Below are 56,065 nucleotides of genomic sequence, written 5' to 3'. Positions count from 1 at the left end.
CTCGCATTGCTGGGCAGCTGGAACTGCTTGTTGGCGGCGCCCAGTTCCTGCGCGGCGGGCGTGAGCGCCCATTCGTAGAACTTCTTGGCCGCATCGAGGTTGCGCGCGCCCTTGATGACGCTCATGGAGCCGATCTCGGCGCCGGTGCCGTCGCTCGGCGTGATGGTTTCGACCGGAAAGCCCTGCATCTTCTCGCCCGGGCCGTCGTGCACGAAGCTGATGGAGATCGCGGTTTCGCCGCGCGCCACCGCCTTGATCGGGCCGGTGCCCGAGCGGGTGTACTGGCCGACGTTCTTGTGCAGCGCCTTGAGGTAGTCGAAGGCCTTGTCCTCGCCCATGAGCTGCACCAGCGTGGCGATCATGGTGTAGGCCGTGCCGCTCGACGCGGGGTTGGCCACCTGGATGTCGCCCTTGTACTCGGGCTTGAGCAGGTCGGCCCAGGTCTTGGGCACGGGCAGCTTCTTCTTGGCGAGCAGCTCGGGGTTGTAGCCGAAGCCCAGCGGGCCCGAGTAGATGCCCACGGTCTTGTAGCCCGACTGCTTGGCCTGCTGCTGGGCCCAGGGATGCAGCTGCGTGAGCGTGGGCGACTTGTACTCGAGCGTGAGCCCCTGCTCGGCCGCCTGCAGGTGCGGGTCGCCCGTGCCGCCGAACCAGACGTCGGTCTTGGGGTTGTCCTTCTCGGCGATGAGCTGGGCCAGCGCCTCGCCCGAGCCCTTGAGCGCCATGTTGATGCGCACGCCCGTGGTGCGGGCGTAGACGGTGGAGATCACGTTGCACCACTCGGCCTGCACCGAGCAGATGACGTTGACAGTCTGCGCCGACGCGGCGGCCGACAGACCCAGCAGCGCGGCTGCCGTGAAAAGCTTCTTCATTGGTATTCCCCTGCCTCGGCAATAAAAAAAGGCCTCGCGGCCATGGGACAGCGTAGCTTTAGTACAGGTGTGCCGAATCGGTACAAGTACCATCGCGACTGGCACGTTGCCTGCTCGGCATTCAGACAAAGGAAAGTTTTCTCATGAGCTTCGATCTCGTTCTGTTCGGCGGTACTGGCGACCTTGCGTGGCGCAAGCTGATGCCCGCGCTGTTCCAGGCCTTCAGGCACGGCAGCCTGCCGCAGGACGGGCGCATCGTCGGCGTGGCGCGCGACGACCTGTCGGACGACCAGTACCGCGAGCTGATCCAGTCGCGCTTCAGCGCCGTCGAAGGCGCCAAGCGCCCCTCCCCCGAGGAGTTCAAGAAGTTCGCCTCCATGCTGCACTACCTGCGCATGGACCTGTCCAAGCCCGCCGACTACGCCAGCCTGGCCGATCTGCTCAAGCAGCGCGACGCCAAGACGGTCGTGATGTACGTGGCCACGGCGCCCGCGCTCTTCACGCAGGTGGTCGAGCAGATCGCCGCCGCCGGGCTCAACGGCCCGCGCACCCGCGTCGTGCTCGAGAAGCCGCTGGGCCACGACCTCGCCTCCAACCGCGCCATCAACGCCGCGGTGGGCAAGGTGCTCGAGGAGAAGCAGGTCTTTCGCATCGACCACTACCTGGGCAAGCCCTCGGTGCAGAACCTGTTCGCGATGCGCTTCGGCAATGCCCTGTTCGAGCCCATCTGGCGCCGCGAGCACATCGCCAACATCCAGATCACCATGGCCGAGGACCTGGGCGTGGAAAAGCGCGGCGCCTTCTACGACCAGACCGGCGCGCTGCGCGACATGGTGCAGAACCACGCGCTGCAGCTGCTGTGCGCCGTGGCCATGGAGCCGCCCATCAACGCGCACGCCGACGCCATCCGCGACGAAAAGCTCAAGGTGCTGCGCGCCCTCAAGCCCTGGACGCCCGAGAGCCTGGGCCTGCACGCGGTGCGCGGCCAGTACACGGCCGGCACGGCCTACGGCGAGCGGGTGCAGGGCTACCGCGACGAGCCGGGCGTGAACCCCGACAGCCGCACCGAGACCTTCGTGGCGCTGCGCACCGAGATCGCCAACTGGCGCTGGGCCGGCGTGCCCTTCTACATCCGCACCGGCAAGCGGCTGGCCTCGCGCGACGCGCGCATCGAGGTCAACTTCCGCCCCACGCCGCACGCCATCTACCGCGCCCCCGCAGGCAACGTGAACAAGCTGGTGATCAACCTGCAACCGAAAGACGGCCTGGAACTGCACATGCTCGCGCAGGCGCAGGACAACCGCCAGCGCGGCGGCAATGGCCACGCCAGCGCCGCCCAACTGGCGCCGGTGCAGCTCGACCTGGACTTCGACAAGCGCTTCGGCGCCGAGCGCGTGGGCGCCTACGAACGCCTGCTGCTGGACGTGATCGACGGGCGCCTCAACCTGTTCGTGCGCAGCGACGAGCAGGAAGAAGCCTGGCGCTGGGTCGAGCCGCTCATCGACTCCTGGGAGTCCGACGGCGGTCCGCGCCCCTATGCGGCCGGCACCTGGGGCCCCAGCGCGTCGAGCGCCATGATCGCCCGCGACGGCTTCGCCTGGGGCGAGGAGCAGTAAGACCGCCGCCGAATGCGCCGCGCCTTCAGCCGAACTGGAGGCAGCGCATGCTGAGCGTGCCCGACTGGAAGCCTTCGTAGACCGTCTTCGCACGCTCGCCCGGCGCCGCAGCGCCCAGGGCATACAGGAAGGGAAAGTAGTGGTCCGGCGTGGCCACGGCGGTCGACGCCCCTTCGAGTTTCTCGTAGCCGATCAGCGCGCGGTCGTCCCGGCCGGCCAGCGCGGCCTTCACCGCCTCGTCGAACGACTGCGCCCACGGGCGGCTCGCCTTGAGCCCATCGGGCGTGCCGCGGTCGGTGGCGCGCAGGTTGTGCACCACGTTGCCGCTGCCCATCACGAGCACGCCCTGGTCGCGCAAGGCCGCCATGTCGCGCCCCACCGCATGGTGGAACGCCGCCGGCTTGTCGTAGTCGATGCTGAGCTGGAAGACCGGCACGTCGGCCTTCGGGTACAGGTGCTTCAGCACGGTCCAGGTGCCGTGGTCCAGTCCCCACTGCTCGGTGGCGATCACCGGCGTTTGCTTGACGGCGCCGATCGCTTCGCGCGCGAGCGCAGGATGGCCGGCCGCGGGGTACTCGATGTCGAACAGCGCCTGCGGAAAGCCGCCGAAGTCGTGGATCGTCTTGGGCCGCGTCTGCACCGTGACCCCGGTCGCGCCCTGGCTGAGCCAGTGCGCCGACACGCTGAGGATCGCCGTAGGGCGCGGCAGCTCGCGGCCCCAGGTCGCGAGGCGGCGCGTGAAGGCGTTGTCCGCCAGCGCATTCATCGGCGACCCGTGGCCGATGAAGATGACCGGCATGCGGCGCGCCGGTGCTGCGCCGGCCGCGTGCGCGATCTCGGTCATCGACGCCAGCGCGGCGGTCGCGCCCAGCGCCGAGCCCATGAGAAAGCCGCGGCGGCCGAGCAGGCGGGTCATCGGGGTGGAGGTCATCGTGTCAGGGGGGTGTGGATTCGGGGCCAACCCGGGACTGTGCAACAGAGTGACGGCAGGGAAAGTGCGTTTACGCACACCGCCCGGCGCAAGGGCCATGGTTCACGGCACGAATGCACGCAGGCGCTCGCCCAGCGGCGCCAGGAAATCGCGCAGCAAGGGCTCGCGCATCAGCGTGTCGAGGTAGCCCGGCGCCAGTCGCCCGTTCTCCGCATACACCGCCAGCACGCGCAGGCTCTCTCCGCGCAGCACGGTGGTCGCGTGGACGTCGCCCTGCCGCTCGCAGGCGCCCGCCATGTCGCGCAGCAGCGCCGTGGCATCGTCGGCATCGGGCGCCCATTGCTGGCCATAGAGCCGGGCCAGCCGCTGCGCATCGGCGAACGGCACTTCGGGGAAGACCAGGGGCAGCAGACGCTCTCGCACACGGGTCAGCGCCGTCACATCGGTTTCCGTGAGGCCCGTGGCGTGGCGGCGCGTCAGTCGGCTCAGACTCATGCCGAGGTTGGCGAGCCGCACACCGCCGCGCACCAGTTCCAGCAGCAGGCCGAGCCATGCGAACCGGCCGAGCGTGGCGTCGAAGCCGAGCCCGCGTTGCTGGATGCGCGGCAACGACAGCATCAGGCCGCCCATCAACAGCGGTTGTTCGTGCGGCAGATGCGCCAACAGCGCGGCCAGGATCTGGTCGTGCATCTCCGGCAGGCGCTGCATCGGCGGCGGCTCCGCTTCGCCATCGCGGGTGTACCAGGCACCGACCGCGCCGATCTCCGGCGACGCCCGCAGGAACGCGGACTGCACCTGCAGGCGCTCGGGCGCACAGCGCACGGTCGGCGACCACAGCGCCAGCGCGTCGCCGCGCGCCTGCATCAACCCCCATTGCGCGGCCGCTGCCCAGCCCATCGGGACGGGCGCCTGCAACAGCAGCAGTTCGGCCAGCCGAGGGTCGGCGGCCATGCGCGCGCGAACCACGTCGACGGTGGCATCGGTGGAGCCGTCGTCCACCACGATGATCTGGTGCGGTGCGAGGCCTTGCTCGGCGATCGATGTCAGGGCCTCCGCGACATCGGCTTCGCCGTCTCGCGTCACCATCAGGACGGACACCTGCGCGGCGGGCTCAGCCGTGCTCAGTGCCTGTTGGGCCACCCATCGCTGTCGGGCCCCCGCAAGGTAGCGCTGCATCGCACCCGCCAGCACCTCATGCTGCGGCGGCAAGGACTGCAGCGCCCGCGGCCCGGCGATTTCCAGCGCACGCCGCCGCGGCGCATCGGCCACCAGCGCGCGCACGCGGTCGACCAGCTCGTCCTTCGTACACCCTTCGACCGCGTCGCGCAGCACCTGCGGAATCTCGGAATGGGGATACAGCTCCGACACCACGGCCTTGCGATGCCGCAGCAGGATCGACAGGCGCGGCAACTCGACGGTGCTGGAGTGATCGGCCTTGCGCATGTTCAGCCCGACCTTGGCGCGCGGCAGCAAGGCGTCGCGCTGCGCCGGTGTCCAGGCGGTGCCGAAGGGGGAGGCCACCCGCAGTCCGGCGGCAGTCAATGCCTCCAGCACCTGCAGCCGCCGGGGCGTCGTCTCGCCGAAGAAGATGACGTCGATGTCCTGCTGCGCGTCGTCCAGCACCGCGGACGCCGGCAGCAGCGGCGTGGCCAGCGGCTCGAAGCCCGGCCCCACGTAATCCGACCGATGGATGCCCAGCGCCGGGTGGTGCACCATGTTCTCGAGGCTGTACTCCCACACATGGGCGCGCTGCAGCAGCCGTTGGTAGCCGGGCATCTCCGCGAGCAACGCGGGCAGGGCCGGCTCGAAGTTGACGACGATCGCGTTCGGCGGCAACTCGTCGTCCGAGGGCAGGCTCAGGCCCATCGCGAAGAAGAAGAGGTTGATGTCCTCGTTGTCGACACCCGGCCCCGGCGCAATGCTTGTGGTGTAGCCGAGGCGTTCGCAGGCGAGGCGAAAGCCCTCCATCACCTCCCGCACATTCTCGTTGCCCAGCGAGCAGAAGCGCAGGTGCGGCCGGTACGGAAAGTCCGTCGGCCAGCCCTGCGGGCTGCCGCCTTCACTCACAAGCGGCCTTCCTCCACCGCGTGGCAAGCCACCTGCACACCCTTCAGGCTCAGCAGCTGCGGCCGCTCGGTCGAGCAGCGCGCATTCGCATGCGGGCAGCGCGGATGAAAGGCGCAACCGGTCGGCGGGTTCAGCGGGTTCGGCACTTCGCCTTGCACCGGCGTGCGTGCGCGACCGGTGTGCTTCATCTGCGGGATCGCGTCGAGCAGCATGCGGGTGTACGGATGCTGCGGCTCGGCGAAGAGCTTCTGCTTGTCCGCCACCTCGACCAGCCGGCCCAGGTACATCACGCCGACCTGGTCGGCCACGTGACGCACCACCGCGAGGTTGTGCGAGATGAAGAGGTAGGTCAGGCCCTGCTCGCGCTGCAGGTCCTTCATGATGTTGAGCACCTGCGCCTGCACGCTCACGTCGAGCGCCGAGGTGGGTTCGTCGCACACCAGGAACTCGGGCTGCGTGGCGAGCGCGCGCGCGATGGAGATGCGCTGGCGCTGGCCGCCCGAGAACTGGTGCGGGTACTTGCTCATGTCCAGCGGCGAAAGGCCGACCGACTGCAGCAGCTCGCCCACGCGCTGGCGAAGCGCGTCCTTGTCGCTCAGGATGCCGTGCTCGCGCAGCGGCTCGCCGATGATGTCCTCGACGATCCAGCGCGGGTTGAGGCTCGCGTAGGGGTCCTGGAAGATCATCTGGATGCGGCGGCGCAGCTGACGGCCTTCAGGCGTCTTGAACGCGGCGTGCGCGTCCTGCCCGTCGAACTGCAGGCCGCCGCGCGTGGGCGCATACAGGCCCACCAGAAGGCGCGCCACGGTGCTCTTGCCGCAGCCCGATTCGCCGACCAGTGCGAGCGTCTTGCCGCGCTCGATGGAAAAGCTCACACCGTCCACAGCATGCAGCAGCACGCGCGGCTTGCGTTCGAGCACGCGGTTGAGCCAGGGCGGCGACACGTCGAAGGTGCGTGCGAGGTCGTGCGCGACCACGAGCGGCTCGCCGGTCTTTGCCGCTGCGGCGTCCTTGCGGGGTTCGATCGCGGCGCTCATCGGGTCACCTCTGCCAGGGGTTCGGCCGCCTCGGGCGTGGCGCGCTCGCCGGCCGCCAGGGCGTCGTGGTGCTGCGCGGCAATCTCGGCCTGGCCCGCGTGCGGGTCGGCGGCGTCGTGCAGCCAGCAGGAGGCGCGCGTGGCGCCCGCATGCATCAGCTCGGGCCGTTCGGTCAGGCAGCGTGCGAAGGTGCGCGGGCAGCGCGGGTTGTAGGCGCAGCCGGTCGGGATGGCATTGAGCCGCGGCATGGCGCCGTCGATCTGGTTGAGCCGTTCACGGTCGCTGGTCATGTCGGGGATCGACGCCATCAGGCCCGAGGTGTAGGGGTGCGCGGGCTGGTGGATCACCTCGTGCACCGGGCCGATCTCGGCGATGCGGCCCGCATACATCACGGCCACGCGGTCGCAGGTCTCGGCGATCACGCCCATGTCGTGCGTGATGAGCATCACCGCCGCACCGCGTTCCTTGCAGACCTGCTTGAGCAGCTGGATGATCTGCGCCTGGATCGACACGTCGAGCGCGGTGGTCGGCTCGTCGGCCACGATGAGCTTGGGCTCGGCCGCGAGCGCCAGGGCAATCACCACGCGCTGGCGCATGCCGCCCGAAAACTGGTGCGGAAAGTGGTCGATGCGCTGTTCGGCGGCGGGAATGCCGGTGTCCTGCAGCAGGCCGATGGCGCGCTTGCGCGCTTCCGACTCGGTCACGGGCAGGTGGGTGCGGATGGTCTCGATGAGCTGGCGGCCCACCGTGTACAGCGGGTTCAGCGAGGTCAGCGGATCTTGAAAGATCGCGCCGATCTTGCGGCCGCGGATGGGGCGCATCGCATCGAAACCGAGGTTGTCGATGCGCTGGCCCTCGAGCAGGATTTCGCCGCCGGCCACGCGGCCCGGCGGCTCGAGCAGGCCGATGATGGCCGCGCCGGTGAGCGACTTGCCCGCACCCGACTCACCCACCACGCCGAGAATTTCACCGGGCGCGATGTCGAAGGAAATGCGGTCGAGCGCGCGCAGCGTGCCACGGCGGTTCGGAAATTCGACGACGAGGTCTTTGACCTGGAGCAGCGTCATGAGGCGTTCTCCTTTTCTGTTCAGCGCAAGCGCGGATTGAGCGCGTCGCGCAGCCAGTCGCCGAGCAGGTTCACGCTGAGTGCGATGAGCACCAGCATCAGGCCCGGGAACACCGTGATCCACCATTCACCCGAGAACAGGTACTGGTTGCCGATGCTGATGAGCGTGCCCAGCGAAGGCGAGGTCGGCGGCACGCCGACGCCCAGGAACGAGAGCGTGGCCTCGGTGATGATCGCGGTCGCGACCTGGATGGTGGCCAGCACCATCACCGGCCCCATCACGTTGGGCAGCACGTGGCGCAGCATGATGCGCAGCGGCGCAACGCCGGTGACGCGCGCGGCCTGCACGTATTCCTTGTTGCGCTCCACCAGCGTGGAGCCGCGCACGGTGCGCGCGTACTGCACCCAGCCCGTGAGCGAGATCGAGATGATCAGCACGCCGAAGGCCAGCGACTCGTGCGCGCCCGGAAAGAGCGCGCGGCCGACGCCGGCGATGAGCAGCGCGACGAGGATGGGCGGGAACGACAGCATCACGTCGCACACGCGCATGAGGAAGGAGTCGAGCCAGCCGCCGAAGAAGCCGGCCAGCAGGCCGAGCACCACGCCGACGGCCACCGACAGCACCACCGACACCACGCCGACGATCAGCGAGATGCGGGCGCCGTAGATCACGGCCGAAAGAATGTCGCGGCCCTGGTCGTCGGTGCCGAGGATGTATTTGGTGGAGCCTTCAGCGCTCCACGCCGGCGGCAGGCGGGCGTCGCCGAGTTCGAGGGTGGCGAGGTCGAAGGGGTTGTGCGGCGACACCCATCCGGCGAACACCGAACAGAAGACGCACACCAGCGCAATGACGGCGGCGGCAATCGCCACCGGCGAGGTGCGGAAGCTGTAGCCGACATCGCTGTCGAGCCAGCGAGCAAGGGTTTTTTTCATCGCCGGGCCGCGTGGGGGTTATTTTTCATCGTGAGGCAAAAAAGAATGGGCCCGCAAGAAGCGGGCCCATGGTCGGGCCGCTCAGGCAGCGGCCCACGGTCGACTTACTTGATGCTCATCCACTTGAAGTACATGAAGTTGTCGGCCAGTTGCACCAGCTCGACCTTCTTGCTCACGCCCCAGGCCAGCGACTGCTGATGCAGCGGCAGGTGGCCGATGTCGTCGGTGTGGACCTTGAAGGCTTCCTTGATCATCTCGTTGCGCTTGGCCTTGTCCGACTCGGACTGGATCTTCTTGGTCAGCTCGTCCAGCTTCGGGTTGCAGTAGGCGCCCAGGTTGAACTGGCCCGTGCCCTTGTCGTCGGGACACGAGGTGAGCGAGCTCAGCGCGTTGTGCGAGTCGTAGGTGGTCGGGGTCCAGCCCAGCATGTAGAAGCTGGTGTCGCGACGCAGGATCTTCGGGAAGTAGGTGCCCTTGGTCTCGGCCACGAGGTTGATCTTGACGCCGATCTTGGCCAGGTTGGCGGCCACGCTCTGGCAGATCTGGCCGTCGTTGACGTAGCGATCGTTCGGGCAGTTCATCGAGACTTCGAAGCCGTTGGGGTAGCCGGCTTCGGTCAGCAGCTTCTTGGCGGCATCGACGTCGAAAGGCAAGCGCTTGTCCTGGTCGGCGGTCCAGCCATTGATGCCCGGGCCGACGAGCAGCGCGGTGGGCTTGGAGGCGCCGCGCATCACGGTGCGCTGGATGCCGGCGATGTCGATGGCCTGGTAGAAGGCCTGGCGCACGCGCTTGTCCTTGAACGGGTTCTTGCCCTTCACGTTCGAGTACTGCAGCTCGTCGCGCTTCTGGTCCATGCCCAGGAAGATGGTGCGCATCTCGGGGCCGGTGATGACGCGGGCGTTGGGCGCGGCGTTGATGCGCGCGATGTCCTGCACGGGCACGGGCTCCATCACGTCGACTTCGCCGGAGACCAGCGCGGCCACGCGGGTCGCGGGGTTGGCGATGGGCGTGAACACGATCTCCTGCGCGTTGCCGTCGATCTTGCCCCAGTAGGTACCGTTGCGCGTGAACACCGTGCGCACGTTGGGCTGGCGCTCGCGCACGCGGAACGGGCCGGTGCCGTTGGCCTTGAACGAGGCGGTGTTCTCGATGCCCTTGCGGCGGTCGACGGGCTTGGTGGCCTGGTTTTCCTCGCACCACTTCTTGCTCATGATCATGGTGAGCGAGATCACGTCGGGCAGGATCGGGAACGGGCCGTTGGTTTCGATTTCGACGGCGAGGTCGCCGACCTTGCGCACGGCCTTGATCTCGCTGAGCGTGGCCTTCATGTCGGAGCCGTCGCCCTGCGCGCGCGCGAAGCTGAACACGACATCGTCGGCGCTGAACGGCGTGCCGTCGTGGAACACCACGCCCTTGCGCAGCTCGAAGCGCCACACGTTCGGCGAGGTCTGCTTCCAGCTCGTGGCCAGCAGCGGTGCCAGGCTCAGGTCCTTGTTGCGGCCCACGAGAGTTTCATAGACGTTGGCGGTGACGCTCAGTTGCAGCGACTCGTTGAGCGAGTGCGGGTCGAGCGACAGGGCATCGCCCTGGTTCGCGATGCGGATGGTCTGCGCGCTGGCGACCATGCTGACGGCGCTCAGAGCGCACAGGACAGCGACCGCAGCCGCTTGCTTCTTGAAACTCATGGGAACACTCCTCGGGTTGAAATCGAACACATCACGGCGCCGCGGTGGCGGCGGCTTTCCCTGGCTGCAGGCTGCGGGTAGCAGCCAGCGGCATGCCCTGCTCGATCAGGCCCGCATGCAAAGCGGCGCCCAGCGGCAGGATCTCGTCGTTGAAGTCGTAGCGGCTGTTGTGCAGGAAGGCGCCGCTGCGGGCGTCCTGGCCGATGCGCAGGTAGGCACCGGCCTTCTTCTGCAGCATGAAGGAAAAATCTTCGGCGCCCATGCTGGGCTCCAGGTTGCGATCGACGTTCTTCGCGCCGACCAGCGCCTGCGCCACGTCGGCCGCGAACATCGCTTCGGGCGCGGTGTTGATCGTGGCCGGGTAGATGCGTTCGTACTTGATCGTCGCGGTCGCGCCAAAGCCGGTGGCAATGGCCGTGCACAGCTCGCTCAGTCGCTGCTCGACCTGCGCCTGCACGCGTGCGCTGAAGGTGCGCACGGTGCCGACCAGCGTGGCCTCGCCCGGGATCACGCTCATCGCGCCGAGGTCGCCGGCCTGCACGGCGCAGATGCTGACGACGGCCGCGTCGATGGGACGCACGCTGCGCGACACGATGGTCTGCGCCGCAGTGATGATGTGCGCAGCCACCACGACGGGATCGATGGTCTGGTAGGCATGCGCGCCATGGCCGCCCTTGCCCTTGATCTCGATCGTCACGCGGTCGGCCGCGGCCATCATCGCGCCGCGGTTGATGCCGACGGTGCCGGCCGGCATCGCGGGCCAGTTGTGCATGGCGTAGACGGCGTTCACCGGGAAGCGGTCGAACAGGCCGTCCTCGATCATCACGCGCGCGCCGGCAAGGCCTTCTTCGCCCGGCTGGAAGATCAGCACGGCGGTGCCGTCGAAGTCGCGCGTCTCGGCCAGGTAGCGCGCGGCGCCGACGAGCATGGCGGTGTGGCCGTCGTGGCCGCAGCCGTGCATCAGGCCGTCGTTGGCGGAGCGCCAGCCGAAGTCGTTGTCCTCGCGCATGGGCAGCGCGTCCATGTCGGCGCGCAGGCCGATCATGCGGCCGCTGGCCGTCGACTTGCCGCGGATGACGCCGACCACGCCGGTCTTGCCGATGCCCTCGTGGATCTCGTCCACGCCGCAAGCCCGCAGTGCTTCGCGCACGCGGCCCGCCGTGTACACCTCTTCGAAGCCGAGCTCGGGGTGGGCGTGCAGGTCGCGGCGGAAGGCCGTGATCTCGGGGTAGAAGCTGGCGATGTGCGCGAAGGCCCGGCCGGAGGCCTGCAGGCGCGGCGTTGCGGCGGCGGTTGCGGCACTCACCTCAATGGCCTCCCGCCTTGCCCACGCGCAGCCGCGGATCGACCACGAAGTACAGCAGGTCGACCACGAGGTTGATCACCACGAAGATCAGCGCGATCAGGCACAGGTAGGCGGCCATCACGGGAATGTCCGCGAAGGTCACGGCCTGGATGAAGAGCAGCCCCATGCCGGGCCACTGGAACACCGACTCCGTGATGATCGCGAAGGCAATCAGGCCGCCGAGCTGCAGGCCCGTGATGGTCATGACCGGCACCAGCGTGTTCTTGAGCGCATGGCCGAAATGGATCGCGCGGTTCGACAGGCCCCGTGCACGCGCGAACTTGATGTAGTCGGTGCGCAGCACCTCGAGCATCTCGGCGCGCACCAGCCGCATGATCAGCGTGAGCTGGAAGATCGCCAGCGTCACCGCCGGCAGGATGATGTGGTGCCATCCGTCGGCCTTGAACAGCCCGCTGGTCCACCAGCCGAACTGCACGGTGTCGCCGCGCCCGAAGCTCGGGAACCAGCCCAGCGTCACGGCGAAGACGAGGATCAGCAGGATGCCGATCAGGAAGGTGGGCAGCGACACGCCGAGCAGCGACACGGTCATGAACACCTGGCTCATGAAGGTGCCGCGGCGCAGGGCGGTGTAGACGCCCATCGGAATGCCGACGAACAGGGCCAGGGCCGCGGCCACGAGGGCCAGTTCGAGCGTGGCCGGAAAGCGCTCGCCGATCAGGCGCGACACCTTGGCGCCCTGGCGCAGGCTCAGTCCGAACTCGCCTTGTGCGGCATTGACGAGGAAATGCCAGAACTGCACGAAGAAGGGTCGGTCGAGCCCCAATGCGGCGCGCATTTCACGGATCTGGTCGGGCTTGGCGTCTTGTCCCAACAGGAACACGACCGGGTCGCCGACATATTGAAAGAGGAGGAAGGCAATGAACGCAACCGCGATCATCACGATCACGGCCTGGATCAGGCGGCGCAGTACAAAGGCAGTCATTCAGCAACAAGAGTGATCGCGGCATGCTAGCAGTGCAAACAGCGTGCCCGCACGGGGGTTCCCCGGGGGTGGAGGCGCAATTTTTACGAGTGAGAACAGGCGCGCGCCAAAAGAAAAAGCCACCCGGCTTGCGCCGGGTGGCTTTCAGTCTTTCGATTCGAAGCTGGCTTACGCCAGCATCAAATTAGAAAGCGTGACGGATACCGAAGTCGTAGCCGGTCGAGGTCTTCGGGGTGAAGCCACCCGTGGTCACGAAAGCCGGGCCGCCGACGGTCAGAGCTGCACCGTTCTTGTTGCTCACGCGAGCAACGGTAGCGTACAGAGCCGTGCGCTTCGACAGGTTGTGCACGTAGCCGATAGCCAGCTTGTTGGCCTTCGGGTCAGCAACTGCGGGCTGGAACAGCACTGCGGGCTGGTTGTAGTCGTACTTGACGCTCGAGTACGAAGCGCGGATCAGGCCAGCACCGACCGGCACGGTCACGCCGAGCAGGTAACCGGTCAGGTCGATGTCAGGACGGCCACCGGCGAACGGGGTGACTTCGTAGTCAACCTTGTTCTTGGCGCGCGACAGTTCACCGAACAGCTTCACGGGACCGAAGTCGTACGAAGCGCCCAGGTTCAGCGTGTTGACCTTGGTGGTCGTGCCGACGTAGAACTGGTCACCCACGGTGCTGCTGCCATAAGCCAGCGCAACGTCCAGGGGGCCGTTGGCGTAGCCGAAGCGGCCGCCGACGTAACGACCTTGACGCTGGCTGTTAGCCACATCAGGCGTTGCCAGGCCAGGGCTGTACTTGGTCTTCTCAGCGAAGCCGTACTGCACTTGACCGTAGAAACCACCCAGGTTCGGCGGCAGGAAGTAGCCGATGGTGTTGCTAGCGCGGACGTAGTTGCTCGTGCCAACGTTGGTGAACGAACCGACCGAAGCTGCGGGCGAACCGAAGGCGCCGAAGCTGCCGTTGGCCGTCGAGATCAGGTTGGTGCCAACGCCGTTGGTGCCGAACGGATCGAACACGGTGTCGTTCCAGAACGTCGGGGTGTAGTCACGACCCAGACGGATTTCACCGAAACCGCCAGACAGGCTCACGGTCGAGCGGCGGGCGAAGGTGGCAACACCTTCCGAACCGTCGTCGTTCTTGATCGGGGCTTCGAGCCAGAAGCTGGCTGCCAGGCCACCACCCAGGTCTTCCGTACCACGGAAGCCCAGACGGCTGGAGTTGTAGCCCGAGTTAGCCAGTTCGCGACGGCTTGCCTTGACGCTGCCCTTGTTCAGGTAGAACGGGTTCAGGAAGGTGGCACCGTTCAGGTCACGCGAGGTGGACGAGTAGCCGCTGATCGACGCGTCGACCACACCAAACAGCGTGACGGACGACTGAGCCGAGGCAACACCGGCAACAGCCAGGGCAGCCAGAGCAACTAGAGATTTTTTCATTGCAAGTTTCTCCAAGGTTAAACATAGGGCTCCGGTGCGAAGGGCTCACCGTGACTGGCACTTTTGTGCTCCCACCGGACCCCGGGCCAACCTCCTTTTGGGAAGTTGATGCTATTGCACCAGAGCCGCTGCGGCAGGGCAAAACAAATCGCCCTAAATCTTGGAAGCCCCGCGTGTTTCGTTGCAGTCGTGCAACAAAGGACTTAGACGGTTGGTTTTGCCACGATATGAAACGAAATGTGCCGTCCTTGCATCGCCGGACAGGTGCGGTCAAATAGACCCATGACCGCCCTGCTCGACCCCGCCCTGACTGCCGCCGATGCGGCTTTGCGCACGCTTTTTGCCCGATCTCACGCCACCCGGGCGCTTCCGCCCGCGATCCAGCCGCAAGGTGAATTGAGCGAATCGGAGCGCCGCGAAGCCGGTGCGCTCATGCGCGTGAACCATGTCGGCGAAGTCTGCGCACAGGCGCTGTACACCGCCCAGGCCGCCGTGGCGCGGGACCCGGCGTTGCGCGCGCACTTCCTGGAAGCCGCGCATGAGGAAACCGATCACCTGGCGTGGACCCGGCAGCGGCTGGACGACCTGGGCGCCCGCCCGTCCCTCCTGAACCCACTCTGGTATGCAGGCGCCTTCGGTCTCGGCCTGATTGCCGGACGCCTGGGCGATCCCTTGAGCCTCGGCTTCGTCGCCGAGACCGAGCGCCAGGTGGAAGCGCACCTCGAAAGCCACCTGGACCGCCTGCCGTCGACCGATCACGCGTCCCGCGCCGTGGTCGAGCAAATGAAGATCGACGAAGCCCTCCACGCCACGCAGGCCGTCGACGCGGGCGCCGCGGAACTGCCGGCCCCGGCCAAGGCCCTGATGCGCCTGGCATCGCGGGTCATGACGACCGTCGCCCACCGAATCTAGGGCCTTCGGTCGCCATCCAACGGGGGTTTCAGGTCTCGATCAGATCGAAGCTGGTCGTGATTTCCGCCGTCTTCGCCAACATGATGCTGGCGGAGCAGTAGGTTTCGTGGCTGAGAGCGATCGCCCGCTCCACGGCGGTGGCCGGAATGCCCTTGCCCGCCACGGTGAAGTGCATGTGGATCTTCGTGAAGACCTTGGGATCCTTCTCGGCGCGCTCGCTGGTCAGCTTGACGCTGCAGCGCTCGACGCGATGGCGCCCTCTCTTCAATATGAGCACCACGTCGTAGGCGGTGCAACCGCCCGTGCCCGCGAGCACGGTTTCCATCGGCCGCGCCGCCAGGTTCTGGCCGCCGTTCTCGGGCTTAGCCGCATCCGGGGCACCGTCCATCATCAGGACATGGCCGCTGCCGGTCTCGGCCACGAAGCCCATGGCCGATCGGGTGCCTGCGTCACCGGTCCAACTTACTGTGCATTCCATGGTGTTCAGCTCCAATTGGGATGAATTCGTGCGGAAAAATGCGCACCAAACATCAACTTGTGTGTGGGAAAAGCATCGCCTGCTTGTTGCATCGCAACAAAGGGTGGGTATACTCTATTTCATTGCTGCGCACTTCATGGTGCGCACCCAGTTGTCTCCTCCACCCTTCCAATTGGTGGATTTAGCCCCGAGTCGCAAGACTCGGGGCTTTTTTCTTTGTGCGCCCCGATGGCCGCGCCACTCTAGCCGTCCACCGCGAAAGGGCAGCTGCTCTGGCTGCCCTGGCTGTTGCCGGTGTTGCCTCGGCTCAGTCGTCCGTCACGCTGTTTGGTGTGGTCGACGCGTCGATCAGCGGCTACTCGTCCACCTCGCGTGACCTGGGCAACGGCGTCACGTACGACCGGCTCGGCTTCCCCATCTACAACCCGTTCTACCTGAACCGCGGCAGCATCAAGGCGAGCCGCCGTGAACTGGCCCACTCGGGCTACAACTCCAGCCGTCTGGGCTTCCGTGGCACGGAAGACCTCGGTGGTGGCCTGGCCGCCAGCTTCTGGCTCGAAGCCCCGATCAGCAACGACGATGGACAGACGGGCGTCTCGACATTCACGCGCCGTTCGACCGTGAGCCTGTCGGGCGGGTTCGGTGAAGTCCGCCTCGGCCGCGACTACACCCCGACGTTCTGGAACGACACCGTGTTCGACCCGTTCGGCACCAATGGCGTCGGCTCCAACCTGGTCAACACAGCCAATGGCGCATTCGGCGGCTTCACCGGCTATGCCGACGGCAAGAAGCTTCCCGATGCCCTCAAGAACGTTCCGCAGCTCCCCGATGCTGGTGGCAGCAACTACGTTCGCGCCGGCAACAGCATCGGCTACTTCCTGCCGCCGAACCTGGGTGGTTTCTACGGCCAGGTGATGTACGGCTTCCACGAGAAGACCAAGTACAGCCCCGGCACCGCAACGCCCCTCACGGAAAACGCCTCGCGCACCGGTCGCTATGTCGGCGGCCGCTTCGGCTACGCCAACGGCCCCCTGGATGTTGCACTGGCTTACGGCAGCAGCACCGTCGGCGATCAGTTCTACGTCGGCACGACCACCAAGGTCAACACGCTGAACCTGGGCGCTTCGTACGACTTCGGTCCCGTGAAGCTGTTCGGTGAACTGTCGCGCGCCAAGAACAAGGTTGACTACGAAGTCGAACCGTACCTCGGCGGCCGTCCGGACATCGACCTGACCGGCTACCTGCTGGGCGTGACCGTGCCGGTCGGTGCTGGCCTGATCCGCGCTTCATACTCGAGCGTCAAGTACGACGAGAACCTGGTTGCCCGCAACCCGTGGGAAGTGCTGCCCGCCGACAAGAAGGCCAACAAGCTGGCCATCGGCTACGTGCACAACCTGTCGAAGCGCACGGCCCTGTACGCCACCGTTGCCCGCGTGAGCAACAAGAACGGCGCATCGCTGACCGTCGGCGGCCCGAGCTTCCAAGGCACCGGCAACGGCTTCACGCCGAAGACCTCGACGGGCTACGACTTCGGCATCCGTCACGCCTTCTGATCGTTCACTGTCGATTCACATGCTGGCCCACGCCAGTTTGAATCTGCAAACGCTCAAGCCGCCCGGTTCAAGCCGGGCGGTTTTTTGTCCTTCCTCAATTCATCCGGCCACGCCTGCTCTGCAGCAGCCCCACATTCATTTCTCCGCTCAGCACCGATGCGTAGAAACGCTCGACCATGTTGACGCTCGTTCGCGCGTTGCGCGCAAGCGTCAGCATGTCGATCCCCTGTCCATACAAGAGCCGCAACGTGATGGCCGTATGGCGCAAGCAGTACAGCGTCCTCGACTGACCCAGCGGTCCTTTCTCGAGACCGGTCTTTTCGAGCACCCAGTGAAAGAAGAAATTGAGAACCGCCAGCGCGTGCTCGCGGTTCTTCAAGTGCGGCATGAAGATGTAGTCTTCCGCCCCACTGAAGCCATGCGTCTCGCGGTACGCGAGCAGACATTCATAGACACGAACGGCAGGTCGCAGGCTCACGATGGGCTGGCTGTGCCGCTTGGTCTCCGGCAGGTTCATCCGCAGGTAGACATGCTTGCCTCGCACCACCTCGATGTGCTTGTGCTTCATGAGCTTGATGTCGCCGGGGCGCACGAAGGTGTTGACCATCCAGCGGATCAGCCACGGCAGCTCGTCGGGCATGACGAGCAACTCACGAGCAATCCAGAAACGTTCGCCGGCCGTCAGCCGATCCAGCACCGGGTGCGAATGGCCGCGCAAGCTGCGCGCCGCCGCGATCAGCGCACGGTACTCCGCCACGCTGAAGCTGCCGCGCGGTTGACTGCGCACCTTGACCTTCGGAAACACGGGGGCCTCGCGCAATGCACCAACGTGCACGCCATGCATGACCACCTTGCGCAGCAACACGAGGTACTGCGCGATCGTCGTGCTCGTAAAGCCTTGTCCGCCGAGGTGATCGATCAGGCGCTGCACGTCCGCGGTCGTGAACACAGCCACCGGCACATCGCCCAGCAACGGAACGATGTGCGCGCGCAATCTGTTGCCCATGACCTGCCATGTGGGCCGTCCGATTTCGCCGCGTTGCACGCGCGCGGCCTCGGCCTGCATCAGTCCCTTCGAAAGGTCACTGACAGAAACTGATAACAAATTCTGCCCAACTGTTAGCGAATTAGCGGGCGTATGAATCGCGGGATAGGTGCGCGCAAAAAAACCGGAATCATTTGCAGCAGGAGCCTTGCGGAATAGGTTTATGACATTTGTGTCCATGCCATTCCCCGCATGCAATACCGATGCCTCTTATGATTGATGGTTAGCAAATGAAAACTCCCTGGAAAAGATCTTGCGCAATGCACCCGTTACTGCGGCGTTAACGCCCGCCGACTATCTCAGAAAAATCCTCAATGCGCGGGTCTACGACGTGGCCGTCGAGTCCGCTCTGGAGAAGGCGCGCTCGCTCAGCGAGCGGCTCGGCAATACCGTGTTGCTCAAGCGCGAGGACCAGCAACCCGTATTCAGTTTCAAACTGCGTGGCGCCTATAACAAGATGGCACACCTGAGCAAAGCGCAATTGGCGAGCGGTGTGATTTGCGCATCGGCCGGCAATCACGCGCAAGGCGTTGCGCTCGGTGCGCGCAAGCTCGGCACGCGCGCGGTGATCGTGATGCCCGTGACCACGCCGCAATTGAAGATCGATGCAGTGCGTGGTTTCGGCGGCGAGATCGTGCTGCACGGCGACAGCTATTCCGACGCCTACCTGCATGCGCTCGAATTGCAGACGCAGCAGAACCTGACCTTCGTCCATCCCTTCGACGACCCCGACGTCATCGCGGGCCAGGGCACCATCGCGATGGAAATCCTGCGCCAGCACCAGGGTCCGCTCGACGCGGTGTTCGTGGCGATCGGCGGCGGCGGCCTCATCTCCGGCGTGGCCAACTACATCAAGGCCGTGCGACCCGAGATCAAGGTGATCGGCGTCCAGATGAACGACTCCGACGCGATGATGCAATCGGTCGCCGCGCACCAGCGCGTGAACCTGCCCGACGTCGGCCTGTTCTCCGACGGCACGGCCGTCAAGCTGGTCGGCGAGGAAACCTTCCGCATCGCGCAGAACCTGGTCGACGGCTACATCTCGGTCGACACCGATGCCGTGTGTGCCGCCATCAAGGACGTGTTCGTCGACACGCGCAGCATCGTCGAGCCGGCCGGTGCGCTGGCCGTGGCGGCCATCAAGCAGTACGCCGCCGAGCATGGCCGCCAGGGCGAGACCTACGCAGCGATCCTGTGCGGCGCGAACATGAACTTCGACCGGCTGCGCTTCGTGGCCGAGCGGGCCGAGGTCGGCGAGGAACGCGAAGCGCTGTTCGCCGTGACCATCCCCGAAGAGCGCGGCAGCTTCCGTCGCTTTTGCGAACTCATCAGCCAGCTGCCGGCCGGCGGCGCGCCGCGCAACGTGACCGAGTTCAACTACCGCATCAGCGATGCCGCCAAGGCCCACGTGTTCGTCGGCCTCACGACCTCGGCGCGTGGCGAGTCGGCCACCATCGCGAAGGTCTTCATCGAACACGGCTTCGACGCGCTCGACCTCACGCACGACGAACTCGCCAAGGAGCACCTGCGCCACCTGGTGGGCGGCCGCACGGGGCTGGCGCACGACGAGCGCCTGCTGCGTTTCGTGTTCCCCGAGCGTCCCGGTGCGCTGCTCAAGTTCCTGAGCCTGATGCGGCCGAACTGGAACATCAGCCTGTTCCACTACCGCAACCAGGGCGCCGACTACGGGCGCATCCTCGTGGGCCTGCAGGTGCCGGCCGAAGAGTCGGCGGCCTTCGACAGCTTCCTCGAAACGCTGGGCTATCCCTGCGTCGAGGAAACGGCCAACCCGGCCTACCGCCTGTTCCTCCAGGCCTGAAGAAAAGAAGGGAAGAGAAGAGAAAGAAAGAGACCGCTGCGCTTACTGCGCGGGGGTCTGCGCCTGGGGCGGCGGCTCCATCGCAGCGCCCGCTGTTGCGGGAAGTTGCTGCTGCGGCGGCGGCGGCATCGCCATCGTCGGCATCGTGGCCGGCAACGGGCCTGCAGGCACAGCCGGCGACACCGTGGGCAAACCGGCAGGCGGCGTCGGAAGCCCCATGCTCAGCGGCGCACGCACCGGCAGCTGCAGCGTGAACGCCGCCGGCCCATCGCGCTGGGCACCGAGCGTCGCCGCGTGCACGCCCACCGACTGCAACACATAGCTCTCGCCGACCTTCGAGCCGACGCGGAACGGCCGCGGCGGCTTGCCGTCGATGGAGATCAGCGCCGCCCCCTGGTTCGACGGGTCGGCCACCACGCCCGACAGCGCGAAGCGGCTCGCAGCCTCCGGCGCCACGGGGGCGTTCGACGTCACCGTGACCACGCCCAGCAACCGGGCCACCGCCTCGGCATCGGCCGCGACCGGTGCGCGCGGCATCGTGGCCGCAGCGGCCACGGCGTCGGCCGGCGAGGCCAGCCGCAGCGCCCAGAACACCGCGGCGCCCGCGGCCAACGCCCAAAGCCCCGTCGTTGCAAGTGGGGCATGCCAGCGGGCTGCGGAGTAAGGACTTGTCATGGCCGCGGATTATCATGCAGCGCGCTTACCGCCTCATGTCCCCGCAAGCTATGAACAAACTCCTTCGTTCCGTCTCCCGCACCGCACAACGCGGCTTCACGCTGATCGAACTCATGGTGGTGCTTGTCATCATCGGCGTGCTCGCTGCGCTGATCGTGCCGAACGTGATCGAGCGCGCCGACGACGCCCGCGTCACCGCCGCCCGCACCGACATCAACAACCTGATGCAGGCGCTCAAGCTCTACCGCCTCGACAACCAGCGCTACCCGACCGCCGAGCAGGGCCTGCAGTCGCTGCTGACCCGCCCCACCGCGGGCCCGGCCGCGCCCAACTGGAAGCCCTACGTCGAGAAACTGCCCAACGACCCCTGGGGCCATCCGTACCAGTACATGAACCCCGGCATCAAGGGCGAAATCGACGTGCTCTCCTTCGGCGCCGACGGACAGAGCGGCGGCGAGGGCAAGAATGCCGACATCGGCAGCTGGCAGTAAGCGCATCGCCCCCGGCCGCGTGGTGCTGCCACCGCCTCGCGCAGCGCGCGGCTTCACGCTGCTGGAGCTGATCGTGGTGATCGCGATCATCGCCATCGCGACCGCCAGCGTGAGCTTCGCGATGCGCGACACCAACGCCGCCGCGCTCGACCGTGAGGCCGATCGCCTCGCCGCCCTGCTCGAATCGGCCCGTGCCCAGTCGCGCGCCAGCGGCGTCATGGTGCGCTGGCGCCTGGTCGAAGGCGGCGGCTTCGTCTTCGACGGCCTGCCCGCCGGCGCACTGCCCACCGGCTGGACCCACGCAGGCATCACGGCCCAGCCCCTGCTGGGCGGCGACACGCCGGTGGCGGCGCTGCAGCTCGGGCCCGACCCCATCATTCCGGCGCAACAGGTCATGCTGCACAGCGACGGTCCGCCCGCGCGCGTGCTGCGCGTCGCGACCGACGGGCTGCGGCCCTTCACCGTGTTCGCCGTGCCATGACGCAACGGCTGCGGCGCGCCGGCTCCGGCCATGGCTTCACGCTGGTCGAGGTGCTGATCGCGCTGGGCATCGTCGCGCTCGCGCTCGCGGCGGGCTCGCAGGCCACGATGTCGCTCACGCGCAATGCGCAGCGCCAGTCCGACCTCGTGCTGGCCGGCCTGTGCGCCGAAAACGAACTCGCCAAGGCGCGCCTGTCGCGGCAGATGCCGGCCATCGGCGACTCGGGCTCCATCTGCCTGCAGGCCGGCCTCACCTTCCTGGTGACGACCACGACCGTGCCCACGCTCAACCCGAATTTCCGGCGCGTCGACGTGCAGGTGCGCGACGAAGGCAGTGCACCGCTGCTGCGCGTGTCGACCGTGGTGGGGCGCGTCTGATGACGAAGCCTTCGCGCGCACGCGGCTTCACGTTGATCGAGCTGCTGGTCGCCATCGCGGTGATGGCGCTGCTCGCGCTGGTGAGCTGGCGCGGTCTGGACAGCATGTCGCGCGCCACCACGCAGAACCAGCTGCGCGCCGACGCGGTGCTCACGCTGCAGGCCACGCTCGCGCAGTGGAGCGCCGACCTCGACGCCATCACCCTGCTCGCGCAGACCCGCCCGATCGACTGGGACGGCCGCGTGCTGCGCATGACGCGCCGCGGCAGCGACACCAGCACGCCGACCGTGCAGGTCGTCGCCTGGACGCTGCGCCCCGGCGCCGACGGCACGCGCTGGCGGCGCTGGCAGTCGGCGCCCTTCGCCACGCGCGGCGAATGGGTGCAGGCCTGGAACCTCGCGGCGGCGTGGGCCCAAGATGGCGCCGCGCCCACCGGCGGCGCCACCGACGTGGCGCTGATGCCGGTCAACAGCTGGCAGCTCGCGTACTTCCGCAACAACGCCTGGGTGCCGGCGGAGCCGCTGCCCGTGGCGGCGGCGAACCCGTCCAACCCGGCCGGCGCGCTCATCGCCATGCCCGACGGCGTGCGGCTGGTGTTGACCCTGCCGCCCGGCGACGGGCTCTCGGGCACGCTCACGCGCGACTGGGTGCGCCCGACGCTCGGGGGGCCGCGCTCATGACAGCGCCGCAACGCCATCGCGTGGCAAGCACACGCCGCCAGCGCGGCGCCGCACTGCTCGCCGCCATGCTGACCGTGATGCTGGTCGCCACCTTTTCCGCCGCCGCGCTCTGGCAGCAGTGGCGCTCGGCCGAGGTCGAAGGCGCTGAGCGCGCGCGCGTGCAGGCGGCCTGGGTGCTGATCGGCGCGCTCGACTGGTCGCGCCTGATCCTCGGCGAAGACGGCCGTGCCGGCGGCCCCGACCACCTCGGCGAGCCATGGGCCGTGCCGCTCGAGGAAGCCCGCCTCACCAGCTTCCTGTCGGCCGAGAAGAACGTGGCCAGCGACAACCTCGAAGGCCTGCCCGACGCCTTCCTGTCGGGCCGCATCATTGATGCGCAGTCCAAGCTCAACGTGCTGTCGCTGGTGGACGCCGGCAAGCCGGTGCCGGCCAGCGTTGCCACCTTCACGCGCCTCTTCAACCTGCTCGGCCTGCCGGCGGGCGAGCTGACCCAGATGACCGCGCGGCTCGCGAGCGCGCTGCACACCGGCAGCACCGACGCCGCCTCAGGCGGTAGCGGCGGTGGCGGCAGCAGCGGCGGTGGCGATGCCAGCGCCGACACCGGCGGCGCCCCGCTGATGCCGCAGGAGGTCGCGCAGCTGGTGTGGCTCGGCCTCTCGCCCGCCACCGCCGCCGCGCTCGAGCCCTACGTGACGATCCTGCCGGAGCGCACCACGCTCAACCTCAACACGGCCAGCGCCGAGGCCATCAGCGCGAGCGTCGAATCGCTGGGCATCGCCAGCGCGCGCCAGCTGGTGGAGCGGCGCACCCGCTCCTTCTTCAAGAACATCGAGGAAGCCAACGCCGGCCTGCCCAGCGGCGGCTCGCGCTTCAATGCGGCCCAGCACGGTGTGGGCACCCAGTATTTCGAGGTGTACGGCCGGCTGCGGCTGGACCGCACCTGGGTCGAGGAACACTCGCTGCTCTTCCGCAAGGGCCTGGCCGTGACCACCGTCTGGCGCACCCGTGGCGCGGGCGCCACCATGCCCCCGGCAAAACCCTGAGGCCGGTTTGCTTTTCTCTGATCAAAACACCGTCAAACGCACGTAGTCTCTGCAAGATATGCTATTCAAACAATAGCAACAACTTGTAAGCCACCCTCCTACAATCACCGGCTTTTCCGACACCCCCCGACATGACCCCGCTGCTGCTCCTTGCCCCCCTCCCTCCGGCCGATGCCGCGGGCGAGTACGACTGGGCCCAGGCCGGTGAGGACGGCATCGCCCTGCGCGACCAGGGCCGCGCGCTGCTGACGCTGCTGCCGTCGGGCCCCGAGGTCACACTCGGCATTCCGTCCTCGGCGCTGTCGTGGCACCGCGTCACGCTGCCCAAGGGCAGCATGGGCAGCACCTCGAAGCTGCGCGCCGTGCTCGACGGCCTGCTCGAAGAGCACCTGCTCGACGACCCGGAAGCCCTGCACTTCGCGCTCGCGCCCGACGCCAAGGCCGGCGAGCCGGTGTGGGTCGCGGCCTGCAACCGCATCTGGCTGCGCAGCGTCGTGCAGGGGCTCGAAGCCGCCGGCCGGCGCGTCGTGCGCATCGTTCCCGAATTCACGCCGCAGCCGGCCGACGCGCCGCCGCTGCTGCAGGTCACGGGCGAGCCCGAGGCGCCGCAGCTCACGGTCTGCGACGGCGACGGCGTGGTCTCGCTGCCGCTGGCCGGCGCGGGCCTGGCCCTGTCGAACGGCCTGCCGCTGGACACCGCCGTCATCACCACCGAACCCGCCGTCGCCGAAGCCGCCGAGCACCTGCTGCAGCGCCGCGTGCCGATCGTGCAGGCGCCGCAGCGCTGGTTGCACGCCACGCGCACGCCCTGGGAGCTCGCGCAGTTCGACCTCGCCGTGACGGGCCGCGCGCGCGCCGGCAAGAAGTTCGCCTCGGTGCTTCAAACCCTGCGCTTCGCGCCCGAATGGCGCGCCGCACGCTGGGGCGTCGCGGTGCTTTTGCTGACGCAATTGATCGGCCTGAACGCCTGGGCCTGGAAGGAGCGCAACGCGCTCGAGTCCAAGCGCCAGGCCACGCGCGCCATCCTGACGCAGACCTTTCCCTCGGTGAAGATCGTGGTCGACGCGCCGCTGCAGATGGGCCGCGAGGTCGCCGCGCTGCAGCAGGCCGTGGGCGACGTGGCACCGAGCGATTTCGAACCCATGGTCGGCGCCATCGCCACCGCCCTGCCGCCCGGGCGCTCGCCGAGCGCCATCGACTTCAGCGCCGGCCAGCTGCGCCTGCGCGGCCTCGGGCTGCAGCCGCAGGAGGTCACGCAGATCACCGCCGCGCTGTCGCCGCGCGGCTACCAGGTGCGCACCGAAGGCGACCTGCTGCTGGTGCAGGCCGAGGCCAACCGATGAACTTCAGCGAACAACTCAAGGCCCGCTGGGCCGTCCTCGGGATGCGCGAGCGCCGCCTCGTCATCGGCGCCGTCGCGCTGGTGGCACTGGCCTTGCTCTGGTGGATCGCGCTCGCCCCCGCGCTGCGCACGCTGGCCGCGGCCCCGGCCGAACACGCACGACTCGACGCCCAGCTCCAGCAGATGGCCACCTTGCAGAACCGCGCGAAGGCGCTGCAGTCGCAACCGCGCCTGGCGCGCGACGACGCCCTGCGCGCACTCGAAAGCTCGGTGCGCGACGGCCTGGGCGTCACGAACGCCCAGCTCATGACGGCCGGTGGCGATGGCGCCGCCACCGTCACGTTGCGCGGCGCGCCCGCCCAGAACCTGGCGCAATGGCTCGCACAGGCGCGCGGCAATGCCCACGCCGTGCCGCGCGAAGTGCACCTGACGCGCGCGCCCATCGCACCGCCGCCGCCAGGCGCCAAGCCCGCGCCCGCCACGCCTGACCAACCTCCGCAACCCCGCTGGGACGGCACGCTCGTGATGGCGCTGCCCGCCCCGCGCTGAAGCAGCCCCACGCACCACACGGCATGGCGAGACGTCCCCCGGTCCCCGACCTCCAGCCGCGCCGCGGCAGCTGGCGCTGGGCCGTGCTCGGCGCCGCCACCGGCATGCTGGTCGCGGTTGTGCTGTTCGCACCGGCGCGCTGGCTCGCCTCGGCGCTCTCGGGCTGGACACAAGGCCGCCTGCTGCTGGTCAACCCGCGCGGCACGGTCTGGAACGGCACCGCTGCCGTCGTGTTCGCCAGCGGCGCCGGCGGCACGCAGGCCGTCTCGCTGCCCGGCCTGCTGAACTGGCGCATGTGGCCGAACTGGCGCGGCCTCTCGGCACGCCTCGATCTGTCCTGCTGCGCGGCGCAGCCCCTCGGCCTGCAGGCCAGCCCGCGCGCCAACGGCCTGCAACTCACCTGGCAGGACGCCCGCTCGCGCTGGCCCGCCACGCTGCTCACCGGCCTGGGCGCGCCCTGGAACACGCTCAAGCTCGAAGGCGCGCTCGACCTCAACACCCGCGCTTTCGCCATGCAGTGGGACGGCCCCGCATTGCGCATCGAAGGCCAGGCCACGCTCGACGCCACCGATGTGTCGTCCGCCCTGTCGACCTTGCGGCCGATGGGCAGCTACCGCCTGTCGCTCGAAGGCGGCACGCGTCCCACGCTGCTGCTGAGCACGCGCGAAGGCAGCCTCGAACTGAACGGCAGCGGCGACTGGAGCGGCACCGCGTTGCGCTTCAACGGCGAAGCCAGCGCGGCACCGGGCCGCGAAGACGCACTTTCCAATTTGTTGAACATCATCGGGCGGCGCGACGGTGCGCGCTCGATCATCACCCTGGGTTGATCCGACCATGAAGAAGCCTCTGTCCTCGTCCGGCGCCCGCCCCGGCCTCGTCGCGCTCGCGGTACGCCTGCTGATCGCGGCGTCGTTCGTGCCGGTGCTGCCGCCCGCCTACGCGCAGACCGGCGACGCCCCGCGGCGCGGCGAACCGATCACGCTGAACTTTGCCGCCGCCGACATCGAGGCCGTGGCCCGCACCATGGCCGTGGTCACCGGGCGCGACGTGGTGGTCGATCCGCGCGTCAAGGGCACCATGAACCTGGTCACCGACCGCCCGCTGGCGCCGGCCGCCGCCTTCAACCAGTTTGCCGCCGCGCTGCGCCTGCAGGGCTTCGCGGTGGTGGAAGCCGACGGCCTGTACAAGGTGGTGCCCGAGGCCGACGCCAAGCTGCAGACCAGCACCGTCAACACCACGATCAGCGGCGCCAGCGCGGCCGCGGGCAACCAGATCGTCACGCAGATCTTCCGCCTGAACTACGAGTCGGCCAACAGCCTGCTGCCGGTGCTGCGCCCGCTGATCCCGCCGAACAACACCATCAACGTGAACCCGGGCAACAACTCGCTCGTGATCACCGACTACGCCGACAACATGCGCCGGCTGGCGCGCATCATCGCGTCGCTCGACGTGCCCAACGCGTCCGACATCGAGGTCATCCAGCTCAAGCATTCGGTGGCCACCGACATGGTGCCGCTGGTCACGCGGCTGGTCGAAGGCGGCGGTGCGGGTGCGCCGGGCGCGGCCGCACCGGGCGGTGCCGATGCGTCGTTCCGCACCACGCTGATGGCCGACCCGCGCAGCAACTCGCTGATTCTTCGCGCCGCCAACCCCGCGCGCGCGCAGCTCGTGCGCACGCTGGTCGAGAAGCTCGACCGTGCGCCGGCCGAAAGCAGCAACGGCGCGGCCGGCAACATCTACGTGGTCTACCTGAAAAACGCCGATGCGGTGCGCCTGGCCGCCACACTGCGCGCCGCCATGGCCGCGAGCCAGCAGCAGTCGCAGGTGCCGGGCGCGCCCGGGGCCGCGGGCAGCGCCGGTTCGTCGGTGCCGCCGGCCAGCATGCCGATGACGCAGGCCAGCTTCGGCGGAAACAACACCCAGGGCGGCGGTTCTGCCGCGGCCAACGCGCCGCTGAACAACGCCAACCAGCCGTCCACCGGCGGCCAGATCCAGGCCGACCCGAGCACCAACTCGCTGATCATCACCGCGCCCGAGCCGCAGTACCGCCAGATGCGCGCCGTGATCGACAAGCTCGACGGCCGCCGCGCGCAGGTGATGATCGAGGCGCTCATCGTCGAGGTCAGCGCCAAGAAGGCCGCCAACTTCGGCGTGCAGTGGCAAAGCGCGCTGGGCAACAACGCCGTCATCGGCACCAACTCCAGCCTGGCCAGCGCCAACATCCTGGCGCTGACGCAGGCCCTGGCCACGCGCGACGTCGCCAACGTGCGGCCTTCCACCGGCCTGAACCTGGGCATCGCCGGCAAGATCGGCGGCCAGTACATTCTGGGCGCCATCGCCAACTTCTTCAACAGCGACGGCGACGCCAACGTGCTGTCCACGCCCAACCTGCTGACGCTGGACAACGAAGAAGCCAAGATCGTCATCGGCCAGAACGTGCCCTTCGTGACCGGCCAGTACGCCAGCACCTCGGGCTCGGTCGGCATCAACCCGTTCACCACGGTGGAGCGCAAGGACGTGGGCCTCACGCTGCGCGTGCGCCCGACCATCAACGAGAACGGCACCGTGAAGATGACCATCTTCCAGGAGACCTCCACGGTCGACCAGAACACGGCCAAGGACCCCAACGGCCCGACCACCAACAAGCGCTCCATCGAGTCCAGCGTGCTGGTGGAAGACGGCGGCCTCGTGATGCTCGGCGGCCTGCTGTCGGACAACTACGGCAACACCGTCGAGAAGGTGCCCGTGGCCGGCGACATCCCGGTGCTCGGCAACCTGTTCAAGAACGAGGTGCGCACGCGCGACAAGAGCAACCTCATGATGTTCCTGCGCCCCGCCGTGATGCGCGACGGCGCCTCCACCGAAGCCTTCGCCTACGACCGCTACGACGAGATCCGCGGCATGCAGCAGCGCACGCAGCCCAACACCGACAACATCATGCTGCGCGGTGTCGACTCGGCGCCCGTGCTGCCCGAAGCGCCGCTGGTGCGCATCAACCGCCTCAACAGCAGCGACAGCGGCAAGAAGACCAGCGAAACCCGCATGGAAGGCACGCAGCTCATCCCGCCGCCGCGCCCCGCCACCGACAACCGCCGGCTCGCGCCCAGCCCGTTGCGCGGCGCGCTGCCGCCCACCGCCGACCCGACCAGCTCGCGCGAGCTGCCCTGAGCCCCGTTTCGCACACGCCAGCCCCCCATGCGCTATCCCCTGCCCTACGCGTTCGCACGCAGCCAGCAACTGCTGCTCGAAGCCACGGACGACGGCCGCCACACGCTGTGGATGTCTTCCCACCCGGCACGCAGCGCCGTCGGTGAAGTGACCCGCAAGTACGGCGTGCAGGCCTTCGAGGTGCTCGACGACGGCCCGCTCGCGCAGCGCATCAGCGCCGCCTACGCGCAGGGCGAATCGAGCGCCGCCGCGGTGGTGAGCGAAGTGCAGAACGACGCCGACCTCTCGCGCATGATGCAGGAGCTGCCGGCCGTCGAAGACCTGCTGGCCAGCGCCGGCGACGCGCCCATCATCCGCATGCTGAACGCGCTGCTCACGCAGGCCGCGCGCGACGGCGCCAGCGACATCCACATCGAGCCCTACGAGCGCACCTCGTCCGTGCGCTTTCGCATCGACGGCACGCTGCGCGAGGTGGTGCAGCCCAACCGCGCACTGCACGCCGCGCTCATCTCGCGCCTGAAGATCATGGCCGACCTCGACATCTCCGAGAAGCGGCTGCCGCAGGACGGGCGCATCAGCCTGCGCATCGGCACGCGCGCGGTCGACGTGCGGGTGTCGACGCTGCCCAGCGCGCACGGCGAACGCGCCGTGCTGCGCCTTCTGGACAAGAGCGAATCGAAGCTCACGCTCGAATCGGTCGGCATGCAGGGCGACTCTCTGGCGCGCTTCGAAAAGCTCATTGCGCAGCCGCACGGCATCATCCTCGTGACCGGCCCCACCGGCTCGGGCAAGACCACCACGCTGTACGCCGCGCTGGCCCGCCTCGACGCGAGCCGCAGCAACATCATGACGGTCGAAGACCCCATCGAGTACGAGCTGCCGGGCGTGGGCCAGACGCAGATCAACGCCAAGATCGAACTCACCTTCGCCAAGGCCCTGCGCGCCATCCTGCGGCAGGACCCCGACGTGATCATGATCGGCGAGATCCGCGACTTCGAGACCGCGCAGATCGCCATCCAGGCCTCGCTCACCGGCCACCTCGTGCTGGCCACGCTGCACACCAACGATTCGGTGAGTGCGGTCACGCGCCTGACCGACATGGGCGTGGAGCCCTTCCTGCTGAGTTCGTCGCTGCTCGGCGTGCTGGCCCAGCGCCTCGTGCGCAAGGTCTGCACGGCCTGCGGCGGCGCGGGCTGCGAGGCCTGCGGCCAGACCGGCTACCAGGGCCGCACCGGCATCTTCGAGCTGCTCGTGGCCGACGACGAAGTGCAGGCCCTCATCCACGGCAAGGCCGCCGAGAGCGCGCTGTTCGAGGCCGGCGCACGCGGCGGCCTGCGCTCCATGCGCGAAGACGGCGAACGGCTGGTGCAGGCCGGCATCACCTCGCGCGCCGAGCTGCTGCGCGTCACCCGCGAGTAACGCCCCGCGATGCCCGCCTATTCCTTCGAAGCCATCGATGCCAGCGGCCAGTCGCGCGAGGGCGTGCTCGAGGCCGACACCGCGCGCGCCGCACGCGGCCTGCTGCGGGCGCAGGCGCTCATTCCACTGTCGGTCAAGCCGGTCGGCGGCGGCGATGCGGCCGGCGGTGGCGGCAGCGCGGGCAACACGCTCACGCGCTGGCTCGGGGGTGGCAAGCGGGTCTTCAACTCGACGAACCTCGCCGTGTGGACACGCCAGCTCGCCGGCCTCATCTCCGCCGGCCTGCCGCTGGAACGCGCGCTCACGGCGCTCACCGACGAAGCCGAATCGGAACCGCAGCGCAACCTCGTCGCCTCGCTGCGCGCGGAGGTCAACGCGGGCTCGCCCTTTGCGCGCGCGCTGTCGGCGCACCCGCGCGAGTTCTCGCCCATCTACACCGCCGTGATCGGCGCCGGCGAACAGAGCGGCAACCTCGGGCTCGTGCTCGAACGCCTCGCCGACGACCTCGAGGAGCGCCAGGTGCTGCAGCAGAAGCTGATCGGCGCCGCGCTGTACCCGGCCATCGTCACGCTGGTGGCGATCGTGATCGTGATCTTCCTCGTGAGCTACGTGGTGCCGCAGGTGGCGCAGGTGTTCGCGGGCACCAAGCGCTCGCTGCCCTTCCTCACGACCGTGATGCTGTCGCTGAGCGCGGCTGTGCGCAACTACGGCTGGTGGATGCTGGGCGCCATCGTGCTCGCGGCCGTCGGCGTGCGCGTCGCGCTGGCGCAGGAAGCCTTCCGCCTCAAGTTCGATGCCGCCTGGCTCAAGCTGCCGCTGGTCGGCAAGCTCGCGCGCGGCTACAACGCGGCGCGCTTCGCAAGCACGCTCGCCATGCTGGCCACGGCCGGCGTACCCATCTTGCGCGCGCTGCAGGCCGCCTCCGAAACGCTGGGCAACCGCGCCATGCGCGCCGACGCGCTCGACGCGCTGGTGCTGGTGCGCGAAGGCGCGCCGCTGGCCTCGGCGCTGGCACAGAAGAAACGCTTCCCGGGGCTGGTGTCGATGTTCGCGCGCCTGGGCGAGCAGACCGGCACGCTGCCCGTGATGCTGCAACGCGCCGCCAACCAGCTCGGCGCCGAAGTGCAGCGCCGCGCCATGCACCTGGCCACCATCCTGGAGCCGCTGCTCATCGTCGCCATGGGCGGCGTGGTGATGCTCATCGTGCTGGCCGTCATGCTGCCTATCATCCAGCTCAATCAGTTCGTCAAGTGACGAAGGACGGGGAGCCCCTCACATGCCCGTAACGCTCGAAGACAAACTCGTGGTCGCGATCTCCTCGCGGGCCCTGTTCAACCTCGAAGAAGAAAACAAGATCTTCGAGGCCGGCGACAACGAGGGCTACATGAAGCTGCAGCTCGATCGCATCGATGAACCGGCCGCGCCCGGCATCGCGTCGTCGCTGATCCGCAAGCTGCTGCGCTTCAACGACGACGGCGTGCAGCGCGTCGAGGTGGTCATCCTGTCGCGCAACGACCCGGTGTCGGGCATGCGCATCTTCAAGTCGAGCGCCGCGGCCGACATCAAGCTGCAGCGCGGCGTGTTCACCCAAGGCCGCCCGCCCTTCGGCTATTTGCGCCCGCTGCGCGCGCACCTGTTCCTGTCGGTCAACGCACAAGACGTGCGCGAGGCACTCGCCGCGGGCTTTCCGGCCGCGCGCGTGCTGGTCGAATCGGTGAAGGCCAGCGACGCGTGGCCCAACGAAGTGCGCATCGCCTTCGACGGCGACGCCGTGCTGTTCAGCGACGAAGCCGAGCGCGTGTTCCAGGCCGAGGGCCTCGACGCCTTCCAGGCGCACGAACTCAGCAAGGCCGACCTGCCCCTGCCCGAAGGCCCGTTCAAGCCGCTGCTGATGGCCTTGCACCGCCTGCAGATGGCGGGCAATGCGCAGATGCGCATCCGCACCGCGCTGGTCACGGCGCGCAGCGCGCCGGCGCACGAGCGCGCGATCCGCACGCTCATGAAGTGGAACATCCGCGTCGACGAAGCGATGTTCCTCGGCGGCCTGCCCAAGGGCGAGTTCCTGCGCGAGTTCGAGCCCGACTTCTTCTTCGACGACCAGACGGGTCACGTCGATGCGGCCTCGCGGCATGTGCCTGCGGGGCATGTATCGAGCGGCATCAGCAACGAGTCCTGAGCGCTTTTTAGCGCGTTGTTCAGGGCGCGATCACGCCGATGGGCCGTGCGGTCGTTGACCGGCCGCACACCAGCAACGTGCCCTCGTGCGCAGGGCACTGGGTGCTCCCCGCAGCGAAATCAAGGAGGAGGGGCGAAGCCCCGGGGGACATTCGCGGAGGGGAGTACCCGGTGTCCTGTGCACGCGCCCCCGCCCCTCTTTCGCGGTCTCCACGAAGCCGCAGACCAGCGCGTTGTCACACGCGTTTCGTCCCACTGTCATCGCTCGTTCACTGCCGAGTAACGGGTTCTCCCTAGTCTTGTCGCCTGTCCGGTGCGCAGTGCCTTCGTGGCACTTTTTTTTCGCGCCGGCCTTTCACCTCCTTCGACAGACAACAAGAACCGAACGGCTTTTCCGATGCGTCCGAACTCCCTCACGCACGCCGCGCCTCTCACGCGCTGGCTGTTGCCCCTTGCGATTTCCGCCGCGCTCGCGGCCTGCGGTGGTGGAGGCGGCGGTGGCGTTGCCTTTCCGCCGATCAGCGGCACCCCGACGCCGCCCCCGAGCAGCACGCCCAACGAAGGCAAGAGCGGCCCGAAGGCGCTGATCGTCGAGATCGACGGGCTCACGCATGCGGCCTTGCGCGAAGCCATCGCGCAGAACAAAGCCCCGGCCCTGCAGGCCCTGCGCCTCGCCCCGGCCTGGACCGGTGGCACGAACGGCACGCCGACCGAGCAACGCACCACCGACGGCCCCGGCTGGGCCTCGCTGGTCACAGGCACCTGGGTGTCGCGCCACGGCGTGCGCTGGGACACCGCCGACCAGCGCATCGACGCGCGGCTCGCACCTTCGGTCTTCGCGTTGGCGCGCCTGCGCCAGGAGGCCGGCTACAAGACAGCCGCGGTCACCGCGAACACGCGCTACCCCGGCCTGATGGCGGGCGAAACGGGCACGGTGGACACCGCAGTCGACTGCGCAGGCGCCGACGCCTGTGTGACCGAGCGCACCACACAGCTCATCGGCGCGGGCTATGACCTGCTGGTGGCCCAGTACGGCGCCCCCGCGACGGCGGCCGTGGCCAACAGCGGCCTGAAGAACGAGCCCTACCGGCGCGCGGTCGCCGACACCTCGGCGGCCGTGGGCCGGCTGCTGGCGCGCATCGCGCAGCGCACCGCCAACGACGCCAAGGAAGACTGGCTCGTGATCGTGACCTCCGGCTACGGCATCGACACCTTCGGCACCACCACCGGCCTGCAGAACGCCGAGGGCAAGACCATCTTCATCGCCAGCAACAAGACACTCGCGGCCTTGCCGGGCGTGGGCGCCGACGCGCCCACCGATGCCTCGCTGCAGCAGCTGGCCGCCGCGACCGACATCACGCCCACCGTGCTGCGCCACCTCGGCGCACTGCCGGCGGCCGAGGCCTACGGCCTGAACGGCCAGCCGCTGCAAGCGGCGTCGCTGCTGCGCGACCTCACGGCCCGCACCGGCGCCGACAAGACGAGCGTGGACCTGTCGTGGACGCTCACGGGCGACAAGAGCGCCCCCGTGAAGGTGATGCGCGACGGCAAGCTGGTGGCCACGCTGCCGGCCGGCACCACCGCGTACACCGACCCCGTCACGGCCGCGAGCGACGGCGTCTACACCTACCAGTACACGATCACCGCGGGTGAAGCCGTCACCGCGCTCACCGCGCAGGCCGCCTACCTGAAGCCGGCCACGCTGGCACCAACGCTGCTGAACGGCCTCGCCGCCTACTACCCGCTCGACGTCCTGCCGGCGGTGGACGTCAAGGGCGCGTCCACGCTCGCACCGTGGGCCGCCGATGCCAACGGCGGCACGCTGGTCGACGACGGCTTCAAGGCCCTGTACAAGGCCAAGGCGCTGCGCGTCGACGCGCGGGTGAAGAACGCCGCCGGCACGGCCGGCCACCGCCTCGTGCAGACCCGCGACGTGACCACCGACGCGGGCGTCACCGCGTTCACCATCGGCTTCTGGATGCGCACCGACGACACCTGCAGCCAGGGCGTGAGCAACGGCGGCACCGTGATCGCCAACAAGAACTACACCAGCGGCGGCAACGCGGGCCTGGCCATCGGCCTGTTCAGCAGCTGCGAGATCCGCTTCAACGTGGGCACCGGCAGCGCGCGCGCCGACAGCAACGGCTACAGCCTGAGCGCCGGCCAGTGGGCCTATGTGGCGGTGGTGATCGACAAGGCCGCCCTGCAGATGACCGGCTACGTGTTCGATCCGGCCCGGGCCACGCAGACGAAGAGCGTGGCGATCACCTCCGACCTCGTGGCCAAGCTCGGCGGCCTGGGCAACGGCCTCGGCTTGAACGAGGACGGCACCGGCCAGTACTACCAGCGCGAGAGCAGCTCGCCGCGCGGCGCGATGGACTTCAACGACTTCGCTGTCTGGAACCGCGCGCTCACCAGCGACGAGCTGGCCAGCCTCTTCAAGTCCGGACAGCCGCTGTCCACCCTTGCCCCATGACCTTCTTCTCCACAACGACGATTCCAGAGGACCCCACCATGCGCACTCTCTCCCTCCTGCCCACGCCCGCACGGCTCGCCGTTGCATTGATGCTGGCCTGCGTCCTGTCCGCCTGCGGCGGCAGCGATGGCGGCGGCAGCGCCCCGATCATCGTGCCGCCCACGGGCACCACGCCCCCGCCCGACACCAGCGTCAAGCCCGAGATGCGCTGCGCGCCCTGACGCGACCCGAAGGAAGACCCACACCCATGTCCGGCAAACACGACACCCCCATGAATTCCCGTCGCAACTTCCTCACCAGCACCGCCACCACCGGTGCCGCCGCGCTCGCACTCTCGGCCTTTCCGCCGGCCATCCGCCGCGCCCTCGCCATTCCGGCCAACAACAAGACCGGCACCATCAAGGACGTCGAGCACATCGTCATCCTGATGCAGGAGAACCGCTCGTTCGACCACTACTTCGGCACGCTCATGGGCGTGCGCGGCTTCGGTGACCGCTTCACCATTCCGCTGCCCAAGGGCCTGAACGTCTGGCAGCAGAGCGATGCCACCGGCAAGCCCGTGCTGCCCTACCACCTGGACAGCCGCAAGGGGAACGCGCAGCGCGTGAGCGGCACGCCGCACTCGTGGATCGACGGCCAGAACGCCTGGGACGGCGGACGCACCTACCAGTGGCCGCGCTACAAGAACAACGTCTCGATGGGCTATTTCAAGGAAGCCGAGCTGCCGCTGCAGTTCGCGCTGGCCAATGCCTTCACGCTGTGCGACGACTACCACTGCAGCATGCACACGGGCACCAACTCGAACCGCATGTTCCACTGGACCGGCACCAACGGCCCGACCGGCGCGGGCGTGGCCACCGTGAACAACGAGTGGGACGAGATCGGCCCCTCCACCCTCGGCTACGAATGGAAGACGTACCCCGAGCGGCTGCAGGAAGCCAAGGTGAGCTGGATCACCTACCAGAACATGCCCGAGAACTACGGCGACAACCCGCTCGCGGGCTTCAAGCAGTACCGCAAGGCGAACGAGGCCTCGGGCAAGCCGGTGAGCAACGGCGGCGTTTCGCCGGCCTACGACCCGGCGAGCGACGATGCCGGCAACCCGCTGTACAAGGGCATCGCCAACACCATGCCCGACGGCGGCTTCCTCGAGCAATTCCGCCAGGACATCAAGAACGGCAAGCTGCCCCAGGTGTCGTGGATCGTGGCACCCGCCACCTACTCCGAGCACCCCGGCCCGTCGAGCCCGGTGCAGGGCGGCTGGTACATCCAGGAAACGCTCGATGCGCTCACCGCCGTGCCCGAGGTGTGGAGCAAGACCGTGCTGCTCATCAACTTCGACGAGAACGACGGCTACTTCGACCACTACCCCTCGCCGGCCGCGCCTTCGCTCAACGCCGACGGCTCAATGGCCGGCAAGACCACGCTGCCCGAGGCCGACCTCGCGGTCGAGCGCTTCACGCACCCGAGCCCGCCCGGCACCAGCAGCCAGCCCGCGCCCGACGGCCGTGTGTACGGCCCCGGCGTGCGCGTGCCGATGTACGTGGTGTCGCCCTGGAGCCGCGGCGGCTGGGTGAACTCGCAGGCTTTCGACCACACCTCGGTGATCCGCTTCATCGAGGCGCGTTTCGGCGTCAAGGAGCCCAACATCTCGCCGTTTCGCCGCGCGGTGTGCGGCGACCTCACGAGCGCCTTCAACTTCGCCACGCCGAACAGCGAGACGTTGCCGACGCTGGCAGGACGCACCACCAAGGCCAACGCCGACAAGCTGCGCGCCGACCAGCAGGCGCTGGCCCAGGTGCCGCTGCCGCTCGATCCGCAGCTGCCGCGCCAGGCCACCGGCACACGCCCCTCGCGCGCACTGCCGTACGAACTGCACACGAGCGCGCGCACCGACACAGTGACCGGCAAGGTCCAGCTGCTGTTCTCCAACACTGGCAAGGCCGCCGCCGTGTTCCATGTGTACGACAAGCTCAACCTCGATCGCCTGCCGCGCCGCTACATGGTCGAGCCGGGCAAGACGCTCGACGACGCATGGACCGTGGCCACCGACAACATGGGTGCCTACGACCTGTGGGTGCTCGGCCCCAACGGCTACCACCGCCATTTCAAGGGCGACCTGAACAACCTGCGCCAGGGCAGCGCGCCGAAGAACCCCGAGGTGCGCGTGTGCTACGACATCGCCAACGGCAATGTCTACCTACAGATGCTCAACGGCGGCCAGACGCCCTGCAAGTTCACGGTGCGCGCCAAGGCCTACCGCGACGACGGCCCGTGGACGGCCACCGTCGCCGCCGGCGCCAAGGCCGAGCAGCACTGGGAGCTGGCCGCCAGCGGCCAGTGGTACGACTTCGCCGTCACCTGCGATGCCGACCCGAGCTTCTACCGCCGCTTCGCCGGTCGCGTGGAAACCGGCAAGCACACGGTGAGCGACCCAGCCATGGGCATGGGCGACCTCTGACGCACACCATGACCTCCCGTCGCAACTTTCTCACCGGCACTGCCACCACCGGTGCCGCCGCGCTCGCGCTCTCGGCCTTTCCGCCGAGCATCCGCCGTGCGCTCGCCATTCCGGCCCACAACAAGACCGGCACCATCAAGGACGTCGAGCACATCGTCATCCTGATGCAGGAGAACCGGTCGTTCGACCACTACTTCGGCATGCTCAAGGGCGTGCGCGGTTTCGGCGACCGCTTCGGCATTCCGCTGCCCGGCGGGCGCAGCGTGTGGCAGCAGGCCGACGCCAACGGCAAGCTGCTCATGCCCTACCACCTGGACCAGAGCAAGGGCAACGCGCAGCGCGTGAGCGGCACGCCGCACTCGTGGGTCGACAGCCAGAACGCCTGGGACGGTGGCCGCCTCTCGCAATGGCCGCGCTACAAGACCAATGCGGCGATGGGCTACTTCAAGGAGGCCGAAGTCCCGTTCCAGTTCTCGCTGGCCAACGCCTTCACGCTGTGCGACAGCTACCACTGCGCCATGCACACGGGCACCGACGCCAACCGGTCCTTCCACCTGACCGGCACCAACGGCGCGACCGCGCAGGGCGTGGCCTACGTCAACAACGAATGGGACTGGCTCGACGGACGCGCCGCCGCGGTGAACACCGGCTACACGTGGAAGACATACGCCGAGCGCCTGGAAGATGCCGGCGTGAGCTGGATCTGCTACCAGAACATGCCCGACGAGTGGGGCGACAACATGCTCGGCGCCTTCCGCCAGTTCCGGCGCGCCAACCGCGCGTCGGCCTACCCCGTGTCCAGCGGCGACCCCAACGCACCCTACTCCGACAGCGGTCAGGCGGTGCCCTACCACGCCTACGACCCGGTCAGCGATAACCCGGGCAACCCGCTGTACAAGGGCATCGCCAACACCCTGCCGGGCACCCAGCCCGAGGAGTACCTGGACGCCTTCCGGCGCGACATCAAGGCCGGGCGCCTGCCGCAGGTGAGCTGGATCAACGCACCGTCGATCTACTGCGAGCACCCCGGCCCGTCGAGCCCCGTGCAGGGCGCGTGGTTCCTGCAGGAGATCCTGGACGCACTCACCGCCGTGCCCGAGGTCTGGAGCAAGACCGTGCTGCTGGTCAATTTCGACGAGAACGACGGTTACTTCGACCACGTGCCCTCGCCGTCGGCGCCATCGCTCAACGCCGACAAGACGCCGGCCGGCAAGACCACGCTCGCCGCCGACGACCTGAAGGCCGAGTACTTCACGCAGCCGGCACCCGAAGGCAGCAGCTCGCAACCCGCGCCCGACGGCCGCGTGTTCGGCCCCGGCCCGCGCGTGCCGATGTACGTGATCTCTCCGTGGAGCCGCGGTGGCTGGGTGAACTCTCAGGTGTTCGACCACACCTCGGTGCTGCGCTTCATCGAGGCACGCTTCGGCGTCAAGGAGCCCCACATCTCGCCGTTCCGTCGCGCGGTGTGCGGTGACCTGACGAGCGCCTTCAACTTCGCCACGCCGAACGGCGAGACGCTGCCGACGCTGACGGGTCGCACGACCCGCACCGACGCCGACACGCTGCGCAAGACGCAGGAGTTCGAGGCCGACGGCAAGACGAAGCGGCCGCAGGTTCCGCTGCCGACCGACCCGCAGCTGCCGAGCCAGCCCACCGGCACGCGCCCCTCGCGCGCGCTGCCCTATGAGCTGCACACGAGCGCGCGCGCCGATGCCGCCGGTGGCAAGGTCCAGCTGCTGTTCTCCAACACGGGCAAGGCCGCGGCCGTGTTCCATGTCTACGACAAGAAGAACCTCGACCGCCTGCCGCGTCGCTACATGGTCGAGCCGGGCAAGCTGCTGGACGACACCTGGGACCTTGCGGGCAGCAGTGCAACCGCCTACGACCTCTGGGTGCTCGGCCCCAACGGCTACCACCGCCACTTCAAGGGCGACCTGAACAGCCTGCGCGCCGGCGGTGCGGCCGTGCCAGAGGTGCGTGTCTGCTACGACATCACGAACGGCAACGTCTACCTGGAAATGCGCAACGACGGCAAGAACGCCTGCAAGTTCACGATGCACGCCAAGGCTTACCGCAACGACGGCCCCTGGACCGCGACCGTGGCCGGCGGCGCCAAGACCGAGCAGCACTGGGAACTCGCCGCCAGCGGCCAGTGGTACGACTTCGCCGTCACCTGCGACAGCGACCCGGCCTTCTACCGCCGCTTCGCCGGCCGCGTGGAAACCGGCAAGCACACGGTCAGCGATCCGGCCATGGGCTTGCCCGACCTCTGAAGACGTAGGCATGATCCCCCCGCGCCCGCCAGCGGCGCGGGGGAATTCATGCACGCCAAGGTCATTCGGTACTTCGTCGAGGTGGTTCGCGCGGGCTCGATCCGCAAGGCGGCCGAGCAGTTGCACGTGGTGCCCACGGCCGTCAACCGCCAGATCCTCAACCTCGAGGAAGAACTGGGCGCACCGCTGTTCGAGCGCATCCACAACACGCTCAAGCTCACGCCCGTGGGCGAGATCGTGCTGGCGCATGCGCGCGGCACGCTGCGCGAGTTCGACCTCGTGCGCCAGCGCATCGAGGACGTGCGCGGCCTGCGCCAGGGCGAGGTCACGCTGGCCACCACGGCCGGCCTGGCCGACGCCTTCCTGCCGGCCGTGGTGCAGCGCTTTCGCGCCGCGCACCCCGGCATCCAGCTCAAGCTGCTGGGCCTGCCCATCGCGGCCGTGCTGCGCAGCGTGGCCGAAGGCGATGCCGACCTGGCGCTGGCCTACGACGTGCCCGGCACGGCCGGCTTTCGCACGCTGTTCAGCAGCGAATGGCCGATCGGCGCGGTGGTGCCGCCGGGCCATCCGCTCACGGCGCATGCGACCGCGCTGCTGGCGGAGTGCGTGGGCTATCCGCTGATCCTGCCCGCGCCCTCGCTGTCGATCCGACCGATCCTCGACGCCGCGTTCGAGCGCTCGGCCATCCGCGTGTCGCCGGTGGTCGAGACCACGTCCACCGCGCTGATGCGCCGGCTGGTACGCGACGGCGGCGGCATCACGCTGCTCAACCGTCTGGACGTGGACGAGGAGCGCAACGACGGCAGCCTGGTCTTCGTGCCGCTGCGCGACACCACGCTGCGCGCGCAGACGCTCACGCTCGAGACCCGCGCCGCCCAGGCACCGAGCGCGACGGCCGAACTGTTCGCGAACCATGTCGTGGCCTGCCTGGACGACCTGCTGGCGCCCTGAAATTCTCCCTTCGATGACCGTCCACTTTTTGTGCACAGGGCGCGTCATTTATTGACTTTGCATGTGCAAAGACATCGCTCCTAGACTGCCGCGCCGGTTCATCGGCAGGAAAGGTTCCCATGTTCTCGAACGATAAAAAGACCCCCGCAGGAGACGGCGAAGGGGTCGACCAGAAGCTTCCGCTCGCCCGTTGCGGCGCATTGAGCCTGCAGCACGTGCTCGTGATGTACGCGGGCACGGTGGCCGTGCCGCTCATCGTGGGCGGTGCGCTCGGCCTCTCGAAGGCCGACATCGCCTTCCTCATCAACGCCGACCTGTTCGCCGCCGGCATCGCCACGCTGGTGCAGGCCATCGGCTTCTGGCGCTTCGGCATCCGCATGCCGGTGATGATGGGCGTGACCTTCGCGGCCGTCGGGCCGATGATCGCCATCGGCATGGACCCCTCGCTCGGCCTGCCCGCGATCTACGGCGCGACCATCGTGGCGGGCGTGTTCGGCATGCTCGTCGCGCCGCTCATGGGGCGCGTGCTGGGCGTATTTCCGCCGCTGGTCACGGGCACGGTCATCACGCTGATCGGCGTGTCGCTCATGGGCGTGGCCATCAACTGGGCGGCCGGCGGCCAGCCCACCGCGACCCGCATGGTCGACGGCGTGGCGCACGCGGTGGCCAACCCGGCCTACGGCGAGCCGGTGAACCTGACGATTGCCGCGGCCGTGCTGGCGGTGATCATCGCGATCACGCGCTTCGGCCGGGGCCTCATCGCCAACATCGCGGTGCTGCTGGGCATCGTGTTCGGCGTGGGCCTGTCGCTGGCGCTCGGGCGCATGCACTTCGACGGGCTCGAGGAAGCCAGCTGGATGGCCGTGACCACGCCCTTCCACTTCGGCCTGCCGCGCTTCGAGCTCACGGCCATCGCCTCGATGTGCATCGTGATGCTCATCACGCTGGTCGAATCGACCGGCATGTTCCTCGCGCTGGGCGAGATCACCGGCCGCAAGGTGACGACCGACGCGCTCACGCGCGGGCTGCGCGCCGACGGGCTGGGCACGGTCATCGGCGGCGTGTTCAACACCTTTCCGTACACCTCGTTCTCGCAGAACGTGGGGCTGGTCACGGTGACGGGCGTGCGCTCGCGCTACGTGGCGGCGGGCGGTGGCCTGATGCTGATCGCGCTCGCGCTCTTTCCGAAGATCGCGCACATCGTGGCCTCGGTGCCGCAGTTCGTGCTCGGCGGCGCGGGCATCGTGATGTTCGGCATGGTGGCCGCCACGGGCGTGCGCATCCTGGGCGCAATCGACTATGCGCACAACCGCCATGCGCTGTATGTGATCGCCATCTCCATCGGGCTCGGATTGATCCCCACGCTGTCGCCCAACTTCTTCCAGCACTTCCCTGCCTGGACCCATCCGCTGACGCACAGCGGCATCGTGCTGGGCACGCTGGCCGCGGTGCTGCTCAATCTTTTCTACAACGGCGTGCTGTCGAAGGAACGTTCCTTCGCGATGGCGGCGCGCACTTCGCACGGTACCGAATGACCTTCCAGAACCCCTCGTCCTCTTCGCCGCAGCGCCCGCCGCTGCTGATCGTCCGGCACGCCGACGTGCTCGTCACCATGGACGCCGCCCGGCGCGAGATCGCCGACGGCGCCGTGGTGATGGACGGCCCCGCCGTCGCCTGGGTGGGCGCCACGGCCGAGCTGCCGGCGCCCTACCTCGACGCGCTGCGCAGCGGCCAGGCCGAGGCCATCGACATGCACGGCCACGTCGTGATGCCAGGGCTGGTGAACACGCACCACCACATGTACCAGAGCCTCACGCGCGCCGTGCCCGAGGCGCAGGACGCCGAGCTCTTCGGCTGGCTCACCAACCTGTACCTGCTGTGGGCGCGGCTCACGCCCGAGATGATCCGCGTGTCGACGCAGACCGCCATGGCCGAGCTCATGCGCTCGGGCTGCACCACCACCAGCGACCACCTCTATCTGTTCCCCAACGGCTCGCGGCTCGACGACTCGATCGAGGCCGCCGACGCCATGGGCATGCGCTTCCACGCGGCGCGCGGCAGCATGAGCGTGGGCCGCAGCGCCGGCGGCCTGCCGCCCGACGAGGTGGTGGAGACCGAGGCCGCGATCCTGCGCGACAGCGAACGCCTCATCGACCGCTGGCACAACCCCGCGCGCCATTCGATGCGCCGCATCGTGCTGGCGCCCTGCTCGCCGTTCTCGGTGTCGCGCGACCTGATGCGGCTGTCGGCCGAGCTGGCGCGCGAACGCGGCGTGTCGCTGCACACGCACCTGGCCGAGAACGACAACGACGTGGCCTACTCGCGCGAGAAGTTCGGCATGACGCCGGCCGAGTACGCCGAAGACCTGGGCTGGGTCGGCCATGACGTGTGGCACGCGCACTGCGTGAAGCTGGACGACGCCGGCATCGCGCTCTTCGGGCGCACCGGCACCGGCGTGGCGCACTGCCCGTGCTCGAACATGCGGCTGGCCTCGGGCATCGCGCCCATCGGGGCGATGCGGCGCGCAGGCGTGCCCGTGGGCCTGGGTGTGGACGGCAGCGCGTCGAACGACGGCGCGCACATGCTGGGCGAGGCGCGCCAGGCCATGCTGCTGCAGCGCGTGGGCTACGGCCCCGCCGCCATGACGGCGCGCGAGGCGCTGGAGATTGCCACGCTCGGCGGCGCCCGCGTGCTCGGGCGCGACGACATCGGCGCGCTGGCGCCGGGCATGTCGGCCGACCTCGTGGCCTTCGACATGCGCGGCGTGGACCACGCGGGCGCCTGGCACGACCCGGTGGCGGCGCTGGTGTTCTGCACGCCGGTGGCGGCCGCGCTGAGCGTGATCGACGGCGTGGTCCGCATCCGCGACGGGCGCTTCACGGACTTCGAGCTGGCGCCGTTGCTGGCCACACACCGCGAGCTGGCGCGCACGCTGTACGACAGCGCGCGGCATCCGCACACCGCCTGAAAAAGCGGTGCGCCGTGCGCGTCAGCGGCGCATCGTGTCCAGTTGCGTGACCGGCGCGGCGTTGTTGCCCCACGACCCGCGGATGTAGGTGAGCACCTCGGCCACCTCGGTGGCGTCGAGCGCGTGCCCGAACGGCGGCATGCCGTAAGGGCGCGGGTTGCCGGCCGTCGCGGGCAGGAAGCCGCCGTGCGCGACCACCTGGATCAGGTTGGTGGGCCGCGCCATCGTCACCGCGCGGTTGCCGGCGAGCGGCGGGTAGGCGCCGGCCGCGCCCTGGCCCTGGTCGCCGTGGCAGTAGGCGCAGCGCTGGTCGTAGATCTTCGCGCCGCGCACCATGGCGCCGGCGTCGCGCCGCACCGGCGCGGCCGGGGCCTTCTGGGCTGCGGGCGCATCCTGCTTCACGGCCTCGGGCAGGTCCTTCAGATAGATCGCCATCGCGCCCAGGTCGGCATCGCTCAGGTACTGGGTGCTGCGGAACACGACGTCGGCCATCGGGCCCATCACCGAGCCGCGCGGGGCGGTGCCGCTCTTGAGCAGCGCCACGACGTCGGCCGCGGGCCAGTCGGCCACGCCGGCTTCGTGCGGATCGGCCAGCGAGGGCGCGTACCAGTTCTCCACCGCGATGAGGCCACCCGAGAGCCCGAGCTTGGTTTCGGTCGCGCCCAGCGAGTTGCGGCTGCCGTGGCAGGCGATGCAGTGGCCCAGCCCGCCGACCAGGTAAGCGCCGCGGTTCCATTCGGCCGGCTTGTTCGCGTTCGCCACGAAGGGCTGCGGCTTGAACGAGAGCGCGCGCCACACCGCGAGCGCGGCCTGCGTGTCGTACGGGAAGCGCAGCCGGTGCGCCTTGTTTTCCGTGTCGGCGGGCGCGACGCTGCGCAGGTAGGCGTACAGGGCGTCGGAGTCTTCGCGCGTGACCTGCGTGAAGTTCGGGTACGGGAAGGCCGGGTACAGCAGGCGCCCGTCCTTGCTGCGGCCGTTGTGCATGGCGCGCCAGAAATGCGCGCTGCTCCAGCCGCCGATGCCGTGCGTCGCATCGGGCGTGAGGTTGGTCGCGTAGATGGTGCCGAACGGCGTTTCGAGCGGCACGCCGCCCGCATAGGGCTGGCCGCCGCGCGTGGTGTGGCAGCCGGCGCAGTTGCCCGCCAGCGCGAGGTAGCGCCCGCGCTCGATCAGTTGCGGCGTGGCTTCGAAGGCTTCGGCGCCTTCGGGCAGCGGGTCTTCGCCGCGCAGGTTCAGCGCCCGCACGACGCCGGCCAACACGGCCGCCAGGGTGACCAGGCCCAGCAGGGCCCAGCCGAAATGTCTCAGTCGCGCGGTCATCGGGTTCTCAAGGTTTCGCTGCGGTCGGCATGCCGCCGCAGGTCACGGGCAGCGGCGCGGGCAGCGAGGCCGCCGGGCGGGTGTCGGCCGGCATCGGCTGCACGGCCAGCCAGCTGGCCACGGCGTTGATGTCGGCGGTGGTCATGCGCTGGCCGATCTGCGCCATGCAGTCGGGCGCGGGCGCGTGGCGCTCCTTGGTGAGCCAGGCGCCGAGCTGCGACGACACATACAGCCGCGGCAGGCCCAGCAGGCCCGGAATGGCCGGCTGCACGCCCGTGAGCGCGGCGCCGTGGCACTGCACGCAGGCCGGGATCTGGCGCGCGGCGTCGCCTTCGAGCGCCAGCTGGCGGCCGCGCCGCAACTGCTCGGGCGAGGCGTCGCTCTGCGGCGAGACCGCCGCGTACGGCAGCGACAGGTTGGCGAAGTACTCGGCCATCTCGCGCAGGTAGTCGTCCGACAGGTGCTGGACCATGTAGGTCATGTCGCTGTTGAAGCGGCGCCCGTCGCGAAAACTCACGAGCTGGTTGAACAGGTAGCCCGCCGGCTTGCCCGCCAGGCGCGGGAAGAAGCCGGCATTGGTGGTCGCGCCCTCGCGCCCGTGACAGGCGATGCAGGCGGCCACGCGCTGCTCGATGGTGTCGGGCACGGTGGTGGTGGCAGCCTGCGCCGCAACCGGGGCAAGCGGCAACAGCAGCGCCAGGGCCAGCGCTGCCCGTTGGAGCAAGGCCTTCATCACGTGCCTGCCGCGAAATGCGCCAGGGCCAGCAGGCCCGCGATCAGCAGCAGGGCCATGCACAGCCCCACGCCGATCAGCGGCAGGATGCCCAGCTGGGCGGTCCGCTTGTCGGCGTCGGCCCGGCGGCCGCCCAGCCCGATGAAGCTCCAGAGTACGGCGCGCACCGCGCGCATCAGATTGAACATGGGTCCACTATCGCGCAAACGGGTCAAAAAAAACAGATGCAGATCCAGCTCGATTCACCATATCAGATTAGAGTCCCCGCGAATGACAACGGCCCACCGATGAAGCGTTATGAAGCCCTGGCCTCGGACATCGAGGCCTCGATCCGCAACGGCACCCTCAAGACCGGCGATCGCCTGCCCTCCGTGCGCCACACGGGCAGCAGCCGCGGCGTGAGCGCCTCCACCGTGTTCCAAGCCTACTACCTGCTGGAGGCGCGCGGGCTGGTGCGCGCGCGCGACCGCTCGGGCTACTACGTGGCCGGCGGCGGCCTGCGCGACGCGCCGCCCGAGACCACCCTCACCTCGCGCCCCGCCGAAGGCCCGCGCGCGCTCGAGGTGAGCGACCAGGTGTTCGACATCCTCGAAGCCAGCATGTCGCGCCAGGTCGTGCCCTTCGGCTCGGCCTTTCCGAGCCCGCTGCTGTTTCCGCTGGCGCGGCTGGGCCAGTTCATGGCGGCCAGCGCCAAGTCGCTCGACCCGTGGCGCACCGTGGACGACCTCACGCCCGGCAGCGCGGCCCTGCGCCGGCAGATCGCGCTGCGCTACCTGGCCGACGGCCTGCCCGTGCCGGCCGAGGAGATCGTGGTCACCAACGGCGCGCTCGAGGCGCTCAACCTGTGCCTCTCGGCCGTCACACGGCCGGGCGACGCGGTGATCGTCGAGTCGCCCACCTTCTATGCCGCGCTGCAGGCGCTCGAGCGCATGGGCCTGCGCGCCATCGAGGTGCCCACGCACCCGGGCGAAGGCATCGACCTCGACGCGCTGGCGCAGGCCATCGCCGCGCACAAGCCGACCGCCTGCTGGCTCATGACCACCTTCCAGAACCCGCTGGGCAGCCTCATGCCCGACGCGAAGAAGAAGGCGCTGGTCGAACTGCTCGCGCGGCACGAGCTGCCGCTCATCGAGGACGACGTGTACGCCGAGCTCTACTTCGGCGAGCGCCGCCCGCCGCCGGCCAAGGCCTTCGACACGCAGGGGCTGGTGCTGCACTGCTCGTCGTTCTCGAAAAGCCTCGCGCCCGGCTACCGCATCGGCTGGGCCTCGGCCGGACGCTTCGCGCGCAAGGTGGCGCGCCAGAAGCTCACGACCACGCTCAGCACCTCGGTGCCCGCGCAGCTGGCGCTGGCCGACTACCTCGAGAAAGGCGGCTTCGACAAGCACCTGCGCAAGCTGCGCCAGACGCTGGCGATGCAGCAGGCCAGCTTCGCGCAGGCCGTGGGCCATTACTTTCCGGCGGGCACGCGCGCCACGCGGCCGCTGGGCGGGTACTTCCTCTGGGTCGAGTTGCCGGCGCAGGTGGATGCGCTGGAGATCCATCGCCAGGCGCTGGAGCGCGGCATCAGCGTGGCGCCGGGTCCGATCTTCTCGGCCACGCGCGCGTTCGCCAACTGCCTGCGGCTGAACTACGGCCACGCGTGGGACGCGCACAGCGAGCAGGCGCTGCAGACGCTCGGGCGGCTGGTGGCAGAAGCAAGCTGAAACGACAACGCCCGCCGAAGGGGCGGGCGTTGTCCGGGCATGTCGACCTACTCTTGCGGTTCCAGCGCCACCGTCGCCGGCGCCCCGCTCTTCTTGCGCGCCTGCAGCACGAACGCCACCAGCTGCCACACCACGAAGATCGCGATCAGCCCCAGCAGCGTGCCGCTGATGGGCCGCGAGACGAAGGTGCCGAAGCCGCCGCGGCTGAGCAGCATCGCGCGGCGGAAGTTCTCCTCGAGCATCGGCCCGAGGATGAAGCCCAGCATGAGTGGCGCGGCGTCGAGCTCCAGCCGCATGAACATGTAGCCCATGAAGCCGAACGCGGCGGTGATGAACACGTCCTGCAGGTTGTTGTTCACGCTGTAGGTGCCGATGCAGCAGAAGAACAGGATCGACGGGAACAGCACGCTGTACGGGATCTTGAACACCGAGAGCCAGTAGCGCACCAGCGGCACGTTCAGCACCAGCAGGAACACGTTGCCGATCCACATGCTGGCCACCAGGCCCCAGAACAGCTCGGGGTGGCTGGCGATCATGTTCGGGCCCGGCTGGATGCCCTTGATGATGAAGGCCGCCAGCATCAGCGCCATGACTGCGTTCTCGGGAATGCCGATGCTCATGAGCGGAATGAAGCTCGTGCGCGCCGCCGCTTCGTCGGCTGCGGCCTGGCCGGCCACGCCTTCGATGCAGCCGGTGCCGATCTCGTGCTTGTACTTGCTGACCTTCTTGTCCAGCGCGTACGCCGCGAACTGCGCAATGGTCGGGCCGCCGCCGGGCAGGATGCCCAGGATGGAGCCGACCACGCTGCCGCGCAAGGCGCTCGGAATGATCCGCTTGAACTCCGCCCAGGTCGGAATGAGGTTGATCTTGCCGTTGAAGGGCGAGCGCTCCTCGCGCGAGTCGAGGTTCTTGGTGATCTCGGCGATGCCGAAGCAGCCCAGCGCAATGCTCACGATGCCCACGCCGTCGGTCAGGAACGGCATGTCCATCGTGAAGCGCGCCATGCCGCTGTTCACGTCGGTGCCGATGGTGCCCAGCAGCACGCCGATCATGCACATCGCCAGCCCGTTCAGCAGGCTGCCCGTGGTCACGAAGCTCACGCACACGAAGCCCACCAGCATCATCGCGACGTAGTCCGCCGGGCCGAACAGGAAGGCCACCTCGCCCAGCGTCGGCGCCAGGAACGACAGCACCAAAATCGCGACCGTGCCGCCGATGAAGCTGGAGAAGCCGGCCGTGAACAGCGCCAGGCCCGTCTGGCCCTTGAGCGTCATCGCGTAGCCGTCGATGCAGGCCACGATGCTGCTGGCATGCGGGATCTTCATCGTGATCGCGCTCACGCTGTCGCCGTACTGCGCACCGTAGTAGATGCCGGCCAGCATGATCAGCGCGCCGGTGGTGGGAATCGAATACGTCAGCGGCAGCAGCAGGCTGATGGTGGCCAGCGGCCCCAGGCCCGGCAGCAGGCCGACCAGCGTGCCCACCGTGCAGCCGATGGCGCAGTACATCAGGTTGTGGAGTGTCAGGGCGTGCGAGAAACCGAACGCCAGGTTGTTCAGAACTTCGGTCATGGTCGTGGCCTCAGAACAGCGGCAGGTTCAGGCCGAGCAGCTTCTGCAGCGCCAGCGCCATGGCGATCAGGCCCGCCGAGATCTTCACGTTGCGCAGCCACGAGTTGGAACTGCCCGCGAAGGCCGAACAGAACACCATGAAGACGATGCCCGCGATCATGTTCACGTACATCGAGATCAGCGCGAACCCGCACAGGCTCGACAGGATGAGTCCGATGTTCTTGAAGTTCAGGTCCAGCGTCACCGGCGCCACCACGAACGACCGGACCACGGTGGCCACGCCGATCAGCAGCAGCAGGCTGCTCACCATCACGGGGAACAGGCCCGGCCCCGCCCGGCTGAAGTCGCCGATGGGATAGCGCAGCGCGGTCAGGCCGAAGGCCAGCGCGATCGCCATGAGGAACAGACCTCTGACAAGGTTTCTATTTTTCATTCATACGCTCACGGAGTGTTGTGATTCGAATGCGCCCGCGACCGGAAAAACCGGTGCGGACGTGTCTCCGTCCGGAGGGAAGTTCCGGACGGATCGATGCTCTTTTTGCAAGCTGATCGGAATCTGACGCAGCCGCGAGGGGAACTACGTACCGGGCGCGAAGGCGGCGAACGCGCCCGGGTCACAATGCGCGGGGCCTCCTTTCGAAGGATTGCGGAACACCGATGAAGACACCACGCCACGCTCCCCGACACGCGCTCCTGGCGGGCGCTGCCACCGCCGCGCTGCTCGCCGCCTGCGCGGCACCACCGCCGCCGGCGCCCGGCGAATGGTCGCCGCAGCCCCCCAACCCGAACGCGCCCTATCCGGCCGAATCGCGGATGAACGGGGAGCAAGGCATGGTGCTGCTGCGCGTGCGCACCACGCCGGACGGCCTGCCGGCGAGCGTGGAGGTGAAGGAATCGAGCGGCCACGCACGGCTGGACCGCTCGGCCGTCGAGACCGTCCGCAAATGGCGCTTCAAGCCGACGCCGGATGACGGCACGGTGGTGTGGCGCGAGGTGCCGATCCGGTTCTTCATCACGTCGCCGCCGCAGCAGCCGACGATGAATTAGGAACGCCCGTCCGGACGCAAGACACGAGATGCCGCACGTGATTCAGATGACGCTCGACGATCGCTCGCTGGACATTTCGGCGCCGGGCCCATGGGCCCGTGCGCTCGAGCTGATGCAGTCGACCTCCCGGTTCGAGTTGTGGGTCTCCGTGCCCGACGGCCCGTCGCTGTGCATGCTGCGAAACGGCGAGAACGCCTGGCTGATGTACCTCCGAGAGCCGGGTGACAGCGGCTTCAGATCGTCGGGCGACCCACACCGGCCCGGCATGGGGGTCTTCACGTTGAGCAACGGACAGGTCGACGAGTACCCGCTCGCGTGGTGCATCGACGTCGCACACTGCCGCCAGGCCCTCGTCGATTTCCGCGACCGCAACGGCGCGCGGCCCGAATCGATCACGTGGTGCGAAAGCTAGGCGGCGCGATCTTTCGCGGCCTCAAGCCGCCACCGCCACCCCACCCCGCCGCATCCGGCTCACCCTGAACAGCAGGAACGCCGCGATGCTCACGTTCACCAGGTTCCATCCGATGCCGTTCAGGAAGGCCGCGTGGTAGCTGCCCGTCAGGTCGAACACCTTGCCCGACATCCAGCCGCCCAGCGCCATGCCGAACAGCGTGAACATCAGCACCGTGCCCACGCGCGCGCCGGCTTCCTTGGGCGGGAAGTGCTCGCGCACGATGATCGCGTACGAGGGCACGATGCCGCCCTGGAAGAGGCCGAACAGCGCCGAGATCACGTACAGCGGCACCAGCCCGTCGAAGGGCAGGAACAGCAGCAGCGCCACGCACTGCAGCACGCCGCCCAGCATCAGCGTGCGCAGCCCGCCGATGCGGTCGCAGATGGCGCCCGACACCAGCCGGCTCACGATGCCGAAGCCCAGCATCAGCGACAGCATCATCGCGCCCTGCGCCGGGCCGTAGCCCAGGTCGCCGCAGTAGGCCACGATGTGCACCTGTGGCATCGCCATCGCCACGCAGCAGGCCACGCCCGCCACGCACAGCAGACCCTGCGCCGTGCCCATGCTCAGGCCGAAGGGCCGTGTCATGTCGCGCACCAGGGTGCTGCCCGCCACCTGCGACACCGGCGCCACCTCGGCCAGTGCCGGTGGCCGCGCGCGGAAGAAGAGCGCCAGCAGCGCCATCGTCACGCCGCAGAAGATGCCCATGCCGATGTAGGTCTGGCGCCAGCCCACCTGCTCGACGAAGTGCTGCGCGATGGGCGGCCACACCGCACCCGCGAGGTAGTTGCCGCTGGCGCACACCGCCACCGCGATGCCGCGCCGCTTGACGAACCACAGCGAGGTGTCGGCCACCAGCGGCGCAAAGGCCACCGAGCTGCCGAGCAGGCCGACCAGCAGCGCCTGCGCGATGGTGAAGGACACGATGCCTTGCGACAGGCCCGTGGCGATGTAGCCGGCAGCCAGGAAGACCGAGCCCATCAGCAACGGCTTCATCACGCCGATGCGGTCGGCCAGCTTGCCCATGAGCACGCCGCCGAAACCGAAGCCCAGCATCAGCAGCGTGTAGGGCATGGAGGCATCGGCGCGCGCCACGCCGAACTCGGCCTGCACGGCGGGCAGCATGACCGACACCACGTACATGCCGCTGCTGCCGACCGTCATGACCAGCAGCGTGAGCGCCAGGCGCACCATGGCGTAGCGCGAGTCGGGCTGGTGGACGATGGGTGTCTCTGGTGTCGTCTTCATTCTTCTTGTCTCCACGCGTGCATCGGGTGGCGCACGTCGTGTGGCATTCTCGCGGAAGGCCGCGCCGCCTGCTGCGTGCGCCCTCGAGCACCCGACGCATGCCCATCACCTACAGACAAGCCATTCCCGAAGACACGCCCGCGTGCCTCGACCTGCGCGGCCGCACGCGAGAGAACGCCTTCTCGGTCGACGAACTCAAGGCGCTCGGCATCACCCTGGAGAGCTGGCAGGCCGGCATCGCCGACGGTTCCCTGCCCGGCTACGTCGCGCTCGTCGACGGCGAGCTGGCGGGCTATTGCTTCGGCGAGCGGGACACCGGCGAGATCGGCGTGCTGGCGCTGCTGCCTGCGTACGAAGGCCAGGGCATCGGCAAGGCGTTGCTCGCGCTGATGGTCGAGGAGTTCAAGGGGCTGGGCTTCCAGCGGCTCTTCCTGGGTTGCTCGCCCGATCCGCAGGTGCGCTCGCACGGGTTCTACCGGCACCTGGGCTGGAAGCCCACCGGCGAATTCGATGCAGCGGGCGATGAAGTGCTGGCGTACGTCCCGTCCTGAGACGTTCGCCGCGGCCGGTGCGCTGAACGCGCCGGCAGCCTCAGCCCACGAACGGCGCGGGCGCCATCACCACCACGACGCTCGACGACAAGAAGGCCTTCGGCATCGGAGTGCCGGGCTTGCGCTTGCCGTCGCAGGCCGCGGTCAGCAGGCCGAGACAGAGCAGAAGAACAAAGGCTGTGCTTCGCATGCGGCGCATGCTAAGCCCGCGAAGTGGCGCGTCAAGTCGGACGGCAGCGCCAGCCACCGTCGGTAAAACGAACTTTCTGCTTCAGCGCAAGAGGACTTCCGGGCGCTCGCCGGCCTGCAGGCGGCGCTCGATGTCTTCCAGCACGTTCGGCAGGTCGGCCACGCTGTCGATCACGTAGTGCGCGCCGGCGGCTTGCAGCTCGGCGGTGGCGCGGGCGCGGCGGACCTGCTGGCTGTCGGCGTCGAGCGCCTGCCACTCGGCCAGCGTCAGGCCGTTGACGTTGCCGCTGACCGACACGCCGACGGCCCAGGTGCCGGCGTTGAGGCCTTCCTGCAGGCCCACACCGGTGTCGTCGACCTTGACGACGGTGTGTGGCGGCCATACGCCGAGGTCGGCGAAGCAGCGGTACATCATGAGCGGCGACGGGCGGCCCGCCGCGAGGTCGCCCGCGCACACGAGGTTGTCGGGTTCATAGCCGCCGGCCGCGGCGATGGGCGTGACGACCTCCATGATCGGGCGGTTGTAGCCGGTGGTCGAACCGATCTTCAGGCCGCGCTCGCGCGCCGCGTTGACGGCCTCGATCGCGCCCGGAATGAAGTCGGTGTGGTCGCGCACGCTGGCCGCGTTCATGGGCGTGAACACCTCGTACAGGCGGTCGACGTCGGCGTCGCTGAAGGCATGGCCGTGCTTCGCCTCCCACTGCGCGGCGATGCGCGGCTGCGTGCCCAGGGCCTTGATGTGGTCCCACTTGGCCATGCCCATCGGGGCGCGCGCCTCGTCGATGGTGATGTCGATGCCGGACTGTGCGAACAGCTTCACGAAGGCGCCCATGGGCGCGCAGGAACCGAAGTCGAGGATGGTGCCGGCCCAGTCGAAGACGACGGCCTGCAGCCTGGCATGGGAGTGGGCGCTCATGGCGAGGGAAAAAGAAAAAGGATGAAGAAAAGGGGCGACGCTCACCACGCGTCGAACACGTCGGCGGCAATGCCGAAGCCTGTGCTCGCGCCGCTGCCGCTGGTGACCAGCACCACGCGCGTGGCGTCGTCGGGCGCGTCGATCACGCAAGGTGTGGTCTTCGACGACGGGTACACGCCGGTCCAGCGTTCGGTGACCTGCGCGGTCTCGAGGTCGAGCGTGCTGCGCAGGTGGCGCAGGATGAGCTGGTCGACCGCCTCGATGGCAAAGGGTTCGGGCGCATCGCCGTAGTGGTGCGAGTCGCCGACCACCAGCGAGCCGTCGGCGCTCTGCACGACGATGAGGTGGATGCCGTGGTCGAGCGAGGCGCGCTCTTCCTGCATCAGCCGCTCGCGCAGCGCCGCCGCTTCGGGCAAGCTGCTGTAGCCCTCGTAGCGCACCAGGCTCAGGTCGGTCATGACCGCGCCCGGCAGGCGAAAGCCCGCCTCGGGCTGCACGCGCAGCATCTGCAGGCGGCACAGCGTGAGGTCGTGCGCGGCGATGCGGCCGGCGAACAAGCCGTGCAATTCGGTGTTGGTGCAGACCACCACGCGCTCGCCGCGCAGGGTGCCGCGCGAGGTGCGCACGCGCGGGGTTTCGACCTCGTGCACGGTCTCGCCGAAGCGGAACACCACGCCGTACGCTTCGGCCAGCCAGCGCGCGAGCAGGCCGACGGCGGTGCGCGATTCGACGCGCAGCTCGTGCGGGCTGAACAGCACCGAGCGCGCCTGCGCAAGGTTGAGGCCGGGCGCGCGCTCCTGCGCGTCGGCGGCGTCGATGAGCGCGCAGGCCTCGGCCATCGGCGTGCGCAGGAAGGCTTCGAGCACGGCATGCGCCTCGGGACGGTAGGCCGCGAGCCAGAGGTGGCGGTGCACGATGTCGATGCCGGCCTGCGGCGCAACGGCCTGCCACACGTCGCGCGAATGCATGGCGCGGCGCCACATGTCGCCCGGCGCCTGACCGGTGACGGTGATGAAGCCGAAGTTGCGGATCGAGGCGCCCAGGCACGCGGCATCGCGCTCGACCACGCACACGCGCAGGCCGCGCTGTGCGGCGGTGTAGGCATGGGCCAGGCCGACGATGCCGGCGCCGACCACGATCACGTCGAAGCTGTCGACGGACATGCTGGGGTTCATCACCGTTGTCTCCAGGCTTGCGTGCGCTTCAGCGCCCAGTGCCCGGCCAGCGCGAACAGGCCGCGGCCGACGGCGGCCGTGAGCATGATGAGCGAGGCCATGGCGGCGGCGGGTGCCACGTCGCCGGCATCGTCCATGTTGAGCACGGCGATGGCGGCCAGCGTGGTCTGTGGCGAATAGAGGAACACGACGGCCGACACGGTGGTCATCGCATTGACGAAGAAGTAGCCGGCCACGTTGAGCACCGTGGGCAGCGCCACCGGCAGGTGCACGCGCCACAGCGTGCGCCAGAACGGCACGCCCATCGATTCGGACAGCAGCTCGTACTCGCGGTCGAGCTGGCGCAGCGCGGTGAGCGAGGTGAGGTGCGCCACCGAGAAGAAGTGCGCCACGGTGCAGATCACCAGGATCGCCATGCCGCCGTACAGGCCGTGCAGCGGGTTCGCCGCCGAGTTGAAGAAGAAGATGTAGCCCACGCCGAGCACGAGCCCCGGCACCGCGAGCGGCAGGTTGGCCAGCAGGTTCAGCAGCTCGCGCAGCAGGCCGAAGTGGCGCGGCTTCTCCACGAAGTAGGCCGACACGAAGGTGGCGAGCGCGCCCGCCACGGCCGCGCACAGCGCCAGGCGCAGCGAGTTGCCGTAGCTGCCCCAGCCGCCGCCGTCCATGTTGCTGAAGTCGTAGTTCTTCAACGAGGGCGTGAGCTTATAGGGCCAGTAGCTGGCGAGCGATGCGAACACGGCCATGCCGATCATCACGACGATGGCGATGGCGGTGAGCGTGCAGAACACGAGCAGTGCGCGGTCGCGCGATTTCACCGGCTCGGGCTGGTACGGCGTGGCGCGCGCCGACAGCGCCGCGGCCTGCTTGCGGCGCACGCGGCGCTCGACGAGGAACGACAGCACGGCCGAAATCAGCAGCACGAGGCCGACCACCGCGCCCATCTGGAAGTTCTGCTGGCCGACCACCTGCTTGTAGATGTCGGTCGCGAGCACGCCGGTCTGGCCGCCCACGACCTTGGGCACGCCGAAGTCGGTGATGACGAGCACGAACACGACCATCGCGGCCACGATGAGGCCGTATCGCGACGAGGGCAGCGTGACGGTGCGGAAGATGCGCCAGCGCGAGGCGCCCAGGGTCTGGGCGGCTTCGTACAGGCGCCCGTCCGAGGTGGCCATGGCTGTGGTGAGGATCAGCAGCGCATGCGGCAGCGTCCAGAACACCGAGCCGAGCACGATGCCCAGCGGGCCGTAGATCGACAGGTCGCCCAGCAGCCCCTTGAACAGACCCTGGTTGCCGAACAGGTAGATCAGGCTGATGGCCGGCAGCAGCGAGGGCGCCAGCAGCGGCATGAGCGCCACAGCGCGCAGCAGGCCCTTGGCCGGCATGCACGAGAGCGTGAGGCCGTAGGCGTACACGTAGGCGATGGCGGTGCACAGCACGGCGCTGATCACCGCGAGCAGCACGCTGTTGAAGGCCGACTGCACGAGCGCGGGGCTCTCGAGGTAGCGCGCGAAGTTGGTGAGGCCGACGAATGCGCCGGCGCGGTCGTAGAAGCTCTGGCCAACGAGCGCGCCGACGGGGAGCGCGACGATCACGACGAGCAGCAGCACGACCAGCAGCACGGCGGCGCCGGTGAGCCAGCGTTCGCGGTCGAAGTGATTCGAACGCGGGATCGCGATCGGGGCGAGGGCTTCGGAAGGGGTGCTCATGTTGTTGTTCTTTTGGTGTCGTTGTTCAGGGCGCGTGCACAGGCCACCGGGTACTTCCCTCCGCGAATGTCCCCCGGGCTTCGCCCTCCTCCTTGATTTCGCTGCGGGAAGCACCCGGTGTCCTGCGCACACCGAGCGCGGTCGTGGTGCGGGTCGATCAACCACCACACTGCGTCACGCTCACGC

Annotated in this window: 50 protein-coding genes (1 of these 50 cut by a window edge); 27 read left to right on the top strand and 23 right to left on the bottom strand. The window is 68.7% G+C overall.

Features of this window, described 5'->3' with window-relative positions:
* A protein-coding gene (locus VBO01S_RS07535; protein WP_062472650.1) for an ABC transporter substrate-binding protein crosses the window boundary here: on the bottom strand, positions 1-872 show its 5' portion. Its footprint begins 139 nt before the window's first position; the window shows 872 of its 1,011 coding nt (coding positions 1-872); the start codon lies at positions 870-872; the stop codon falls past the left edge of the window.
* Between the two features lie 143 nt (positions 873-1,015).
* On the opposite strand from VBO01S_RS07535, the gene zwf reads away from it, so the two are divergent.
* Positions 1,016-2,488 (top strand): glucose-6-phosphate dehydrogenase, encoded by a 1,473-nt coding sequence (zwf, locus tag VBO01S_RS07530; RefSeq protein ID WP_062472648.1) that lies wholly within the window; start codon positions 1,016-1,018, stop codon positions 2,486-2,488.
* A gap of 25 nt (positions 2,489-2,513) precedes the next feature.
* Here zwf and ygiD read toward each other — a convergent pair whose 3' ends face one another.
* The 9 genes from ygiD to VBO01S_RS07485 form a co-directional block, all read right to left on the bottom strand.
* Complete coding sequence (gene ygiD, locus VBO01S_RS07525) at positions 2,514-3,419, bottom strand: 4,5-DOPA-extradiol-dioxygenase (RefSeq protein WP_062472646.1); 906 nt, start codon at positions 3,417-3,419, stop codon at positions 2,514-2,516.
* 102 nt (positions 3,420-3,521) lie between these two features.
* On the bottom strand, positions 3,522-5,486 hold the full coding sequence (locus VBO01S_RS07520; RefSeq protein WP_062472644.1) for a glycosyltransferase family 2 protein: 1,965 nt from the start codon (positions 5,484-5,486) through the stop codon (positions 3,522-3,524).
* The gene (locus VBO01S_RS07515; protein WP_062472642.1) at positions 5,483-6,523 is read right to left on the bottom strand and encodes an ABC transporter ATP-binding protein; all 1,041 of its coding nucleotides are present in this window, start codon (positions 6,521-6,523) and stop codon (positions 5,483-5,485) included. Before VBO01S_RS07515 ends, VBO01S_RS07520 begins: the two co-directional genes overlap by 4 nt.
* Positions 6,520-7,590: an ABC transporter ATP-binding protein gene (locus tag VBO01S_RS07510; RefSeq protein WP_062472640.1), complete on the bottom strand. Its 1,071-nt coding sequence runs from the start codon at positions 7,588-7,590 to the stop codon at positions 6,520-6,522. Before VBO01S_RS07510 ends, VBO01S_RS07515 begins: the two co-directional genes overlap by 4 nt.
* A 20-nt stretch (positions 7,591-7,610) precedes the next feature.
* Positions 7,611-8,522, bottom strand: a complete 912-nt coding sequence (locus tag VBO01S_RS07505; RefSeq protein ID WP_062472638.1) for an ABC transporter permease — start codon at positions 8,520-8,522, stop codon at positions 7,611-7,613.
* Between the two features lie 104 nt (positions 8,523-8,626).
* The gene (locus tag VBO01S_RS07500; protein WP_062472636.1) at positions 8,627-10,207 is read right to left on the bottom strand and encodes an ABC transporter substrate-binding protein; all 1,581 of its coding nucleotides are present in this window, start codon (positions 10,205-10,207) and stop codon (positions 8,627-8,629) included.
* A gap of 31 nt (positions 10,208-10,238) precedes the next feature.
* Positions 10,239-11,513: a M20 aminoacylase family protein gene (locus VBO01S_RS07495; RefSeq protein WP_062472635.1), complete on the bottom strand. Its 1,275-nt coding sequence runs from the start codon at positions 11,511-11,513 to the stop codon at positions 10,239-10,241.
* A gap of 1 nt (position 11,514) precedes the next feature.
* Positions 11,515-12,495 carry an ABC transporter permease gene (locus VBO01S_RS07490; RefSeq protein ID WP_056573001.1) on the bottom strand — a complete coding sequence of 327 codons (981 nt, stop codon included), beginning with the start codon at positions 12,493-12,495 and terminating at the stop codon, positions 11,515-11,517.
* 184 nt (positions 12,496-12,679) lie between these two features.
* Complete coding sequence (locus VBO01S_RS07485) at positions 12,680-13,924, bottom strand: porin (protein ID WP_062472634.1); 1,245 nt, start codon at positions 13,922-13,924, stop codon at positions 12,680-12,682.
* A gap of 282 nt (positions 13,925-14,206) precedes the next feature.
* Between VBO01S_RS07485 and coq7 the strand changes: the two genes are divergently transcribed.
* A complete protein-coding gene (gene coq7 / locus VBO01S_RS07480; protein WP_062472632.1) occupies positions 14,207-14,836 on the top strand; it encodes a 2-polyprenyl-3-methyl-6-methoxy-1,4-benzoquinone monooxygenase in 630 nt (209 codons plus the stop codon).
* Between the two features lie 28 nt (positions 14,837-14,864).
* Here coq7 and VBO01S_RS07475 read toward each other — a convergent pair whose 3' ends face one another.
* Entirely contained in the window at positions 14,865-15,314 is a 450-nt protein-coding gene (locus VBO01S_RS07475) for an OsmC family protein (RefSeq protein ID WP_062472691.1), read from the bottom strand.
* Positions 15,315-15,586: 272 nt separating this feature from the next.
* On the opposite strand from VBO01S_RS07475, the gene VBO01S_RS07470 reads away from it, so the two are divergent.
* Positions 15,587-16,867 (top strand): porin, encoded by a 1,281-nt coding sequence (locus VBO01S_RS07470; RefSeq protein ID WP_062472689.1) that lies wholly within the window; start codon positions 15,587-15,589, stop codon positions 16,865-16,867.
* A 94-nt stretch (positions 16,868-16,961) separates the two neighbouring features.
* Here VBO01S_RS07470 and VBO01S_RS07465 read toward each other — a convergent pair whose 3' ends face one another.
* A complete protein-coding gene (locus tag VBO01S_RS07465) occupies positions 16,962-18,092 on the bottom strand; it encodes a site-specific integrase (RefSeq protein ID WP_062472631.1) in 1,131 nt (376 codons plus the stop codon).
* Positions 18,093-18,165: 73 nt separating this feature from the next.
* On the opposite strand from VBO01S_RS07465, the gene ilvA reads away from it, so the two are divergent.
* Positions 18,166-19,731, top strand: coding sequence for a threonine ammonia-lyase, biosynthetic (gene ilvA, locus VBO01S_RS07460; protein WP_255221075.1), 1,566 nt, complete (start codon positions 18,166-18,168; stop codon positions 19,729-19,731).
* A 42-nt stretch (positions 19,732-19,773) separates the two neighbouring features.
* Here the strand turns inward: ilvA and VBO01S_RS07455 are convergent, their stop codons facing one another.
* Positions 19,774-20,406, bottom strand: a complete 633-nt coding sequence (locus VBO01S_RS07455; protein ID WP_062472627.1) for a type II secretion system protein N — start codon at positions 20,404-20,406, stop codon at positions 19,774-19,776.
* 50 nt (positions 20,407-20,456) lie between these two features.
* On the opposite strand from VBO01S_RS07455, the gene gspG reads away from it, so the two are divergent.
* The 19 genes from gspG (at position 20,457) to VBO01S_RS07360 (ending at position 43,260) form a co-directional block, all read left to right on the top strand.
* Positions 20,457-20,897, top strand: a complete 441-nt coding sequence (gene gspG, locus VBO01S_RS07450) for a type II secretion system major pseudopilin GspG (protein ID WP_056573020.1) — start codon at positions 20,457-20,459, stop codon at positions 20,895-20,897.
* Positions 20,872-21,378, top strand: a complete 507-nt coding sequence (locus VBO01S_RS07445; protein WP_062472625.1) for a prepilin-type N-terminal cleavage/methylation domain-containing protein — start codon at positions 20,872-20,874, stop codon at positions 21,376-21,378. The genes gspG and VBO01S_RS07445 overlap by 26 nt, the downstream gene beginning before the upstream one ends.
* On the top strand, positions 21,375-21,755 hold the full coding sequence (gene gspI / locus VBO01S_RS07440) for a type II secretion system minor pseudopilin GspI (RefSeq protein WP_062472623.1): 381 nt from the start codon (positions 21,375-21,377) through the stop codon (positions 21,753-21,755). The genes VBO01S_RS07445 and gspI overlap by 4 nt, the downstream gene beginning before the upstream one ends.
* Positions 21,755-22,435, top strand: a complete 681-nt coding sequence (locus VBO01S_RS07435; protein ID WP_062472621.1) for a PulJ/GspJ family protein — start codon at positions 21,755-21,757, stop codon at positions 22,433-22,435. The genes gspI and VBO01S_RS07435 overlap by 1 nt, the downstream gene beginning before the upstream one ends.
* Positions 22,432-23,478, top strand: coding sequence for a type II secretion system minor pseudopilin GspK (gene gspK / locus VBO01S_RS07430; protein WP_062472619.1), 1,047 nt, complete (start codon positions 22,432-22,434; stop codon positions 23,476-23,478). The genes VBO01S_RS07435 and gspK overlap by 4 nt, the downstream gene beginning before the upstream one ends.
* A gap of 131 nt (positions 23,479-23,609) precedes the next feature.
* Positions 23,610-24,821: a type II secretion system protein GspL gene (gene gspL / locus VBO01S_RS07425; protein WP_062472617.1), complete on the top strand. Its 1,212-nt coding sequence runs from the start codon at positions 23,610-23,612 to the stop codon at positions 24,819-24,821.
* Entirely contained in the window at positions 24,818-25,369 is a 552-nt protein-coding gene (locus VBO01S_RS07420; protein WP_062472615.1) for a type II secretion system protein M, read from the top strand. Before gspL ends, VBO01S_RS07420 begins: the two co-directional genes overlap by 4 nt.
* 23 nt (positions 25,370-25,392) lie before the next feature.
* The gene (gene gspN / locus VBO01S_RS07415; RefSeq protein WP_062472613.1) at positions 25,393-26,196 is read left to right on the top strand and encodes a type II secretion system protein N; all 804 of its coding nucleotides are present in this window, start codon (positions 25,393-25,395) and stop codon (positions 26,194-26,196) included.
* Positions 26,197-26,203: 7 nt separating this feature from the next.
* Positions 26,204-28,537, top strand: coding sequence for a type II secretion system secretin GspD (gene gspD, locus VBO01S_RS07410; RefSeq protein ID WP_062472612.1), 2,334 nt, complete (start codon positions 26,204-26,206; stop codon positions 28,535-28,537).
* A gap of 27 nt (positions 28,538-28,564) precedes the next feature.
* A complete protein-coding gene (locus tag VBO01S_RS07405) occupies positions 28,565-29,956 on the top strand; it encodes a GspE/PulE family protein (RefSeq protein WP_062472610.1) in 1,392 nt (463 codons plus the stop codon).
* A gap of 9 nt (positions 29,957-29,965) precedes the next feature.
* Positions 29,966-31,210, top strand: a complete 1,245-nt coding sequence (gene gspF / locus VBO01S_RS07400; RefSeq protein ID WP_062472608.1) for a type II secretion system inner membrane protein GspF — start codon at positions 29,966-29,968, stop codon at positions 31,208-31,210.
* Positions 31,211-31,232: 22 nt separating this feature from the next.
* Entirely contained in the window at positions 31,233-32,132 is a 900-nt protein-coding gene (locus VBO01S_RS07395; RefSeq protein WP_062472607.1) for a 5'-nucleotidase, read from the top strand.
* A 396-nt stretch (positions 32,133-32,528) separates the two neighbouring features.
* Positions 32,529-34,607, top strand: coding sequence for a LamG-like jellyroll fold domain-containing protein (locus VBO01S_RS07390; protein WP_082818032.1), 2,079 nt, complete (start codon positions 32,529-32,531; stop codon positions 34,605-34,607).
* 38 nt (positions 34,608-34,645) lie between these two features.
* Positions 34,646-34,828 carry a hypothetical protein gene (locus tag VBO01S_RS07385; protein ID WP_062472685.1) on the top strand — a complete coding sequence of 61 codons (183 nt, stop codon included), beginning with the start codon at positions 34,646-34,648 and terminating at the stop codon, positions 34,826-34,828.
* 50 nt (positions 34,829-34,878) lie between these two features.
* Positions 34,879-37,068 (top strand): phosphocholine-specific phospholipase C, encoded by a 2,190-nt coding sequence (locus VBO01S_RS07380; protein ID WP_062472683.1) that lies wholly within the window; start codon positions 34,879-34,881, stop codon positions 37,066-37,068.
* A gap of 8 nt (positions 37,069-37,076) precedes the next feature.
* Complete coding sequence (locus VBO01S_RS07375) at positions 37,077-39,341, top strand: phosphocholine-specific phospholipase C (RefSeq protein ID WP_062472605.1); 2,265 nt, start codon at positions 37,077-37,079, stop codon at positions 39,339-39,341.
* 48 nt (positions 39,342-39,389) lie between these two features.
* Complete coding sequence (locus VBO01S_RS07370) at positions 39,390-40,292, top strand: LysR substrate-binding domain-containing protein (RefSeq protein ID WP_062472603.1); 903 nt, start codon at positions 39,390-39,392, stop codon at positions 40,290-40,292.
* 119 nt (positions 40,293-40,411) lie between these two features.
* Positions 40,412-41,827 carry a nucleobase:cation symporter-2 family protein gene (locus VBO01S_RS07365; protein WP_062472601.1) on the top strand — a complete coding sequence of 472 codons (1,416 nt, stop codon included), beginning with the start codon at positions 40,412-40,414 and terminating at the stop codon, positions 41,825-41,827.
* A complete protein-coding gene (locus VBO01S_RS07360) occupies positions 41,824-43,260 on the top strand; it encodes an 8-oxoguanine deaminase (RefSeq protein ID WP_062472599.1) in 1,437 nt (478 codons plus the stop codon). Before VBO01S_RS07365 ends, VBO01S_RS07360 begins: the two co-directional genes overlap by 4 nt.
* A gap of 21 nt (positions 43,261-43,281) precedes the next feature.
* On the opposite strand, the gene VBO01S_RS07355 is transcribed toward VBO01S_RS07360, so the two are convergent.
* Genes VBO01S_RS07355 through VBO01S_RS07345 form a run of 3 tightly spaced genes read right to left on the bottom strand, consistent with a single transcriptional unit; the run spans position 43,282 to position 45,501 of the window.
* Positions 43,282-44,580: a c-type cytochrome gene (locus VBO01S_RS07355; protein WP_062472597.1), complete on the bottom strand. Its 1,299-nt coding sequence runs from the start codon at positions 44,578-44,580 to the stop codon at positions 43,282-43,284.
* A gap of 7 nt (positions 44,581-44,587) precedes the next feature.
* Positions 44,588-45,313: a c-type cytochrome gene (locus tag VBO01S_RS07350; RefSeq protein ID WP_062472595.1), complete on the bottom strand. Its 726-nt coding sequence runs from the start codon at positions 45,311-45,313 to the stop codon at positions 44,588-44,590.
* Positions 45,313-45,501, bottom strand: coding sequence for a DUF2970 domain-containing protein (locus VBO01S_RS07345; protein ID WP_056573062.1), 189 nt, complete (start codon positions 45,499-45,501; stop codon positions 45,313-45,315). Before VBO01S_RS07345 ends, VBO01S_RS07350 begins: the two co-directional genes overlap by 1 nt.
* Before the next feature lie 99 nt (positions 45,502-45,600).
* Here VBO01S_RS07345 and VBO01S_RS07340 point away from each other — a divergent pair, with 99 nt between their 5' ends.
* The gene (locus VBO01S_RS07340; protein ID WP_062472593.1) at positions 45,601-47,019 is read left to right on the top strand and encodes an aminotransferase-like domain-containing protein; all 1,419 of its coding nucleotides are present in this window, start codon (positions 45,601-45,603) and stop codon (positions 47,017-47,019) included.
* Between the two features lie 47 nt (positions 47,020-47,066).
* Here VBO01S_RS07340 and VBO01S_RS07335 read toward each other — a convergent pair whose 3' ends face one another.
* Positions 47,067-48,590, bottom strand: coding sequence for a tripartite tricarboxylate transporter permease (locus VBO01S_RS07335; RefSeq protein ID WP_062472591.1), 1,524 nt, complete (start codon positions 48,588-48,590; stop codon positions 47,067-47,069).
* 10 nt (positions 48,591-48,600) lie between these two features.
* On the bottom strand, positions 48,601-49,023 hold the full coding sequence (locus VBO01S_RS07330; protein ID WP_354345540.1) for a tripartite tricarboxylate transporter TctB family protein: 423 nt from the start codon (positions 49,021-49,023) through the stop codon (positions 48,601-48,603).
* Between the two features lie 224 nt (positions 49,024-49,247).
* On the opposite strand from VBO01S_RS07330, the gene VBO01S_RS07325 reads away from it, so the two are divergent.
* Together VBO01S_RS07325 and VBO01S_RS07320 are read left to right on the top strand one after the other, a co-directional pair.
* The gene (locus VBO01S_RS07325) at positions 49,248-49,637 is read left to right on the top strand and encodes an energy transducer TonB (RefSeq protein ID WP_062472587.1); all 390 of its coding nucleotides are present in this window, start codon (positions 49,248-49,250) and stop codon (positions 49,635-49,637) included.
* A gap of 46 nt (positions 49,638-49,683) precedes the next feature.
* Positions 49,684-50,049 carry an Imm1 family immunity protein gene (locus VBO01S_RS07320; protein WP_218005384.1) on the top strand — a complete coding sequence of 122 codons (366 nt, stop codon included), beginning with the start codon at positions 49,684-49,686 and terminating at the stop codon, positions 50,047-50,049.
* Between the two features lie 21 nt (positions 50,050-50,070).
* On the opposite strand, the gene VBO01S_RS07315 is transcribed toward VBO01S_RS07320, so the two are convergent.
* Positions 50,071-51,339: an MFS transporter gene (locus VBO01S_RS07315; RefSeq protein ID WP_062472583.1), complete on the bottom strand. Its 1,269-nt coding sequence runs from the start codon at positions 51,337-51,339 to the stop codon at positions 50,071-50,073.
* Positions 51,340-51,437: 98 nt separating this feature from the next.
* On the opposite strand from VBO01S_RS07315, the gene VBO01S_RS07310 reads away from it, so the two are divergent.
* A complete protein-coding gene (locus tag VBO01S_RS07310; protein ID WP_062472581.1) occupies positions 51,438-51,890 on the top strand; it encodes a GNAT family N-acetyltransferase in 453 nt (150 codons plus the stop codon).
* Between the two features lie 40 nt (positions 51,891-51,930).
* On the opposite strand, the gene VBO01S_RS32640 is transcribed toward VBO01S_RS07310, so the two are convergent.
* The 4 genes from VBO01S_RS32640 to VBO01S_RS07295 form a co-directional block, all read right to left on the bottom strand.
* Complete coding sequence (locus tag VBO01S_RS32640; RefSeq protein ID WP_169805033.1) at positions 51,931-52,080, bottom strand: hypothetical protein; 150 nt, start codon at positions 52,078-52,080, stop codon at positions 51,931-51,933.
* A gap of 81 nt (positions 52,081-52,161) precedes the next feature.
* Entirely contained in the window at positions 52,162-52,995 is an 834-nt protein-coding gene (gene phnX, locus VBO01S_RS07305; RefSeq protein ID WP_062472579.1) for a phosphonoacetaldehyde hydrolase, read from the bottom strand.
* Between the two features lie 41 nt (positions 52,996-53,036).
* Entirely contained in the window at positions 53,037-54,170 is a 1,134-nt protein-coding gene (locus tag VBO01S_RS07300; RefSeq protein ID WP_255221074.1) for a TIGR03364 family FAD-dependent oxidoreductase, read from the bottom strand.
* Positions 54,170-55,879 (bottom strand): putative 2-aminoethylphosphonate ABC transporter permease subunit, encoded by a 1,710-nt coding sequence (locus tag VBO01S_RS07295; protein ID WP_062472577.1) that lies wholly within the window; start codon positions 55,877-55,879, stop codon positions 54,170-54,172. Before VBO01S_RS07295 ends, VBO01S_RS07300 begins: the two co-directional genes overlap by 1 nt.
* Between the last annotated feature and the right edge of the window lie 186 nt (positions 55,880-56,065).

This window comes from Variovorax boronicumulans NBRC 103145 (genome assembly GCF_001591345.1).
GTDB classification, from domain to species: Bacteria; Pseudomonadota; Gammaproteobacteria; order Burkholderiales; family Burkholderiaceae_C; genus Variovorax; species Variovorax boronicumulans.
Note: the sequence above shows the minus strand (reverse complement) of the source record. Positions and strands in the feature narration are given on the sequence as shown.

What these genes read in the sequence shown, in the direction of transcription:
- VBO01S_RS07355 (WP_062472597.1), bottom strand. Translation starts at nt 44,580, where the DNA reads ATGACCGCGCGACTGAGACATTTCGGCTGGGCCCTGCTGGGCCTGGTC.
- VBO01S_RS07325 (WP_062472587.1), top strand. Translation starts at nt 49,248, where the DNA reads ATGAAGACACCACGCCACGCTCCCCGACACGCGCTCCTGGCGGGCGCT.
- VBO01S_RS07465 (WP_062472631.1), bottom strand. Translation starts at nt 18,092, where the DNA reads ATGGACACAAATGTCATAAACCTATTCCGCAAGGCTCCTGCTGCAAAT.
- VBO01S_RS07510 (WP_062472640.1), bottom strand. Translation starts at nt 7,590, where the DNA reads ATGACGCTGCTCCAGGTCAAAGACCTCGTCGTCGAATTTCCGAACCGC.
- phnX (WP_062472579.1), bottom strand. Translation starts at nt 52,995, where the DNA reads ATGAGCGCCCACTCCCATGCCAGGCTGCAGGCCGTCGTCTTCGACTGG.
- VBO01S_RS07385 (WP_062472685.1), top strand. Translation starts at nt 34,646, where the DNA reads ATGCGCACTCTCTCCCTCCTGCCCACGCCCGCACGGCTCGCCGTTGCA.
- gspN (WP_062472613.1), top strand. Translation starts at nt 25,393, where the DNA reads ATGGCGAGACGTCCCCCGGTCCCCGACCTCCAGCCGCGCCGCGGCAGC.
- VBO01S_RS07505 (WP_062472638.1), bottom strand. Translation starts at nt 8,522, where the DNA reads ATGAAAAAAACCCTTGCTCGCTGGCTCGACAGCGATGTCGGCTACAGC.
- VBO01S_RS07475 (WP_062472691.1), bottom strand. Translation starts at nt 15,314, where the DNA reads ATGGAATGCACAGTAAGTTGGACCGGTGACGCAGGCACCCGATCGGCC.
- VBO01S_RS07335 (WP_062472591.1), bottom strand. Translation starts at nt 48,590, where the DNA reads ATGACCGAAGTTCTGAACAACCTGGCGTTCGGTTTCTCGCACGCCCTG.
- VBO01S_RS07455 (WP_062472627.1), bottom strand. Translation starts at nt 20,406, where the DNA reads ATGACAAGTCCTTACTCCGCAGCCCGCTGGCATGCCCCACTTGCAACG.
- VBO01S_RS07485 (WP_062472634.1), bottom strand. Translation starts at nt 13,924, where the DNA reads ATGAAAAAATCTCTAGTTGCTCTGGCTGCCCTGGCTGTTGCCGGTGTT.
- VBO01S_RS07515 (WP_062472642.1), bottom strand. Translation starts at nt 6,523, where the DNA reads ATGAGCGCCGCGATCGAACCCCGCAAGGACGCCGCAGCGGCAAAGACC.
- gspF (WP_062472608.1), top strand. Translation starts at nt 29,966, where the DNA reads ATGCCCGCCTATTCCTTCGAAGCCATCGATGCCAGCGGCCAGTCGCGC.
- VBO01S_RS07330 (WP_354345540.1), bottom strand. Translation starts at nt 49,023, where the DNA reads ATGAAAAATAGAAACCTTGTCAGAGGTCTGTTCCTCATGGCGATCGCG.
- VBO01S_RS07370 (WP_062472603.1), top strand. Translation starts at nt 39,390, where the DNA reads ATGCACGCCAAGGTCATTCGGTACTTCGTCGAGGTGGTTCGCGCGGGC.
- gspD (WP_062472612.1), top strand. Translation starts at nt 26,204, where the DNA reads ATGAAGAAGCCTCTGTCCTCGTCCGGCGCCCGCCCCGGCCTCGTCGCG.
- VBO01S_RS07435 (WP_062472621.1), top strand. Translation starts at nt 21,755, where the DNA reads ATGACGAAGCCTTCGCGCGCACGCGGCTTCACGTTGATCGAGCTGCTG.
- VBO01S_RS07310 (WP_062472581.1), top strand. Translation starts at nt 51,438, where the DNA reads ATGCCCATCACCTACAGACAAGCCATTCCCGAAGACACGCCCGCGTGC.
- VBO01S_RS07395 (WP_062472607.1), top strand. Translation starts at nt 31,233, where the DNA reads ATGCCCGTAACGCTCGAAGACAAACTCGTGGTCGCGATCTCCTCGCGG.
- gspK (WP_062472619.1), top strand. Translation starts at nt 22,432, where the DNA reads ATGACAGCGCCGCAACGCCATCGCGTGGCAAGCACACGCCGCCAGCGC.
- VBO01S_RS07345 (WP_056573062.1), bottom strand. Translation starts at nt 45,501, where the DNA reads ATGTTCAATCTGATGCGCGCGGTGCGCGCCGTACTCTGGAGCTTCATC.
- VBO01S_RS07500 (WP_062472636.1), bottom strand. Translation starts at nt 10,207, where the DNA reads ATGAGTTTCAAGAAGCAAGCGGCTGCGGTCGCTGTCCTGTGCGCTCTG.
- VBO01S_RS07295 (WP_062472577.1), bottom strand. Translation starts at nt 55,879, where the DNA reads ATGAGCACCCCTTCCGAAGCCCTCGCCCCGATCGCGATCCCGCGTTCG.
- VBO01S_RS07350 (WP_062472595.1), bottom strand. Translation starts at nt 45,313, where the DNA reads ATGAAGGCCTTGCTCCAACGGGCAGCGCTGGCCCTGGCGCTGCTGTTG.
- VBO01S_RS07340 (WP_062472593.1), top strand. Translation starts at nt 45,601, where the DNA reads ATGAAGCGTTATGAAGCCCTGGCCTCGGACATCGAGGCCTCGATCCGC.
- VBO01S_RS07405 (WP_062472610.1), top strand. Translation starts at nt 28,565, where the DNA reads ATGCGCTATCCCCTGCCCTACGCGTTCGCACGCAGCCAGCAACTGCTG.
- VBO01S_RS07420 (WP_062472615.1), top strand. Translation starts at nt 24,818, where the DNA reads ATGAACTTCAGCGAACAACTCAAGGCCCGCTGGGCCGTCCTCGGGATG.
- ygiD (WP_062472646.1), bottom strand. Translation starts at nt 3,419, where the DNA reads ATGACCTCCACCCCGATGACCCGCCTGCTCGGCCGCCGCGGCTTTCTC.
- zwf (WP_062472648.1), top strand. Translation starts at nt 1,016, where the DNA reads ATGAGCTTCGATCTCGTTCTGTTCGGCGGTACTGGCGACCTTGCGTGG.
- gspI (WP_062472623.1), top strand. Translation starts at nt 21,375, where the DNA reads ATGACGCAACGGCTGCGGCGCGCCGGCTCCGGCCATGGCTTCACGCTG.
- VBO01S_RS07390 (WP_082818032.1), top strand. Translation starts at nt 32,529, where the DNA reads ATGCGTCCGAACTCCCTCACGCACGCCGCGCCTCTCACGCGCTGGCTG.
- VBO01S_RS07320 (WP_218005384.1), top strand. Translation starts at nt 49,684, where the DNA reads ATGACGCTCGACGATCGCTCGCTGGACATTTCGGCGCCGGGCCCATGG.
- VBO01S_RS07360 (WP_062472599.1), top strand. Translation starts at nt 41,824, where the DNA reads ATGACCTTCCAGAACCCCTCGTCCTCTTCGCCGCAGCGCCCGCCGCTG.
- VBO01S_RS07365 (WP_062472601.1), top strand. Translation starts at nt 40,412, where the DNA reads ATGTTCTCGAACGATAAAAAGACCCCCGCAGGAGACGGCGAAGGGGTC.
- coq7 (WP_062472632.1), top strand. Translation starts at nt 14,207, where the DNA reads ATGACCGCCCTGCTCGACCCCGCCCTGACTGCCGCCGATGCGGCTTTG.
- VBO01S_RS07490 (WP_056573001.1), bottom strand. Translation starts at nt 12,495, where the DNA reads ATGACTGCCTTTGTACTGCGCCGCCTGATCCAGGCCGTGATCGTGATG.
- VBO01S_RS07445 (WP_062472625.1), top strand. Translation starts at nt 20,872, where the DNA reads ATGCCGACATCGGCAGCTGGCAGTAAGCGCATCGCCCCCGGCCGCGTG.
- VBO01S_RS32640 (WP_169805033.1), bottom strand. Translation starts at nt 52,080, where the DNA reads ATGCGAAGCACAGCCTTTGTTCTTCTGCTCTGTCTCGGCCTGCTGACC.
- VBO01S_RS07380 (WP_062472683.1), top strand. Translation starts at nt 34,879, where the DNA reads ATGAATTCCCGTCGCAACTTCCTCACCAGCACCGCCACCACCGGTGCC.
- gspL (WP_062472617.1), top strand. Translation starts at nt 23,610, where the DNA reads ATGACCCCGCTGCTGCTCCTTGCCCCCCTCCCTCCGGCCGATGCCGCG.
- gspG (WP_056573020.1), top strand. Translation starts at nt 20,457, where the DNA reads ATGAACAAACTCCTTCGTTCCGTCTCCCGCACCGCACAACGCGGCTTC.
- VBO01S_RS07375 (WP_062472605.1), top strand. Translation starts at nt 37,077, where the DNA reads ATGACCTCCCGTCGCAACTTTCTCACCGGCACTGCCACCACCGGTGCC.
- VBO01S_RS07315 (WP_062472583.1), bottom strand. Translation starts at nt 51,339, where the DNA reads ATGAAGACGACACCAGAGACACCCATCGTCCACCAGCCCGACTCGCGC.
- VBO01S_RS07300 (WP_255221074.1), bottom strand. Translation starts at nt 54,170, where the DNA reads ATGAACCCCAGCATGTCCGTCGACAGCTTCGACGTGATCGTGGTCGGC.